Source organism: Mycolicibacterium palauense, assembly GCF_002592005.1.
In the GTDB taxonomy this organism is placed as follows: Bacteria; Actinomycetota; Actinomycetes; order Mycobacteriales; family Mycobacteriaceae; genus Mycobacterium; species Mycobacterium palauense.
Genome location: NZ_NVQF01000055.1, coordinates 1 through 41,720 on the forward strand (window position 1 = coordinate 1; position 41,720 = coordinate 41,720).

Genomic DNA, 41,720 nt, shown 5'->3' on the forward strand with positions numbered 1-41,720 from the left:
GCGGGGCGGGCGGTGCTGACCAGGTCCGCCGGCGGGGCGTGGGTGCTGCGCTAGGGCGACGACGAGCAGTGCGTCGGGGCGGCCGCCATCCCGCCCCCGGCGCCGGCTCCCGGTCAGCCCGCGCCCGAACGCGAGAACGGCCCACACACCGTGTTTTTCACCAACCTCGGGATGCTCGGCATGAACGTGGGCCTGGACGTGCGGGTGATCGACCAGATCGGCCTGGCCAACCCGCTGGCCGCGCACACCGCGCGGCTGAACGACGGCCGGATCGGGCACGACAAGAACCTGTTCCCGGACTGGGCGGTCGCCGAGGGGCCGTTCCTCAAGGAGCACCCCTACCTGCCCAGCTACCTCGACGAGGGTTGGATCAAGGAGGCCGGGGCCGCGCTGGACTGCCCGGCCACCGAGTCGATGCTGATGTCGATCCGGGCCCCGTTGACCGGGCGGCAGTTCCTGTCGAACCTGGCCCACGCCTGGGACTTCACCGAGTACCGCATCGACCGGGTGCCCAAGTACGAGCTCATCCGGTGCGGACTGGACGAACCCGACCTGGGTGGGCAGCCCTACACGGGGCTGCCGGCCACCGGTCCGTAACCGGGTCCGTAACCGTTCGCCGGGTGTTGGCCGCGTGGTCACCGCCTCGGTAACGCCGCGGTGAGGTCGCCGCGATAGGCAGGAGGACAGGTCTCGGCCAACGGCGGTTCGGGACGTAAGCGTGTGTGTCGGTCGGGTCCGGGTCCGGATGCGCCCTGACGTGCATGAAAGAGAGCAATTGCCGAAGGTGTGGTTGACTTACCGGGCACGACGGCCGAGGACGCCTCGAGTATCTGCGTGCGGCCTACGGAAGGATTGGATGGGTAGCTCTATGAGTTTTGTCGGAAAGCTGCGCGGCGTGTGGGGACGCCGGCTCGCTGTCTCGGCCGCGGCGGCAGCGTTGCTGCCTGGCCTGATCGGTGTTGTCGGCCAGACGGCCTCCGCCGGCGCGTTCTCGCGACCGGGACTACCCGTGGAATACCTGATGGTGCCGTCGGCCGGGATGGGCCGTGACATCAAGGTCCAGTTCCAGAGTGGTGGCCCGAACTCGCCGGCCGTCTATCTGCTGGACGGCCTGCGCGCCCAGGACGACTTCAACGGCTGGGACATCAACACCCCCGCGTTCGAGTGGTACTACGGCTCCGGCCTGTCGGTGATCATGCCCGTCGGTGGCCAGTCCAGCTTCTACTCCGACTGGTACTCCCCGGCCTGCGGCAACAACGGTTGCCAGACCTACAAGTGGGAGACCTTCCTGACCCAGGAGCTGCCGGCGTGGCTGGCGGCCAACCGCGAGGTCAAGCCGACCGGCAGCGCGGCGGTCGGGCTCTCGATGGCCGGTTCGGCGGCGCTGACGCTGGCGATCTACCACCCCCAGCAGTTCCCGTACGCGGCGTCGCTGTCGGGCTTCCTGAACCTCTCCGAGGGCTGGTGGCCGATGCTGGTGAACATCTCGATGGGTGACGCCGGCGGCTATGACGCCGACGACATGTGGGGCAAGACCGAGGACCCCGACAGCGCCTGGAAGCGCAATGATCCGATGGTCAACATCAAGAAGCTGGTGAGCAACAACACCCGCATCTGGATCTACTGCGGTGACGGCAAGCCGTCGGACCTCGACGCGGGCACCAGCACCGGCAACCTGTTCAACGCCAAGTTCCTGGAATCGTTCACGCTGCGGACCAACAAGACCTTCAAGGACGAGTACATCGCCGCCGGAGGCACCAACGGTGTGTTCAACTTCCCGGCCAACGGCACCCACAGCTGGGGCTACTGGGGACAGCAGCTGCAGCAGATGAAGCCGGACATCCAGCGCGTGCTGGGTGCGGTGCCCTACGACCCGGCGGCCGCTGCGGCGCCGGCCGAGGGCGCGGCCGAGCCGGCCGCCGCGCAGAGCGGCGGCTAGGCCGGTAACCGGTCGATACGACACCGCACGACGGCGGCGGCCCCTCGGGGTCGCCGCCGTCGGCGTCCGGTGGGGCCGCTGTTCCCGGGTGCCGGTGGTCCGTGATGTGATTCACTACGGGGCGGGACGGGGGCCGGACGACATGTTGAGGGGATCACGAACGTGGGCAATAGGCTGCTCGGTGTTGCGTCGCGCCTAGCGTGTGCGCTGATGTTGACCGCGGCTCTGTGGGGCGTGGCGACCGCCGGAGGGCCCGCACCGGCCCGTGCCGACGCGGTGGAGTATCTGCAGGTGCCCTCGGCGGCCATGGGCCGCAACATCCCGGTGGCCTTCCAGGGTGGGGGTGCGCACGCGGTGTTCCTGCTCGACGCGTTCAACGCCGGCCCCGAGGTCAGCAACTGGGTGACCGCCGGCAACGCGATGAACACCCTGGCCGGCACCGGGGTGGCCGTGGTGGCCCCGGCCGGCGGCGCCTACAGCCTCTACACCAACTGGGAGCAGGACGGCTCCAAACAGTGGGAGACCTTCCTGGCCACCGAGCTGCCCGACTGGCTGGCCGCCAACAAGGGCCTGGCCCCCGGCGGGCACGCCATCGTCGGGGCGGCCCAGGGCGGCACGGCGGCGCTGTCGCTGGCGGAGTTCTATCCCAACCGCTTCCGGTATGCCGGGTCGATGTCGGGGTTCCTGAACCCGTCGAACACCTTCATGAACGGTGCCCTGCATGCCGGGATGATGCGGTTCGGGGGTGTGGACACCAATCTGATGTGGGGTCCGGCGCAGTTCGGCCGCTGGAAGTGGCACGACCCGGACGTGCACAGCCAGTTGCTGGTGGACAACAACACCCGGATCTGGGTGTTCAGCCCGCAGACCGTCACGTGTAGCGATCCGCCCGCGATGATCGGGTACTGCGATCAGGCGCAGGGCAGCAACCGCTCGTTCTACGCCCACTACCGCAGCATCGGCGGTGCCAACGGGCACTTCGACTTCCCCACCGGCGGGCAGCACGACTGGGGCACCTGGGCGCCGCAGCTGGGCGCGATGAAGGGCGATATCGCCGCCGCGATCGCCTAGCCCGCACGTCACTCCCCAGCCCTGGCGTTGGCCCGGTACTGAGGGCGAAAAACCCGCGGGATCGTCGCGCTGGGTACCGAATCGATATGTGTTGCCGCGCCTGGCCGTCCGGGGTTCACCGGTCGAGCCGGTACCTTGGAGGAGTGCAGCAGACGGTGTGTTCGACTCCACGGGCCCGGTACTCCCGTGCGTTGATCCCGTCGTTGCTGGTCATGGGAGTGTTGTTGATCTTCGCCAGCGGGTGCGCCAACAACGACGCCGTCATGACGGCGGTGCCGCCCCGCGACGCCACCCTGCCCGGCGGGCCGGGCGACATCGACGGCGCACCCGCGCACATCGCCGGGACCTCCGGCGAGGTGGTGATCACCGCCCACCAGCGCGGCTACCTCGATGCACTCTCGGCCGCCGGCGTGCACAGATCCAGTGATCTGACGGCGCTGTCGATCGCGTCGTGTGTGTGCCAGGCGCGGGCCGCCGGGCAGAGCGATCAGGACGTGTGGGATCTTGTCTTCCCGATGGTGCGCGGCGATGTCGCGGACCTGTCGCCGGGTGTGCCGAAGACGACCGTGCAGTCGCAGGCGGTGTCGGCCACCCGTGACTACATCCGTATCGCGTCCGAACGATTCTGCTAGCAGGAGAACATGGCTCGCACCTCCCAGCGCCGGCGCCACCGCATTCTGGGTCTGATCGCCGCGGCCGCCGTCGCGGTCGTGGTCGCGCTCGTCGTCGCGATCATCGTGGTGATCGTCCGTCGCCCCGAGGGCCCGCCCACCGCGGTACCGCCCACCGCGGTGCCCCCGACCTCGACCACGCCGGGAGCCAAGAAGCCGCGCCCGGAGTTCCAGGACGCCAGCTGTCCCGACGTGCAGATGATCTCGATTCCCGGTACGTGGGAGTCGTCGCCGACCGACGACCCGCTGAACCCGACCCAGTTCCCGATCGCGCTGCTGCTGAACGTCACCCGGCCGCTGACCGAGCAGTTCGGCCCGGACCGCCTGCAGATCTACACCGTCCCCTACACCGCGCAGTTCCATAACCCGTTCTCGGCCGACCAGCAGATGTCCTACAACGACAGCCGCGCCGAGGGCACCCGCAAGGCCGTGAAGGCCATGACCGCGATGAACGAGAAGTGCCCGCTGACCAGCTACGTGCTGGTCGGGTTCTCGCAGGGCGCGGTGATCGCCGGGGACATCGCCAGCGATGTCGGCAACGGCCGCGGCCCGGTGGACGCCGACCTGGTGCTGGGCGCGACGCTGATCGCCGACGGCCGCCGCCAGGAGGGGGTGGGTCAGGAGATCGGCCCGAATCCGCCGGGTCAGGGCGCCGAGATCACCCTGCACGAGGTGCCGATGCTCTCCACGCTGGGCCTGGCCATGACCGGTCAGCGTCCGGGCGGATTCGGCGCTCTCAACGATCGGACCAACGAGATCTGCGCCCCCGGGGACCTCATCTGTTCGGCACCGCAGCAGGCGTTCAACATCGCCAACCTGCCGCAGACCCTCGACGTGCTCGCCGGCGGCGCCGGACAGCCCGTGCACGCGATGTACAACACCCCGCAGTTCTGGACCGTGGACGGTCAGACGGCCACCCAGTGGACGCTGAACTGGGCGCGCAATCTGATCGACAACGCGCCACACCCAAAACACGGGTAACAGCACCACAACCAAGCGGTGTTACTTCGGTTGCGTGGATTTGGCCCGCGCCGGACAGGACCGTAATATTAAGAAGAGAGTAAGAGCTAGATCCGCGGGCCCTGACGGTCAGGCGTTCCGGCGGCGGACACCGCAACCTCTGTACGATCTGTGAGGTTTGGGGTGCGGAACCCGGCCGGCCCGCCCGACACCGGGCGCCGCGCCGAGCGGAGAGTGCACCCGCCGCAGAGGCTTCTGACAGGAGAAATGGTATGCCGTTCCACAACCCATTCATCAAGGACGGGCGGATAACCTTTCCCAAGAACGGGAGCATCGTCAAACACGTCGAACGCTGGGCCAAGGTCCGCGGCGACAAGCTGGCCTACCGGTTCCTGGACTTCTCCACCGAGCGCGACGGCGTCGCCCGCGACCTGAACTGGGCCGACTTCGGCGCCCGCAACCGGGCCGTCGGCGCCCGTCTGCAGCAGGTCACCCAACCCGGTGACCGGGTGGCCATCCTCTGCCCGCAGAACCTGGAGTACCTGGTGGCGTTCTTCGGGGCGCTCTACGCCGGCCGGATCGCGGTGCCGCTGTTCGACCCGTCGGAGCCCGGCCACGTGGGCCGGCTGCACGCCGTCATCGACGACTGCCAGCCGTCGGCGATCCTGACCACCACCGACGCCGCCGAGGGCGTGCGCAAGTTCTTCCGCAGCCGCCCGGCCAAGGAACGCCCCCGCGTCATCGCCGTCGACGCGGTGCCCGACGACGTCGGATCCACCTGGCAACCCGTCGACGTCGATGAGCACACCATCGCCTACCTGCAGTACACCTCGGGATCCACCCGCATCCCGACCGGCGTGCAGATCACCCACCTCAACCTGGCCACCAACGTCGTCCAGGTCATCGAGGCCCTGCAGGGCGAGGAGGGCGACCGCGGCGTCACCTGGTTGCCGTTCTTCCACGACATGGGTCTGATCACCGCGCTGCTGTCCCCGATGATCGGCCACTACGTGACGTTCATGACCCCGGCGGCGTTCGTGCGCCGGCCCGGCCGCTGGATCCGGGAGCTGGCCCGCAAGCCCGGCGACACCGGCGGCACCATCTCGGTGGCGCCGAACTTCGCCTTCGACCACGCCGCGGCGCGCGGTGTGCCCAGGGACGGCGAGGAACCGCTGGACCTGTCCAACGTGAAGTCCATCCTCAACGGCAGCGAGCCCATCTCGGCGGCCACCGTCCGCCGGTTCAACGAGGCCTTCGGTCCGTTCGGTTTCCGGCCGCAGGCCATCAAGCCGTCCTACGGCCTGGCCGAGGCCACCCTGTTCGTCTCCACCACCCCGGTCGACGAGCCGCCCACCATCGTCTCCGTCGACCGCGACGAGCTCAACCACCACCGTTTCGTGGTGGTCGACGACGCCTCGCCCGAGGCGGTGCCGCAGGCCTCCGCCGGCAAGGTCGGCGTCGCGGAATGGGCCACCATCGTCGACGCCGAGAGCGCCTCGGAGCTGCCCGACGGGCAGATCGGCGAGATCTGGATCAGCGGCCAGAACATGGGTACCGGCTACTGGGGCAAGGAACGCGAGACCGCCGAGACCTTCCACAACATCCTCAAGTCCCGGACCAACCCCTCACACGCCGAGGGCGCGGCCGACGACGCCACCTGGGTGCGCACCGGTGACTACGGCGCCTACCACGACGGCGAGCTCTACATCACCGGCCGGGTCAAGGACCTGGTGATCATCGACGGGCGCAACCACTACCCGCAGGACCTGGAGTACTCGGCGCAGGAAGCCAGCAAGGCGCTGCGCACCGGGTATGTCGCGGCCTTCTCGGTGCCGGCCAACCAGCTGCCCGACGAGGTGTTCGAGAGTGCACACTCCGGACTCAAGCGCGACCCCGACGACACCTCCGAGCAGCTGGTGATCGTCGCCGAGCGCGCCCCGGGCGCGCACAAGCTCGAGGTCGGCCCGATCACCGACGACATCCGCGCCGCGATCGCCGTCCGCCACGGTGTCACCGTGCGCGACGTGCTGCTGACCGCCGCGGGCGCGGTCCCGCGGACCTCCAGCGGCAAGATCGGCCGGCGGGCCTGCCGCGCGGCCTACCTCGACGGCAGCCTGCGGTCCGGCAAGGTGGCCAACGCCTTCCCGGACGAAGCGGACTGACGTACAACCGAACACCACCAACGAGCCGGGCGGGGGCTCTGGCGGCGGCACAACCCACTGCCACGACAACTGTGAGGCTTCGATGTCTGAAGAACCCAAGTCTGAAGAACCCAAGACTGAAGAACCCAACGAGAACATGACGCCCGACAGCGGCGCGGGCCCCCAGCCGGGCGGGACCGAACTGCCCGCCGCGCACGCCGGGTCGGAGATGTCGGTTCCGGAGATGCGGCAGTGGCTGCGCAACTGGGTGGCCAACGCCACCGGGCAGTCCCCGGACGCGGTCAACGAGTCGGCGCCGATGGTCGAGCTCGGGCTGTCCTCGCGCGACGCGGTGGCGATGGCCTCCGACATCGAGGACCTCACCGGCACCGCCCTGACGGCCACCGTGGCGTTCCGGCACCCGACCATCGAGTCGCTGGCCCAGGTGATCGTCGAGGGCGAGCCCGAGGAGGACGCCGCCGACGCGGCCGATTCCGAGGACTGGTCGCGCCAGGTCGACGACGAGGGCGCCTGGGACATCGCCGTGGTGGGGCTGGCGACCCGCTTCCCCGGCGACATGAACACCCCCGAGCAGACCTGGGCCGCGCTGCTGGAGGGCCGCGACGCGATCACCGATCTGCCCGAGGGACGCTGGTCGGAGTTCCTCGACGAGCCGCGTATCGCCGAACGGGTCGCCAGGGCGCGCACCCGCGGCGGCTACCTGTCCGACATCAAGGGCTTCGACGCCGAGTTCTTCGCGCTGTCGAAGATGGAAGCCGACAACATCGACCCGCAGCAGCGGATGGCGCTCGAGCTGACCTGGGAGGCGCTCGAGCATGCCCGCATCCCGGCGTCGAGCCTGCGCGGCGACTCCGTCGGGGTCTTCGTCGGATCCTCGACCAACGACTACCAGTTCCTGTCGGTGTCCGATCCGACCACGGCACATCCCTACGCCATCACCGGCACGGCCAGTTCGATCATCGCCAACCGGGTGTCCTACTTCTACGACTTCCGCGGCCCGTCGATGGCCATCGACACCGCGTGCTCGTCGTCGCTGGTGGCTGTCCACGAGGCCGTCAAGGCGCTGCGGGCCGGCGAGGCGACCGTGGCGGTGGCCGGCGGCGTCAACGCCCTCGTCACGCCCGTGGTGACCATCGGGTTCGACGAGGTCGGCGGGGTGCTCGCACCCGACGGCCGGATCAAGTCGTTCTCCGCCGACGCCGACGGGTACGCCCGCTCCGAGGGCGGCGGCATGCTGGTGCTCAAACGCGTCGCCGACGCGCGCCGCGACGGCGACGAGATCCTGGCCGTGATCGCCGGGTCCGCGGTCAACCACGACGGACGCTCCAACGGTCTGCTGGCCCCCAACCCCGACGCGCAGGCCGAGGTGCTGCGCAAGGCCTACAAGGACGCCGGGGTCGACCCCCGCACCGTCGACTACATCGAGGCGCACGGCACCGGCACCATTCTCGGCGACCCGATCGAGGCCGACGCGCTGGGACGCGTGGTCGGCAAGGGCCGCGCCGCCGACCGGCCCGCCCTGCTGGGCGCGGTGAAATCCAATGTGGGCCATCTGGAGTCGGCCGCCGGCGCGGCCAGCATGGCCAAGGTGGTGTTGTCGATCAAGCACGACAAGCTGCCGCCGTCGATCAACTACGCCGGCCCCAACCCCTACATCGACTTCGACAAGGAGCACCTCAGGGTCGCCGACACGGTGACCGACTGGCCGCGCTACGGCGGGCACAAGGTCGCCGGGGTCTCGGGCTTCGGCTTCGGCGGCGCCAACGCCCACATCGTGGTGCGCGAGGTGCTGCCCGGCGATCTCGTCGAGCCCGAGCCGAAGCCGCAGGCCGCGGCCGCCGAGGCCCGCAACCCCGACGCGGACGCCGTCTACGTCGGCGGTGTGCGGATGGACGAGTACGGCGAGTTCATCGACGACGACCTCGACGAGTACGGCCCCGAATCCGGAGCCGCCGCCACCGGCGGGGAGGGCGAGCCGGAGCTGCCGGCGCTGACCGACGAGGCGCTGCGACTGCTGGAGGTCGCCCGCGAGGAGATGGCCGCGGCCGAGGCCGACACCCCCACCACGCCGATCGTGCCGCTGGCCGTCTCGGCGTTCCTGACGTCCCGGAAGAAGTCGGCGGCCGCCGAGCTGGCCGACTGGATGGACAGCCCCGAGGGGCGCGCCTCCTCGCTGGAGTCCATCGGCCGCTCGCTGTCGCGGCGCAACCACGGCCGCTCCCGGGCGGTCATCCTGGCCCACGACCACGACGAGGCCATCAAGGGCCTGCGGACGCTGGCCGACGGCAAGCAGAGCCCTTTGGTGATCGCCGCCGACGGCCCGGTGAGCAACGGCCCGGTGTGGGTGCTGGCCGGTTTCGGCGCCCAGCACCGCAAGATGGGCAAGAGCCTCTACCTGCGTGATCGGGTGTTCGCCGACTGGATCAACAAGGTCGACGCCCTGGTGCAGGACGAACTCGGCTACTCCATCGTCGAGCTCATCCTCGACGACTCCCAGGACTACGGCATCGAGACCACCCAGGTGGTGATCTTCGCCATCCAGGTGGCCCTGGGCGAACTGCTCAAGCATCACGGCGCCAAGCCCGCCGCGGTGGTCGGCCAGTCCCTCGGCGAGGCGGCGGCCGCCTACTTCTCCGGCGGGCTCTCGCTGGCCGACGCCACCCGCACCATCTGCTCGCGCAGCCACCTGATGGGCGAGGGCGAGGCGATGCTGTTCGGCGAGTACATCCGGCTGATGGCGCTGGTGGAGTACTCCGCCGACGAGATCAAGACGGTCTTCTCCGACTACCCCGACCTGGAGGTCTGCGTCTACGCCGCCCCCACCCAGACGGTGATCGGCGGCCCGCCGGATCAGGTGGACGCGATCATCGCCCGCGCCGAATCGGAGGGCAAGTTCGCGCGCAAGTTCCAGACCAAGGGCGCCAGCCACACCCAGCAGATGGACCCGCTGCTGGGCGAGCTGTCCGCCGAACTGCAGGGCATCTCGCCGCAGCCGCTGGTCACCGGGTACTTCTCCACCGTGCACGAGGGCCGCTACATCCGGCCCGGCGGCGAGCCCATCCACGACGTCGACTACTGGAAGAAGGGGCTGCGCCACAGCGTCTACTTCACCCACGGCATCCGCAACGCCGTCGACTCCGGGCACACCACGTTCCTCGAGCTGGCCCCCAATCCGGTGGCGCTGATGCAGGTGGGCCTGACCACCGCGGCCGCCGGACTGCACGACGCCCAGCTGATCGCGACCCTGGCGCGCAAGCAGGACGAGGTGGATTCCATGACCACCGCCATGGCGCACCTGTTCGTCAATGGCCACGACCTGGATTTCCGCACGCTGTTCCCGCGCCGCGGTGCCGATCGGACCGCCGAGCGGACCGCCGGGGACGCCGCCGAGGACGTCGTCGGGGATTACGCCGACGGGACCGAGACCGGCCCGGAGTTCGCCAACATCCCGCCGACCCGGTTCCGGCGCAAGCCGCACTGGCTGGAGGCGCACTTCACCGGGGACAGCTCGGTGATGATGCCGGGCAACCATGTGGCCACCCCGGACGGCCGGCACGTCTGGGAGTACGCGCCCAAGGGTGCGGTGTCGGCCACCGAGCTGGCCGCGCTGGTCAGGTCCGCGGCGGCCCAGGTCCTTCCCGACGCCGGCCTCACCGCCGCCGAGCAGCGGGCGATCCCCGGTGCGGGGGCACGGTTGGTGACGACCCTGACCCGCCACCCCGGCGGCGCTTCGGTGCAGGTGCACGCCCGCATCGACGAGTCGTTCACGCTGGTCTACGACGCGCTGGTGGCCCGCGCCGGCCAGGGCGGGGCGCTGCCCGCGGCCGCGGCCGCCGGTGCCGCCGTCGCGCCGCTGCCGGACACCGCGCTGCCGTCGGCGCAGCCCGGCGCCGAGCCGGCGCCGCTGTCGGCGCTGGAACCCGAGCCGGTCGAGGATGACGCGGCCATCCTGTCCGACAACCTGGCCGCGGGTGCGGGCATGGGCGCGGGGTTCGCCAAGTGGTCCCCGGAGAGCGGCGAGACCGTCGGCCAACGGCTCTCGGCGATCGTCGGTGGGGCGATGGGCTACGAGCCCGAGGACCTGCCCTGGGAGGTGCCGCTGATCGAACTGGGCCTGGATTCGCTGATGGCGGTGCGGATCAAGAACCGCGTCGAGTACGACTTCGACCTGCCGCCCATCCAGCTGCAGGCGGTACGCGACGCCAACCTGTACAACGTGGAACAGCTCGTCACCTACGCGGTGGAGCACCGCGACGAGGTGGACCAGCTGCACCAGTTCCAGCAGACCCACAGCGCCGAGGAGGTCGCGGCCGCCCAGGCCGAGCTGCTCGGCGGGGCCAGCACCGCCTCGGAGATCGAGCAGCGCCTCGCCGATGCCGACGGCCAGCTCGACCTCGAGCAGATCCGCAACGCAGCCGAGACCGCAGCCGAGACCGCCGCCGAGGGGGTCGAGCCCGGTGTGGCCGCCGAGGCGGCCGCGCTCAACGAGAAGGCGGCCGAGACGGCCTCCACCCATCCGGTGCCGCCGCCCCCGACCAACCCGCTGGGGCCCGGCGCGGTCCCGCCGCCGCCCACCGACCCGCGGGGCCCGGCCGCCGCGACGCCGGTGGCCCCGGAGCCCGGCGACGAGCCGGTGTCCCCGGACCTGGCGGCCGCCGCGGCCGTGCTCAACCAGCAGGCCGTGGCCGACGCGCTGAACTCCGATGTGCCCCCGCGCGACGCCGCCGAACGCCTGACCTTCGCGACCTGGGCGATCGTGACCGGCAAGTCACCGGGCGGCATCTTCAACGCGCTGCCGGCGCTCGACGACGAGGTGGCCGCCAAGCTGGCCCAGCGCCTGTCCGAACGCTCCGAGGGCACCATCACCGCCGGGGACGTCACACTCGCGCCCACCATCGAGGCGTTGTCCACCACGGTGCGTGAATTCCTGGAGGCCGGGCAGATCGACGGGTTCGTGCGCACCATCCGGCCCGTGGAGAACGACCAGCAGGTGCCGGTGTTCGTGTTCCACGCCGCCGGTGGCTCCACCGTGGTCTACGAACCGCTGCTGAACCGGCTGCCCGCGGGCACGCCGATGCTCGGGCTGGAGCGCGTCGAGGGCACCATCGAGGAACGCGCGGCGCAGTACGTGCCCAAGCTGCTCGAACTCAACGGCTGGACGGACGGTCCGGCCGGTGCGGGCGCAGCGACGGCGAATCGACGAGGCAAACCGTTCCTGCTGGCGGGCTGGTCGCTGGGCGGGGCGCTGTCCTACGCCTGCGCGATCGGGCTCAAGCAGGCCGGTGCCGACGTGCGCTTCGTCGGGCTGATCGACACCGTGCGCCCCGGCGAGCCGATCGACCAGTCCAAGGAGGGCACCCGGGCGCGCTGGGACCGCTACGCCAGGTTCGCCGAGCGGACGTTCAACGTGCAGATCCCCGAGATCCCCTACGAGCAGCTCGAGGAACTCGACGACGCCGGGCAGGTGCAGTTCATCCTGGACGCCATCAAGCAGAGCGGCGTGCAGATCCCCGGCGGCATCATCGAGCACCAGCGGACGTCCTACCTGGACCAGCGGGCGCTCGACGTCGCCGAGATCAAGCCCTACGACGGCCACGTCACGCTCTACATGGCCGACCGGTACCACGACGACGCGATCATGTTCGAACCGGCCTACGCCACCCGCGCACCCGACGGCGGGTGGGGCGAGTTCGTCTCCGATCTGGAGGTGGTGCACATTGGAGGCGAGCACATTCAGGCCATCGACGAGCCCTACATCGCTAAGGTCGGTGCCCATATGAGCCAGGCGATCGGCCGCATTCAGGCTGATCAGGACGAGAAAGGGAAGTAGCCGACCGTGACTGCCGATCCCGCACCGGTTCCGCCGGTCAAAACCGCGACCACCGCAGAGCGCCTCGCCGAACTGCGCGAGAAGCTGGAGCTGGCCAAGGAGCCGGGCGGGGAGAAGGCCGCCGCCAAACGCGACAAGAAGGGCATCGCCAGCCCGCGGGCCCGCATCCACGCGCTGCTCGACCCGGGCAGCTTCCTGGAGATCGGCGCGCTGGCCAAGACCCCGGGCGACCCCAACGCGCTCTACGGCGACGGTGTGGTCACCGGCCACGGCACCATCAACGGCCGCCCGGTCGGGGTGTTCAGCCACGACCAGACGGTGTTCGGCGGCTCGGTCGGGGAGATGTTCGGCCGCAAAGTGTCGCGGCTGATGGAGTGGGTGGCCATGGTCGGCTGCCCGATCATCGGCATCAACGACTCCGGGGGCGCGCGCATCCAGGACCTGGCGACGTCGCTGGCGTGGTACGCCGAGCTGGGCCGGCGTCACGAGCTGCTGTCCGGGCTGGTGCCGCAGATCTCGATCATCCTGGGCAAGTGCGCCGGCGGTGCGGTCTACTCGCCGATCCAGACCGACCTGATCGTCGCGGTCCGCGACCAGGGCTACATGTTCGTCACCGGCCCCGACGTCATCAAGGACGTCACCGGTGAGGAGGTCACCCTCGACGAGCTCGGCGGTGCCGACGCGCAGGCCAAGTACGGCAACATCCACCAGGTGGTGGACTCGGAGAAGGACGCCTTCGCCTACGTCCGCGACTACCTGCAGTTCCTGCCCGCCAACACCTTCGACGATCCGCCGATCATCAATCCCGGGCTGGAGCCGGAGATCACCCCGCACGATCTGGAGCTCGACGCGATCGTGCCGGACTCCGACAACACCGCCTACGACATGCACGAGATCCTGCTGCGCATCTTCGACGACGGCGACTTCCTCGACGTCGCCGCGCAGGCCGGCCAGGCCATCATCACCGGCTACGCGCGCGTCGACGGCCGGCCCGTCGGGGTGGTGGCCAACCAGCCGATGTACATGTCCGGGGCCATCGACAACGAGGCGTCGGACAAGGCGGCGCGGTTCGTGCGCTTCTGCGACTCGTTCAACATCCCGCTGGTCTTCGTCGTCGACACCCCGGGATTCCTGCCCGGCGTCGAGCAGGAGAAGGGCGGGATCATCAAGCGCGGCGGCCGGTTCCTCTACGCCGTCGTCGAGGCCGACGTGCCCAAGGTGACCATCACGGTGCGCAAGTCCTACGGCGGCGCGTACGCGGTGATGGGCTCCAAGCAGCTGACCGCGGACTTCAACTTCCTGTGGCCCACCGCGCGCATCGCGGTGATCGGCGCCGAGGGCGCGGCCCAGCTGATCGTCAAGCGGTTCCCCGACCCCACGGCCCCGGAGGTGCAGGAGATCCGGCGGCAGTTCATCGAGGGCTACAACCGGGACATGGCGACCCCCTATGTGGCCGCCGAGCGTGGCTATGTCGACGCCGTCATCGAACCGCACGAGACCCGGCTCAAGCTGCGCGGCGCGCTGCGGCTGCTGCGCGACAAGCAGATCAGCCGCGTGCAGCGCAAGCACGGCCTGATCCCGATCTAAACCCCCGAACCTGCAACTGTTGTACCCGAACGCCGAGAAGGGGTGCCAGAAGTTGCAGTCTCGGCGGTGACGTCATTCGGCTGCAGTCCTGGCGCCCGGCAGGGTTGGATTGAGGCATGTCGAATCACTTCACCGGATTGAGTCTGGGCCCGCCGCTGGGCGATCAGCGGCTCGACCTGTGCGATCTGTACGTGTTCGAGTCGCCCGCGGATCCGACGCGCACGGTCCTGATTCTCAACGCCAACCCGAACGCCGACTTCATGTATCCCGGCGCGGTGTACCGGCTCAACATCGACAACAACGGCGACCTGCGCACCGAGATCGCGTTCAGTTTCGTGTTCTCCGAACCCCACCACGGCCGGCAGACCTACGACGTCTACCTCGCCGTCGACGACGCCGACTCCCCGCAGGCCATCGGATCCCGGATCTTCGAACGGGTGCCCGCCTCCTTCGGCCGGACGCCCAACATCGTCACCTCGGGCAGTTTCACCGTGTTCGCCGGGGCCCGCAGTGACGCGTTCTTCTTCGACTTCGACGGCATCAAGAACCTCTTCGACACCTCCGGTGGGCGCAACTTCACCGCCCCGCACCTCGGCGGCGAATCACCTTGGACCGGTGTGGATTCCAACCTGGAGGCCAACGTCTTCTCGATGGCGGTCGAGATGCCCACCTCGGCGCTGGCCGCTGCCCCCGACATCAAGGTGTGGGGCCGGTGCAGCGTGTCGCGCGACGGCGTCTACGAACACGTCGACCGGGCGGGTCATCCGTCGGTGAGCAGCTTCTTCAACACCGACGAGACCAAGGCGGAGTACAACGCCGGCCATCCCATCCACGACCGCGAACGCTGGATGGGAATGTTCGTCCACCTGATGGGCCACACCGGCGGCTACACCCGCGAGGAGGCCATCGAGGCCATCGAGGACGAGGGCACGCTGCCCGACATGCTCACCTACGACCCCGCCAGACCGGCGCACTACCCCAACGGTCGGGCGTTGAGCGACGACGTCATCGACTACCGGCTGGCCTTCCTCACCAAGGGTGAGTGCCCGCCGACGGGTTTGAGCCCGCACACCGACACCCTCACGGAGTTTCCCTACCTGGGCCCGCCGCACTGAGCGGCTCCGCCCCGCTCAGATCCGGTCCAGGTCCAGCCACCGGTCCACCGCGAACCGGTCGCCCCGGGCCACCATCGTGGCGCCGCCGCAACCGGGATAGTGCGCCGGGATCACCGCCGCGCGGTGCCGGGCCGCCTCGGTGAAGATCCGGGAGCGGGTCACCGCCGCCTCGGCGGCGTCGACGTCGAAGGCGCACGGATCGTCGGGCCGGGGAATCTGCACCGGGCTGTGGGTCAGGTCGCCGACGAACACCGCCGGGGCCCCGGCGTCCAGCCACGCCACCGAGGATCCCGGGGTGTGGCCGGGCGCGGGCCGCAGCCACAGCGAGTCGGTGATCCGGTGCTCACCGGAGAACAACTCGATCTGGTCGGCCACCGGGAAGATGCTGTCGGCGAACACGGTCCGCATCCCGTCGTTGGTGGTCGGGCTGTCCGGGGCGAAGTAGCGGTAGTCGGCCTCGGGCATCAGGTAGCGCGCATTGGGGAAGGTGGGCACCCAGACACCGTCGGCCGAGCGGGTGTTCCATCCGACGTGGTCGGTGTGCAGGTGGGTGTTGACCACCACGTCGACGTCGGCCGGATCGACGCCGGCGCGCCGCAGCCCGCCCAGGAAATCGGTGTCCAGATCGTGCAGCGGCGGCATGTGCGGGCGCCGGCGCCCGTTGCCCACGCCGGTGTCGATCACCACCAGCGCGCCGTCGACCTGCACCACCCAGGTCTGCATCGCCGCGCGCCACTGCGCGGTCTCGGGCACCCAGAAGTCGGGCACCAGCAGCTCACGGTGTTGCTCCCAGGCCTGCGGCGGGGTCCGAGCGAACAGCTCGGTGCCCATCGCGACGGTGAGTTCCACGACGCGGGTGACCACGGCGTCGCCGAGCCGGACGCGGTCTGTCATGTGCCGACCGTAACCGCAGGGCCGGCGGTCAGGGCTCGATCCGGATCGGGCCCGGCTTCCACAGCCCGGAGCGGGTGGCGCTGCCGAGCTCGATCTGGGCGGGCTGGGCGTCGACGATGGTGTCGAACCGGCGCAGCGAACCCCAGTCCCGGCCCCAGTCCCGCGACAGGTAGGTGGCCATCACGTTCTGCCGCAGCAGCAGGTCGCTGATGCCCAGCAGGCCGCCGTTGAGGCCGTCCTCCCAGGTGTCAGTGTCCTTGCGTTTGGCGTCGTAGTCCGGGGTGATCCGGAACTTGGGCACCTCGGTGACGCCGTTGGCGTGCAGCATCGGCTGCTGGCACGGGAAGGCCAGGCCCACCGCCCAGTCCATCAGCACCGGCTGCCGGGAGCCGACGTACTCCTGCACCGAGCGCAGTTCGGGCACCCGGGGCGGTGTGACGGCCACCCAGTCCCCCCGCGAGAGCGACCTGTCGTCGGCGATGACGCGCACGAAGGTGGCGTCGGCGGGAATCTCGTCGCGGGCGAACCGCAGATTGCGCCAGGACGGCGCGGGCCCCAGGTCGTAGGGCACCACCCGGCCCGCGGGGACGGGGGCGCCGCCGGGGCCCGGCCGGCCGTACTCGAGTTCGACGGTCTGCGCCTCGGTGTGACCCTTGAACACGCTGTTGCCGCTGATGGTCCCGGCCGCGGTCACCACCACCAGCGGGTGCGCGTCGTCGGGGGCCGGCAGCTGGTACCACGCCGAGGTCAGGGTGCTGGGCTGCTGCGGTCCCTCGGTGTAGCTGCCGGCCAGCGGAACCCGGTTCGGGTCCAGCCCGTAGGGCAGCGGCACCGTCGAACCGTTGACGCCCGGCTCGTCGAGCTCGACCGGGGCGTCCCAGTCGTAGTCGGTGCCCGGAACCGGGTTGGTCAGCCGGATCGCCTCGGCCACGATGTGCTCCGGCACGCCGTTGGGGCTGAATCCCACCGGCCCCGCACCGCCCAGCGGGCCCAGGGCGCCGTAGTCGCCGGGCAGCGGCGCCAGGAACCCGTCGTTGGTGTCGGGTTCGACCAGCACGTCGTCGGCCAGCCCACAGCCGCCCGCGAAGGCCCGCAGGTTCGCCCACGCATTGGAGTAGGTCGGGTACTGGCGGACCGCGCCGACGAGCATCGACGCGACGAACACCACCACCATGAAACCCGCGGCGACGGGGATCGGTGCCGCGGTGAGGGCGCGGCTGATCCGGCCCTCGCCACGATCGGGCGGCGCGAAATGCAGCCACACGGCGTAGGCCAGTGCGACGGCGAACAGGACGAAGAACAGGGTGCTGACGGTGACGCCGCCGATCTGCGGCTTGTCGTTGTTGAACGGCACCCCGTAGCTCGAGACGTACCACCACCCGTTGGTGGTGGCCCAGCACAGGGCCAGCACGAACAGCAGTGCCGCCAGGAACACCCACCGGTTGCGGGCCCAGCGCAGCACCGCGGGCGACACCAGCACGGTGGCCAGTGCGGCCATCGCCGCGCCCACCGCGGCGAACAGGCCGAAGTGGTGCACCCACTTGGTGGGGGTGAACATCAGGAAGAACATGGTGCCGAAGATGACGCCCATCAACCGCCACGCGGGACCGCGCGCCACACCCGGGATCCGCTTGCGCCGCAACACGATGAACATCGACGTGAACAGGCACAGCGCGGTGATGAGGAAGCCGAACCGGCGCGACAGGGACCCGTCGACCGTCGGCAGGATCAGGTAGTAGTAGCGCAGGTTCTCGGTGTACCAGGCCTGGCTGGGCCCGATGTCGGTGCGGATCCGGGTGGCCTCCAGCACCGTCGCCAGGGTCTGGTCGGCGAAGACCACCGTCAGTATCACCGTCCCGGCGGCCAGCAGCGGCAGCAACAACGGCCAGAGGCCGACCACGCGGTGGCGGCGCACCAGGATCCGGATCACCGGACGGCCGCCGGCGACCAGGGCGGCCACCGCGATCAGCCCGGTGGGCTGGATACCGAGGGTGAACGCCGCGCTGATGATCGCCAGCGCGGCGGGGGTCAGCCGGCCCGAGGTGATCGCGCGCTCGATCAGCACGTAGGTGATCAGCGCGCCGGTGGCGATCTGTCCCTCCGGTCGCAGACCGTTGTTGAACGGCATCCACGCCGCCAGCAGCACCAGCGCCGCGGTCCACAGGGCGGGACGGCTGGCGATCACCGCGGGCCCCAGCCGCGGCAGCACCTCGCGGCTCAACAGCAGCCAGCACACCAGCGCGCACACCAGGTCCGGCAACCGGATCCAGATGCTGGCGTCGCTGACGTGGGTCATCAACGCCAGCAGGTTGTAGTACCAGCCGAACGGGTCCTCGGGGCTGCCGAACCAGCGGAAGTAGTTCGACATGTAGCCGGCGTGGTCGGCCACCCGGGCCATGCCGAGGATGTAGCCGTCGTCGGAGGAGTTGGCCCCGGCGACGTGCCACACCACGAACGCGACGATCACCGTCGCGTCCACCAGCGTGAAGGTGCGCCACCGCTGCGGGATCAGCCGGTGCATGCGCCGGCCGTCGAGGCGGTCCAGCCGCCACAACGCCAGCAGGGCCACCACCGTGGCCACGATGGCCAGCACCATGGCGGTCAGCTTCAGCGTGGTCGGCGTGGTCGTGAAACGGGTGTCGATGGTCGCCGACAGGGACAACCCCGGCGGCGCGGGGCCGCTCAGGTCGCTGAACACCCCGACGATCGCCGGGCGCAGGTTGGGGTCGGCGAAGCCGGTGCGTTGCGGCGAACCGTCGGGCTTCGACAGCCCGACGAATTCGGCGAACGTGCCGTCGGTGTTCGAGGTGATCTCGATCCGCTGGCACCGCGGGGACTCGACCCGGTCCCGGGGCAGGCTGGCCACCACGACGTTGCGGTCGGTGACGTCCACCCGGTCCTTGGTGACGTTGACGAACAGCGCGTTGAGCGCGGCGTCCTTGCCCTTGGCGGGCGCGGTGCCCAGCACCAGGCCACCCTCCGGGGGCATGTCCCGGATCACCTGGCACGGCACCGTGGCGGTCATCCGCACCGGCGCCTGGGTGATCAGCGGCGCGGTGACATTGGAGACCACCCCGCCCTGCGGCCAGTTGAGGGTGGCCGTGGTCTGCACCACCGGAAGCACCGGCGTCGCCACCGCCAGCAGGAAGCCGACCAGGCCCGCCACCATCGCCACCCAGCGCGCGATCTGCACGTCCCGGGCATTGCCGGCACTCACCGTCTCGTTCATGGCCCCTTTCACGGCGCCGTTCGCGGCCCCGGTCACGGCAGGGCCCGGATCGGTCCGGCGCGGTGCCAGCCGGACACCTGCTGGGCCCCCTGGTCGATGACGGCGTCGGGGGCGCGGTCCTGCGGGACCAGCCGGATGTAGCGCTCGATCGATCCCCAGTCGCGGTACCAGTCGTCACGCAGGTAGGTCGGCACCGACGAGGTCGTCAGCAGGGCCTGGATGAACAGGAAGGGCCCGCCCTTCTGCGCCGACTGCCACTGGTTGGAGGACACCACGATCTGCTTGAAGTTCGGCAGGATCCGGTATTCGGGCAGTTCGGCGACGCCCAGGTGCTCGGAGAAGGGCCGTTGGCAGGGGAAGTTGGCCGCCGTGGCGATGTCCATCAGCACCGGCGTCTGCGAGCCCAGGAACTGCTGGGCGGTCTCCAGCGTGGGCACCCGCGGCGGGGTGAATCCGAACCACTGGTCGGTGGACAGGTTGGGATCGTCGGCGACGATGCGTGCCACGTTGGCCTCCGGTGGCGCCCATGCCAGCGGGAAGCGCAGGTTGCGCCAGGCGTACTGGGCGAACACGTCGATGGGCTGGACCTCGTCGAGCGCCTCGTAGGTGCCGTCGGGGCGGTGCACACCCCACTGCAGTTTCAGCGACTGGCCGTAGTGGAACTCGTGCTCCTCGTCGTAGTACCAGATGGCCCCGACGGCGGCGACGGTGACCAGCGGGCGGTCCGGGCTGCGTGGCGGCAGCTGGTACCAGGCCGAGGTGGCCTTGGCGGCCACGGTGTTCTCGTCGTAGCTGCCCATCACCGGGGTGCGGGCGGGGTCCAGGCCGAACGGCAGGAACACCCGCGAGCCGTTGACACCCTCCGGGCCGTACCCGCCGCCGGTGCCGGCGGCGAAGGCCACGCCGGTGTTGGGTTTGTCCGGGTCGCCGTCGGAGTTCACGGTGCCGGGGTTGGCGACGACCGGGTGCGGCGGGGTCAGGGTGTCGCTGACGCCGTTGGGGGTGAAACCGACCGGGTTCTCCCCGCCGAGCGGGCCGTACTCGCCCCACTTCTGGCCCGGGACCGGCCGCAGCATCCCGGCGTTGGTGTCGGCCTCGACCAGGACGTCGTCGGCCATCGCGCAACTGTCCGCGGACAGCCCCGAGGCCAGGGCCTCGACGTTGGCCTTGGCGGTGGTGTAGACGGGGTAGCGCTGCGCGGCGCCCTTGAGCATCGAGCCGACCTCGAGCAACACCATGATCAGGGCGACGACCAGCAGCGGTGTCGACGCCAGCACACGGTTGCGGCGGGTGTTGGCCACCTCGACGTGCCCGGTGTAGTCGATCCGGAAGTGCAGCCACGCCGTCAGCAGCCCACCGACGATCGCGAGCACCAGCAGCATCGTCGTCACCGGGTATCCGGCCAGCACCGGCTGGCGGTCGAACCACGGAACCCCGTAGTTGCCGACGTAGAACCAGCCGTTGATCCCCGAGGTCGCCCAGGCCAGCACGAACAGCAGGGCGGTGACGTACAGCGCGAGGTTGCGGCGGCTGTGCAACCCGACCCGGGAGAACGCGAACGCCGTCACGGCCCCCAGCGCGCCGGCCAGGCCCGCGAAGGCGCCGAACTGCACGGCCCACTTCGTCGGGGTGAACGTCAGCAGCAGCAGGCCGACGGCGGTGGTGCCCAGCAGGCGCCACAGCGGGCCCGACGCCGCGCCGGGCACATTGCCGCGGCGCAGCATGACCGCGATCAGACCGAACAGGCACAGCAGCATCACCAGGACGGCGAAGCGGCGCGTCATCGAGCCGTCGGCGCTGTCCTCCACGGTCAGGAAGTAGTACCGCAGGAAGTCCTGGTACCAGGGGATGGTCGGGCCGACCTTGTACTTGATGCGGGCGGACTCGGCGACGGTGGCCAGCGTCTGGTCCCGGAAGACGATGACGAAGATCAGCGACAGCGCCGCGGCCAGGGGTGCGATCAGGGCCAGCACCCCGTCGGTGCCGCGGCGGGCGCGGATCTGCCGTGCCAGCGCGCGGGCGCCCACCAGCAGCGGGGCCACCGCGATGAGTCCCTGCGGGGCGAGGGTGGCGCTGAAGACCGCGACCACCACCGCGACGGCGGCCGGCCACAGCCGGCGCGAGCCGATCGCGTACTCGACGAGCGCCCACGTCGCCAGGACACCGAAGGCGATCAGCGGTTCGGGACGCAGCCCGTTGTTGAACGGCAGCCAGGCGGCCAGGAACACCGCGCCCGCGGTCCACACCGTGACCCGGTTGAGCGCCAGCCGCCGGCCCAGCCGGGGGATCGCCCAGCGGCTCAGGATGAGCCAGGTGGCGATGCCGGCCAGGGTGGCGGGCACCCGCATCCAGACACCGGCGGTGCTGATGGCCGCGAAGTGCGCCAGCACCGACTGGTACCAGTCGAAGGGGGCCTCGGTGGTGCCGAAGTAGCGGAAGTAGTTGGCGCTGTAGCCGGCCTCGCCGGAGACCCGGGCGATGGTGAGGTTGTAGCCGTCGTCCGAGGACAGCGCGCCGATCACATGCCAGACCAGCAGTGTGCCGATCACCCCGGCGTCGGCCAGCCAGGTCGACACGCTCACCCGCCACAGCCGCCGCCACGGGTGCCCGACCCGGTGGCCGCCGCGACGGTCCAGCACCGCCAGCGCCGCGATGGAGGCGAGCACGCACACCACCCCCAGCACCATGGCGGCCAGCTTCAGCGGGGTCGGTGTGGTGATGAAGCGGGTATCGATGTCCACCCGCGCGCCCAGACCGGGCTGCGCCGGCACCTTCAGCGCGGTGAACAGGCCGGCGACCTGAGGTTTCTTCTCGACCGGCTGCGTTCCGGCGGCACCCGGGATGCCGATGAAGTCGGCGCCGACGCCGCCGTCGTCGGCCCAGATGTGCAGCGTGCTGCAGGCGCCGGAGTCGACGGCCTCCCGGGGCGCCGACGCGGCGACGGTGTCGCGGAAGGCGACGAACACGACGTCGGAGGTGGCGCGGACGAACAGACCGTTGCGGCTGGCGTCGATCCCGTCCGGCGGGATCGTCGAGAACACCAGGCCGCCGTCGGCGGGCAGGGTGGCGACCGCCGGGCACGGGATGGACACGTCCAGCGACTGCGGGGCGCCGGACACCAGCGGCGCGGTGACGTCGGTGACGAAGCCGTCCGGGCCGGGAGCCTGCGGCCAGGTGATGGTGGCCGTGGTCTGGGTGACCGGCAGCAGCGGCACCACCGCGCACAGCAACACACCGGCGATGCCCGCGATGACGGCGACCAGACGGGCGAGGCGGTGGGCAGGCACGAGGCTCGATGGTATGCGACGCGGCTAAGCGGCCGTCGGAGCCAGGCCGTGTGCACCGCGCCGCTCCCGGATCGGGCCAGCACACCGGCGCGGGCGCGCCCCGGTCGCGGGCCGGGGATGGGGGGTCAGGACGGCCGCAGCGGCGCGGGACTCCACCACCCGCTGCGGGTGGTGGTGCCCAGATCCAGCCGCGCCGGCCTTGCCTGCGGATAGAACTGGGACAGGCGTTGCAGCGAGCCCCAGTCGCGGAACCAGTCGTCCCTGAGATACGTCGGCACCGTCGTCGCGCGGAACAGCAGCTCGCTGATGCCCAGCGGGCCTCCGCCGAGGTAGTCCATCACCGGCGAGTTGGCCTCGGCGCCGAAGCGGTCGGGCAGGATCCGCCACTTGGGCACCTCGATCACCCCGTTCCGGTGGTCGAACGGGCGCTGGCACGGGAACGCCAGGCCCACCAGCCAGTCCAGCAGCACCGGGTCCTGCGAGCCGACGACCTCCTGCAGGGTCCGCAGCTGCGGGATGCGCGGCGGGGTCAATGCGATCCAGTGCTGCGGGGCCAGGTCGTCGTCGGAGGCGACCAGCCGGATGCGGGTGGCCTCGGCCGGGATGGAGTCCAGCGGCGCCCGCAGATTGCGCCAGGCCGGCGCGGCGCCGATGTCGCCGAAGGTGAGCGATCCGCCCGGGCGCGGGTCGTCCCCGCCGGCGTCGGTGGCCCACTGCACCTGGACCTCGTCGGGGTCGAACCGGCCGGCCGCGGAGACCACCAGCAGCGGGGTGCCGTCGCGCGGCGGCAGCCGGTACCACGCCGAGCGCAGCGCCGCGGGCTGCTGCACCCCGGAACTCCAGCTGCCCAGCACGGGGGTGGTCCTGGGGTCCAACCCGAACGGCAGCCGGGCCCGCGAACCGTTGATACCGGTGGTGGCGGTGGTGCCGCCCTCGGTGCCGGCCTCGGCGTCGGCGTCCGTGCCGCCGTCGGTGTCGGCGAAGTTGTCGGCCACGGAGTCCTCGGTCACCGGGTCGGCCGAGACGTCCGACGGGATCCCGTCGGGGGAGAAGCCCCGGGAGGCCTCCGCACCCAGCGCGTCGCCCGCCGGCACCCCGATCGGCTGCAGCATCCCCTCGTTGGGGTTCTGCTCGACGAGCACGTCGGTGGCCAGTCCGCAGGTCTTCCCGGTCAGCGCCTGAAGATTGGACCGGCCCACCGACCACGCCGGGTACTGGGCGGTCATGCCCAGCGTCAGCGACAACACCTCGAAGAAGACCAGCAGCCAGGCGGCGATGGCCAGCGGGGAGTGCAGCAGCCGGCCCATCCGGGTGGGTCGCCACGGGCGTTCACCACGGGAGGAGAAGTGGAACACCGCCGCCAGGATCAGCGTCAGGACCGACAGGCCGATCAGGACGGTGGCGAAGGCGAAGTGCCACTCGGGGAACTGGTTCGACCACGGCACACCGAAGTTGGACACGTACCACCAGCCGTTGACGCTGGCGAACGCCAGCGCCAACGCGAACAGCACCACCGCCGCGAACACGGTGCGGTTGCGCCGCGATTTCATCGCGTGCGCGGTGACCGCGACGGCGGCCAGCGCCCCCAGCGATCCGGCCAGGCCGGCGAACACCCCGAAGTGGTGGGTCCACTTGGTGGGGGTGAACATCATCGCCAGGAACGAGATGATCGTGATGCCGATGATGCGGCGGCTGGGCCCGGTCGCGGTCCCGGGGATGTGGTTCTTGCGCAGCGACATCGCCACCGACACCGCCAGCGCCACCAGCAGTGCCAGCACCGCGAACCGGCGCGCCACCGAGCCGTCGGGGGTGGCCAGGAACAGTCGCTCGTAGCGGGTGTGTTCGTCGAACCAGCTCAGGCTGGGGCCGACCAGCGACTTGAAGGAGCTGGCCTGGATCTCCCCGACGAAGGTCTGGTCCCGGAAGATCAGGATCGAGGTGACGGTGATGGCGGCCAGGATCGGCGCCAGCAGCGGCCACAGACCGAACTGGCCGGAGCGCCGGTGCAGGATGGTGCGCAGCGGGCCGATGGCCACCAGCAGCGCGCCGATCGAGGCGATGCCCGTGGGGCCGGAGAACAACGTCAGCGCGCCGATGATGCAGGCCACCGCGACCGGCAGCAGCCGGCTGGTCGCCACCGCGCGCTCCACCGAGCACCAGGTCAACAGGATGCCCAGGGCGATGATCGGTTCGGGGCGCAGGCCGTTGTTCAACGGCAGCCAGAAGGCCAGGAACATGCCCGCGGCGGTCCAGCGCGCCGCGGTGGACAGCTTGACGGCGTGTCCCAGCCGCGGGATGACCTCGCGGCTGATCACCCACCAGCACGCCAGCGCCATCACCAGGGTGGGCAGCCGCATCCAGACGCTGGCCGTGCTCACGTGCGCCCACAGCGCCAGCAGGTCGTAGTACCAGCCGAACGGCGACTCCGGGGTACCGAACCAGCGGTAGTAGTTGGCCATGTAGCCGGCGTGCTCGGAGACCCGGGCCATGGTCAGGATGTAGCCGTCGTCGGAGGTGTTGGCGCCGACGAAGTGCCACCAGACCAGCACCGCGGTCACCAGCCCGTCCAGCGGCGTCATCGACCACCAGCGCGGCGGCAGGAATCGTCGGTGGCGCATCCCGTCGGCGGTGTCGAGCACGTGCAGCGCCACCAGCGCGGCGGCCGTCATGACGAGCCCGACGATCATGGCGACGAGCTTCAGCAGGGTCGGGGAGCTGCTGTAGCGGGTGTCGATGGTGGCCGAGAACGTCAGGCCCGGCGGGGCGGGCCCGGACAGGTCGGTGAAGACACCGACGATCTGCGGCCGGAAGTCGTAGCCGCCGCGTTCGCCGCGCAGCGGCGCGCTCGGATCGTCGGGGTCGGACTCGGTGGAGTCGGCCATGGTCAGGCCGACGAACTCGGCGGTGACCTTGTCGGCGTGGGCGCTGAACACCAGCCGCTGGCACTGCGGGCTGAGCACCGCGCTCATCGGCGCCACCACCACCGGGGTGTTGCGCACCACGACCACGAGGTTGTTGTTGGCGCGCTCGATGAGCAGGCCGCGATCGACGGCCTTGGGCGCCTGCTTGGGCACGGTGGACAGCAGCACGGTCCGCGAGGCGCTGCCGGGACCGGTCAGGCCGGCCGCCACCTGGCAGGGCACCGTGATCTCCAGATCGGTGGGGACATAGGAGATCAGCGGTGCGGTGACGCTGTCGAGCACGCCGTTCTGCGGCCAGTTCAACTGGGCGGTGGTCTGTTTGACCGGCAGGAACGGGGTGGCCAGTGCGAGCAGCACGCCGAGCAGGCCGGCGACGACCGCGACGATGCGCGCGGTCGCATACGGTGCCTCCACCGTGGAGGACGGGCTCGCCACGGAGGTAGATGGTATCGGTCCGGAGCCGGGGCCCGTCAGGCTCGGGTCCTTACGGCCAGCACGAACGGGCCGATCTCGGTGACCGTGAACTGCGGGCCGTCGAACAGGGCCGCGTCGAGATCGACGGTGTAGCGCCGCACGTTGGGCTGGTTGGGGTAGACGTCCTCGGCCAGCCGCAGGGTGTAGGTGTCGTTCGCGCCGCGGCGCATCAGGAACACCTGCGGCGGGCGCCACGGCAGCGCGTCGAGCTCATCGATGAACTGCCGGTAGGTGTCCAGGTCGGCCCAGCTCTCGATCGCCGCGGCCCGGGCGTCGAACTGTGCCAGCGGGTTGGCGTAATGCGAGGTCAGCCCCTGGAAGCCCAGGTAGGGGTACAACGCCAGGAAGCCGTAGTCGGCGGTCAGGACCACCGTCTGGTCGCGCGGCCGGTCGCCGGTGGCGGCCATGATGGCGGCGTCGATCTCGGGATAGAACTTCTCCGATCCCGGGGGGCGCCGGTCGCCGCGCTGGCCGTACCCGTCGGTGTCGGTGTAGGCGACGGCCAGGTCCGGGCGCAGCACGTCGGGAATGTCCTGGCTGAACGCCATGCCGCCGGCCAGCCCGATCACCGCGGCGATGGGGATCATCGTGCGGCCCCAGCGGCGCGCCGCCGCCAGGGTCACCTCGATGAACCCGAAGGCGCCCGCCGCGGCCAGCAGCGTGGTCAGGGTCGGCTGCAGCCGGAAGGACAGCAGGGTGGTGCCCACCAGCGTCGTGATCATCGACAACAGCGACCACAGGTAGACGGTGAGCACCGCGATCGCCAGCGCCCCCGCCCGCACCGAGGAGCGTGCCCGCACCACCAGCCAGATGGTGCCCAGCATGCACAGGGCGCCCAGCAGCGAGAACTGCAGCATCGGGAAGGTCAGCACGGCCCCGTCGGCGGGCAGGTAGTGCTGGGCGCTGCCGGTGTCCGACAGCGGTTCGCCGGCCGCCCGCACCAGGAACGGCAGCCAGGTGGTCAGGGCGATCGCGACCGCGAGCACCCCCATCACCGCCAGCCGCAGAATCGGATCCCAGGACCGCCGGGCCAGCGCCGCCACCACCGCCATCACCGCGACGGTCAGGGCCGACAACCCCAGCAGCAGCGTGTAGAACGTCGCCGTGACACCGAGGAAGACGCCGACACCCACCACCGCCGCCCACCCCGCGGAGCGGCCCGCCCCGGCGGCTCGGCCGTGGGCCGACAGGCCCGACCATGCCAGCACGAAGACCGGCGGCAGCAGCACCGTGATCATCGCGGCGTAGGGCTCCGGGGAGGCGTAGGCCATGGTCACCGCGGCGGTCGCGGCGGTGACCACCAGTGCGTATTCGAAGCGCACCAGCCTGGTCCACAGCACGAAGGCCAGGACCACCGCCACCGCGATCGAGGTGATCGCGTACGGCTTGAACATCTCCCAGGCCGGTGTGCCCGTCAGCGCCGCGGCGCGCCCGCCGAGCCAGAACCAGCCCGGGGGATAGAACGGGGGCAGGCCGGCATAGGTCATGTCCCGAAGCGCGGCGCTGTCGGCCAGGCGGGTCAGGTACTCGGTGCGGAACTGCTGATCCACCGAGATGCCGAACAGATACAGCTTGGTGGCACCCAACGGCATCCCGAGGGTGGCGATCACGAAGGCGGACAGGAACAGCACCGCCCCCAGGCGGGCCGGCAGGTGCCGGCCCCGTCGCCACAGCCAGCCCGCGCCGAGCAGGCCGGCCAGCGACACGAACTGCCCGACGGTGGTCAGCGCGTGCAGCTGGTTGCTCGACGGGAACGCCGGCCATTCGACCCGGCCGATCGCGGCCAGCGCCACCACCGAGACCAGCACGGCCAGCAGCGCGGCGACCACCAGGTGGCCGACGGTGATCGCGGCGTTGCGCCAGGGCCGGGTACCGGTGGGGGCTTCAGTCCCGTCCCCGGTCCCGCCCCCGGTCCCGTCGCCGGCGGGAGCCGCCATCGTGTCGGTGGTCTGCATGCCCTAGATCGGCAGCCGGCGGAACAGGGGCCGCGGGACGTGGCGCAGCACCATCATCACGTAGCGGAACGCACCGGGGGCCCAGACCAGCTCCTTGCCCTTGGCCGCCGAGGTGACCGCCAGGTTGGCGACGTACTCCTTGTCGACGGTGAGCGGGGCCTCCTTGACGTGGGCGCTCATCCGGGTACGGACCTGCCCGGGTCGGATCACCAGAACCCGAACGTTGAACGGGCGCAGGGCTTCCCCGAGGCCGAGGTAGAAGCCGTCGAGGCCCGCCTTGGTGGAGCCGTAGACGAAGTTGGAGCGGCGCACCCGTTCGCCGGCGGCCGAGCTCATCGCGATGATCTGCCCGTGGCCCTGCCCGCGCATCTTCTCACCGATCAGTACGCCGACGGAAACGGCTGCGGTGTAGTTGATCTCGGCGATCTGGACGGCCTTGCGCTGGTTCTGCCACAGTTCCTCGGCGTCGCCGAGCAGGCCGAATGCGACGATCGCGACGTCGATGTCGCCGGCGTCCGCGGCGCTCCAGCACTGCTCGATCACCGCGGGGTGGGTGTCGGGCTTGGTGGCGTCGAAGTCGATGACCTGTACCGATTTCGCCCCGGCGGCCCGCATCTGGGCGACGGCGTCGTCGCGCAGCGGATCCCCGGGCAGGGCGGCCAGGATGATCTGCGCCGGCGCGTCGCGCAGGTAGCGCTCGCAGATGGCCAGTCCGATTTCGGAGGTGCCGCCGAGCACCAGGATCGTCTGCGGGTTGCCTACCGCGTCGAACACCATATCTAGGACAGCTCCAAGCGTCGGGCCATGTCGGACATGAAGACACCGTCGGGATCGACCTTGCGGCGCACGGCGATCCACTCCTCGATGCGGGGATACATGGCGTGGAAGGTCTCGGCGGTGGTGCGCGAGTCCTTGGCGGTGTAGAGCCGGCCGCCGAACTCCAGGACGCGGCGGTCCAGGCCGGCGAGGAACTCGCCGACCCCGGCCTTGATCGGGAAGTCCAGTGCGACGTTCCAGCCCCGCATCGGGAAGCTCAGCGGCGCCTGACTTCCCGGGCCGAACAGCTTGAACACGTTGAGGAACGAGTAGTGCCCGGAGGCCTGGATGTCGACGATGATCCGCTTGAACTCGTCGACCGCTTCGGTGGGCACCACGAACTGGTACTGGGCGAAACCGGCCGGCCCGTAGGCCCGGTTCCACTCCCCGAACATGTCCAGCGGGTGGTAGAACTGCGTCAGGTTCTGCACCTTGTTGCGGTAGGTGCCCGACTTGCGGTACCAGAGCTCGCCGATCGGGGTGAAGGTGAACCTGTTGGCCAGCCCGTTCGGGAACACGTCGGGGAAGGTCAGCAGCTGGGGGGCATCGAACTTCAGCGGGTTCTTCTGCAGTTTCGGCGGCAGCTGGTCCAGCCGGGCCAGCGAGCCCCGCGAGATCGCGGCCCGGCCCAGTTTGGGGGGCGCGCTGATGGCGTCGAACCACGCCGAGGAGTAGGTGTAGTCGGCCTCGCTGCCGTCGCTGTGGAAGGCGATGGTCTCGTCGAGGGTCGCGGTGACGTCGCCGTCGGCGATGAAATAGGCCGTCTCCGTGGGGGTCATCGCCAGGGTGACCCGCATGATGATCCCGGTCAGGCCGTTGCCGCCGACCGTCGCCCAGAACAGCGCGGTGTCCTCGTCGGAGCCTCCCGAGGGCGTCAATCGGCGGATCCGGCCGTCGGCGGTGAGCAGATCCATCGAGCGGACGTGATTGCCGAAACTGCCTGCGCTGTGATGGTTCTTGCCGTGGATGTCACAGGCGATGGCCCCGCCGACGGTCACCTGGCGGGTGCCCGGCAGCACCGGCACCCACAGCCCGAACGGCAGCGCCGCGCGCATCAGCTGGTCGAGGTTCACCCCGGCGTCGACGTCGACGAGGGCGGTGTCGGCGTCGATCGAGTGGATTCGGTTCAGCGCGGGCATGTCGACGACCAGGCCGCCGCCGTTCTGGGCGTTGTCGCCGTAGGAGCGGCCCAGGCCGCGGGCCAGGACGCCGCGGCCCGGATCGTCGGCGGCGCGGACGACGGCCTTGACGATCTGTTCGGGATCCGAGGTGGTGAGCACGTCGGCCATCGAGGGTGCGGTACGTCCCCAGCCGGTCAGCCGCCGTGTCGTGGTCGTGGACATCGCCTCGTAGGGTACCGCGCGGTCCCGGCGGGTCAGTGCGCGCGGAAGATGACGGCCCGCTGGACCACGAAGTTGATCACGGTGGCGGTGCCCTGCGCGATGACGAACGCGACGGGCACCGCCCAGTTGCGGTAGTCGGCCAGGTGGAGGACCAGATGGTTGAGTCCGACCTGCACGGAGAAGGTCAGCGCGTAGAGCACCATGACGGCCGCGAAGCGTCCGCGGTGCGGGGCGGCCTGAAACGTCCAGCGGCGGTTGATCAGGTAGGCGGTGATGGTGCCCACGACGAAGCTGGTCGCCTTGGCCAGATCCACCTGCACGCCGGCGCCCATGTAGAGCAGCACGTACAGACCGAAGTCGACGACGGCCGCGAGCCCCCCGGTGACCAGAAATCGCAGCACCTGAACCTTCAGGCTCACGCGGGGGGTGGGGACGATTCCGGCCATCGCCGGAATGGTACGTGGGCCGATGTGTAGCAGGATGGATGGCGTGCAGGATCTGGTGCAGGCGTGGCGGGCGCTGCTGCAGCGCCACTGTGACTCCCCGCGTGCCGAGGCGGTCGGACGCGCCATGCTGGCGCGCTGGAGCGAGCCGCACCGCCGCTACCACGACGTCGCGCACCTGCGTGATGTCCTCGGCCGCATCGACGAATTGGCCGACCACGCCGACGACGCCGACGCGGTGCGGTTGGCGGCCTGGTATCACGACGTGATCTACGACGCGCGTCCCGACGACGAGGAACGCAGCGCCCGGCAGGCCGAGGCCGAACTGGGCGGGCTGGGCCTGCCGGCGAGCCTCGTCGCCGAGGTGGCCCGGTTGATCCGGATGACCGTCGAGCACGATCCCGCGCCGGGCGACCGGGACGCCGAGGTGCTCTCGGATGCCGACCTGGCCGCGCTGGCGGTCCCGCCCGAGGAATACCGCCGCAACTCCGCGGCCATTCGCGCCGAGTACTCGCACGTGCCCGAGGAGAAGTTCCGCGCCGGGCGGGCGCGGGTCATCCGGGCGCTGTTGGGCGGGCCGGGTCTGTTCCGCACGCCCGCGGCGCGGCGGCGGTGGGAGGCCGCCGCGCGCGCCAACATGACCGCCGAGCTGAAGACGTTGACCGGCGACGTCGACACCGGGTCGCACGGGAGCGGTTAGGGCCGACGGGGTGTACCGGCGCGTTCTTTGGTCCCCGCCCCGATGCCCGCCGTCACTACCCGCAAACCGCGAAAATCGGGGAGGATTAGGTCATGGCGACTGACAGAGATCCGGTAACCGTCCTCAACGACGACCAGAGCTGGGACCTGCTCTCCAGCGTGTCTCTGGGCCGTCTGGTCACCACGTTCGAGGGCCGGTCCGAGATCTTCCCGGTGAACTTCGTCGTACAGAAGCACACCCTGCTTTTCCGCACCGCCGAGGGCACCAAGCTGTTCGGCACCGTGATGAACGACAACGTGTTGTTCGAGGCCGACGACCACGGCATCACCGAGGGGTGGAGCGTGGTGGTCCGCGGCACCGCGCAGGTGCTCTTCGGCGCCGAGGAGATCCAGGAGGCCGAGCAGGCGGGTCTCTACCCGTGGATCGCCACCGTGAAGCTGCGCTACGTGCGGATCACCCCGAAGGAGATCAGCGGTCGCCGGTTCGTCTTCGGCCCCGAGCCCGACGGCGGGCACGTCCCGGGCTGACGGGCGCCGGATCTGATACGGATCAGATACGGATCTGATCCGGATCAGATACTGACGGCCTCGCGCACCCCGAGGCGCGCGGTGGTCACGGTCTCGGTGACCGTGGCCCGCGCCCGCTCGAAGGCTGACATCACCTCGCGCCACTCCTGGTCGGCGGCGCCGCGCACATCCTCGCCGCGAACCGCGACGACCCCCAGGCTCAGCGCCCCGTCGACAGCGGTGGCGGTCACCCGCCCGTTGGCCCGCACCAGCGCACCGGCGACGTCGGACGTGCCGGCGAGCACCGCGGCGGGCAGGGTGGCCTGTGCGCCGACGTAGTCGCCGACCACCGAGCGCAGGTGGTCGCCGGTCCCGGTGACGATCTCGCGCAGGTCGGTCCCGGTGTGCTGCAGCGCGGCCGGCAGCGTGGCACCGCCGCGGACGGCCGCGACCACCCTGGCGGGGGCCTCGAGCAGGGCGGCGCTCACGTCGGTGGTGGCGTCGACCAGTTCGCGGGTCAACCCCTGCCCGGCGACGAGCTGGCGCTCCAGGCGATCCCGCAGCACGACGGCGTGGGCCTCGCCGTTCGACGGCTCCTGCGCCGGGTCGTCGAGCACCGCCAGCGCGTCTTCCGCGCCCGGCTCCGTATCGGACTCGGTCTCCGGCTGGGCCCCGGTGTGCTCCTCGACGATGTGCTCTTCGGCATCGGCCGGGGCGGCGGTGGCATTGGCCGGGGCGGCGGTGGCATCGGCCGGGGCGGCGGTGATATCGGCCGGTGCGGCGGTATCGCGTTCGTCCATGGTGGGTCTCCTTGCGGCGTGGCGGCGGTGGCGGACATCGGTGTTCCGCCTCTGCCCGGCCATTGAACGCGCCGCGACCGAATCGGTGATGGCCCCGAGGTGACCACGAAGGCGCCTGCCGGTTACACCCAGTAGGGCACCCGGGCGCGGTACTGCCGCATGGCCAGCAGCGCGGTGAGCCAGCCGACCGCCGTGAGCACCAGCACCACCACCCAGTGGTGCAGCTGCTGTTGGGCACCCAGCAGCGGGGCCCGCACGATGTCCAGGTAGTGCAGCAGCGGGTTGAGCTCGACGATCGTGCGCCACCGGCCGGCGCCCTGGCGTTCCAGGGTGGCGTCGTTCCAGATGATCGGCGTCATGAAGAACAGCAGCTGGACCAGCGAGAAGAGCAGGGGACTGATGTCGCGGTAGCGGGTGGACAGAATGCCGAAACACAGCGACACCCAGACACAGTTGAGCACGATCAGCGCCAGCGCCGGCACCACCGACAGGTCGGCCCACGACCACGGTTTGGGGAAGATGATCGCGATCACCACGAAGATCACGATGTTGTGCCCGAACAGGATCAGCTGTCGCCACACCAACCGGTAGACGTGCACCGACAGCGGGGTCGGCAGCTGTTTGATCAGTCCCTCGTTGGCGACGAACACGTCGGCGCCCTCCAGGATGGAGGCGTTGATGAGGTTCCAGATGATCAGGCCCAGCGTCACGTAGGGCAGGTGCTCGGAGAGCTCGAGGTGGAACAACTTGGAGTACAGCCCGCCCATGGCCACCGCCGTGGTCCCGGTGGCGATGGTGATCCAGAACGGCCCCAGCACGCTGCGCCGGTAACGCTGCTTGATGTCCTGCCAGCCCAGGTGCAGCCACAGCTCGCGCCGGCCGAACCCCTCGACCAGATCGCGCCGGGCCCGGTAGAGGGTCTTCGACTGTGCCGCGGCGTCGGTGAACGTCATCGGTGGAACCTTTCCCGCCGGCCCAGCCGGCGCAGCCGGAACCACTCGATCAGGCCGGCCGGGTCGCGCCGGGTGATCAGGAAGTACCAGCCGAACCGGACCCATTCCTGGGGGACCAGCTTGCGCAGCCCCGGCTGGGACAGCAGGTAGCCGCGGTTGCGGTAGGTGAAGAAACGCTTGGCGGCGTCCTCGGGGTACTGGGTGTGCATCCGCCCACCCAGGATCGGCTTGAACTCGTCGCCGCCCTGCGGGTGCAGGTACACCGCGTCCAGGCAGGTGCCGAACGGCAGCCCGGAACGCACCAGCCGCCGATGCATCTCGACCTCGTCGCCCCGGACGAACAGCCGCAGATCGGGCACCCCGACCGCCTCCAGGGTGGTGGCGCGGAACAGCGCACCGTTGAACAGTGACGCGATGCCGGGCAGCAGGTCCTGGGCGGAGCCCTCCGTGCGCAGCTCGGAGACCCGGCGGCGCCACACCAGGCCGCGGCGCAGCGGGAACGCCAGCCGCTGCGGGTCGTCGAAGTCGCACACCATCGGCGACACCTCGGCCAGCCCATGTCGCTCGGCGCAGGCCAACAGGTTGGCCAGGACCGCCGAGTCGGCCGGCCGGCCGTCGTCGTCGGCCAGCCAGATCCACTCGGCACCCAGCGCCAGCGCGTGCAGCATGCCGAGTGCGAACCCGCCCGCGCCGCCGAGATTGCGGCGCGACCCCAGGTAGGTCGTCGGCAGCGGCTGGCCGGCCACCAGGTCGCGCACCCGGTCGTCGCAGTCGTTGTCCACCACGATCAGGTGATCGGGACGGCGGCTCTGAGCGGCCACCGCGTCCAGCGACTTGGTCAGCTCGTCGGGACGACGGTGGGTGACGATCACCGCGCAGATGGTGGGGTTCGGCTCGGTCATGCGGGCCGGGTCGGCTTCCGGGCTGCCTGCTCGTTCTCCTCCAGCACCTCGCGGACGTGGCGGGCGGCGTCCTCGCCCTCATAGGCGCGCACGACCTCCTCGATGCCGCCCCGCATCCGCACGGTGCCGTGATCGATCCACATCGCGGTCTTGCACAACCGCGCCAGGAACTCGTTGGAGTGGCTGGCGAAGACCAGGATCCCCGACCGTTCCACCAGCGCGGCCAGGCGGGACTGGGCCTTCTTGAGGAAGTCGGCGTCGACCGCGCCGATCCCCTCGTCGAGCAGCAGGATCTCCGGGTCGATGCTGGTGACCACGCCCATCGCCAGCCGCACGCGCATGCCGGTGGAGTAGGTGCGCAGCGGCATCGACAGATACTCGCCGAGCTCGGTGAACTCCGCGATCTCGTCGACCTTGGCCAGCATCTGCTTGCGGGTCTGCCCCAGGAACAGCCCCCGGATGATGATGTTCTCGAAACCGGAGATCTCCGGGTCCATGCCGACACCGAGATCGAACACCGGCGCGACCCGGCCGGTCACCGTCGCCACGCCGCGGGTCGGCTCGTAGATGCCCGACAGCAACCGCAGCAGCGTCGACTTGCCCGCGCCGTTGTGCCCGACCAGCCCGACCCGGTCGCCCATCTCCAGCGACATCGTGATGTCGCGCAGCGCCTCCACCACCACCACGTTGGAGCTGTTGCGCCCGATCGACCCGCCGGCCTTCCCCAGGAACGCCTTCTTCAACGAGCGCGTCTTGGCGTCGAAGATCGGGAACTCGACCCACGCCTCGCGGGCCTCGATGTGGGGAGCGGCCACCGACTGACCTCAGATGTACTGGCCGGTGCCGGGGTGGTGCCCGCGCTGCCCCGGCTGCGCGGCCACGCCCGGGGGCAGCGCACCGCGCATCTGCTCCAGTTGCTGGCGGGCGGCCATCTGCTGGGCGAACAGCGCGGTCTGGATGCCGTGGAACAGCCCCTCCAGCCAGCCGACCAGCTGGGCCTGGGCGATGCGCAGTTCGGCGTCGGAGGGCACCCCCTCCTCGCTGAAGGGCAGGGCCAGCCGCTCGAGTTCGTCGCGCAGCTCGGGGGCCAGGCCTTCCTCGAGTTCCTGCACCGACGTCTTGTGGATCTCCCGCAGCCGGGTGCGGCTGGCGTCGTCCAGCGGAGCCGCCTTCACCTCTTCGAGCAGCTGCTTGATCATCGTGCCGATCCGCATCACCTTGGCCGGCTGCTGAACCAGGTCGGTCACCGACTGGTCGTCGTCGCCCGCCCCACCGCCGACCTCGCCGTCGGCCACCCGCGGGGCGGGGCCGCCGATGATCTCGATGTTGTCGTCATCGGAGTTGTCGTTCATGCTCACGTCCGTGTCTGCTCCTTCCCGCCACCGGGATGTGCGGGCCTTGCCGTTGCGCGCCGTTCGGTCGCCGCGATGGGAACTCTTCCCACGACCCTAAACCGTCGGGTACCGCGCGCCCGCGCACGACCGGCACACCGATGCGGCCGGCGCGACGCGCGGGCGCTCTCCGGGGTGCGTGGCGGGCCGCGACGACGCGCTGCGGCGTCCGCAGCGGGGGTTCCTGGCAACAGCGGGCGCGGTGGGGGCGACGATCCGGATTTCTTCGCCGTCGCGGGTGGTAGCGGAGCGGCGGAGCCGGCAAACATCGTCGCCCCGCCGCCCGGCGCGCCGGCGCCGCACCCGCGCGCGTCGGCGTACTCGCCCCATGCCCTGGCCTTACCGGGGAATCCCGGGACCCGGATCCCTGCCCGCCTCGGCTCGCCGGCCCGGTGCGCGGGCCCCCGGCCAACTGCGCCACACCGGTCGGTGGTTAGCCGGCGAGTGCCCCGCGTGACACGGCCCTGCACAACCAGCAACAGAGCGCCGGTTAGCACTCCGAACGCGCGCCGGGCTGCACTAGGATGGCGTTTCAGGTGGCCGGGTTCGGCAGCGCCCGGGCGCGAATGTGCTGGGCGCAGAGCCTCGCCGGTTCTCCGACATCTCGAGCGTTGACAAACCTGGTAAGGACGGGCACATGGCATTCGACGTCGCCCGGGTGCGTGGTCTGCACCCCACGTTGGGCGACGGCTGGGTGCATTTCGACGCGCCCTACGGCATGTTGGTGCCCGACGCGGTGGCCACCACGGTCTCCACGGCGTTTCGCACCTCGATGCCCACCTCGGTGGGACCCCACCCGGCGGCGCGGCGAAGCGCGGCCCTGCTGGAGGCCGCCCGCGAGGCGGTGGCCGACCTCGTCAACGGCGACCCGCGCGGAGTCGTGCTCGGCCCGGACCGGGCGGTGCTGCTGACCTCACTGGCCGACGCGTCGTCGTCGCGGGCCGGGCTGGGATACGAGGTGGTGGTGACGCGCCTGGACGACGAGGCCAACATCTCGCCGTGGCTGCGGGCGGCCAACCGCTACGGGGCCAAGGTCAAGTGGGCCGAGGTCGACATCGAGAACGGGGAGCTGCCGCCCTGGCAGTGGGAGAGCCTGATCACCCCGCCGACCCGGCTGGTGGCGATGACCACGGCGTCCTCGACGCTGGGCACGATGGTCGACCTGCGGCCCGTCACCAAGCTGACGAGGGAGGTCGGCGGCCTGGTGGTGGTGGACCACAGCGCCGCCGCCCCGTACCACCTGATCGACATCGAGGAGTCCGGCGCCGACGTGGTGGCGCTCAACGCCTCGTCGTGGGGTGGCCCCCCGGTCGGTGCGCTGGTGTTCCGGGAGCCCTCGCTGATCGACAGCTTCAGTTCGGTGTCGATGAATCCCTATGCCGTGGGTGCGGCCCGCCTGGAGATGGGTGCCCACCAGTTCGGGTTGCTCGGCGGGTTGGTGGCCAGCGTGGAGTACCTGGCTTCCCTCGACGAGTCGGCGGCCGGCAGCCGTCGCGAAAGGCTCGCGTTCTCGACACAATCCGCGGTCGTCTACCTGGACCGGCTGTTCGAGTACCTGATGACCTCACTGCGCTCGCTGCCGTTGGTGATGGTGCTCGGCGCGCCCGAGGTGCGCCTGCCGGTGGTCAGTTTCGCGGTGCAGAGCGTGCCCGCCGAGCGGGTGGTGCAGCGCCTGGCCGACAACGGCATCCTGGCGATCCCCAACGCCAGCTCGCGGGTGCTCGACGTGATCGGCGTCAACGACGTGGGGGGTGCGGTCACCGTCGGGTTGGCGCACTACTCGACGATGGCCGAGGTCGACCAGCTGATCCGCGCGTTGGCCTCGCTGGGCTGACGGCGGTCCCGGTACCCGCCGGCCTCGAGCCTGTAGGTACCGAGATGCCCACTCGCACAACGTCGCGGCAACTCCAGGCTCGGCGCGACGGGCACGGGTCAGTCGGGGTCACTCGGTGGTCAGCAGCACCTTGCCGGTCACCTCGCCGGCGGCCAGCATCCGGTGGGCCCGGGCCGCCTCGCCGATCGGCAGGATCGCCCCGATGACGGGGCGCACCCGCTTCTCGGCGATCATCGGCCACACCGACTCCACGACCGCCTCGACGATGGCGCTCTTGCCGGCCGCGCCGCCCACGTGGCGGCCGCGCAGCGCGGTGCCGATCACCCGGGTCCGCTTGGCGATCAGCTTGCCGAGGTTGATCTCGGCCTTGACCCCGCCCTGCATGCCGATCACCACCAGCCGGCCGTCGGGTGCCAGCGCGTCGAGATTGCGGTCCAGATAGGCCGCCCCCATGATGTCGAGGATCACGTCGGCCCCGGCGCCGCCGGTCTCCTCCCTGATCCGGGCGACGAAGTCCTCGTCGCGGTAGTTGATGGCGATGTGCGCCCCCAACTCGCGGCAGAGCTCGAGCTTGGCCGCCGACCCGGCGGTCACGGCGACGGTGGCGCCGAGCTCGCGGGCGACCTGGATGCCGTGGGTGCCGATGCCGCTGGCGCCGCCGTGGAAGAGCATCACCTCGCCGGGCCCCAGGTGTGCGGTCATCACCAGGTTCGACCACACCGTGCAGGCGACCTCCGGTAGGCCGGCGGCGTCGACGAGGTCGCATCCGGTGGGTACCGGCATCACCTGGCCGGCGGGCACGGCGACGTATTCGGCGTAGCCTCCGCCGGCGAGCAGGGCACAGACCTGCTGACCTTCCTGCCACTCGGCGACCCCGCCGCCGACGGCGGCCACGGTGCCCGACACCTCCAGGCCGAGGATGTCGCTGGCACCCTTGGGTGGGGGATAGTTACCGGCGGCCTGCAGCAGATCGGCGCGGTTCACACCGGCCGCGGTTACCTTGATCAGCACCTCACCCTCATCGGGGGAGATGTCTTCGACGTGCTGCCAGCGCAGCCGGTCCGGGGCCTCGACGACGATCGCGTACATGGTCTTGACGCTACTACCTGCGCGTTTCGGTCTCGCGGCGCCGTCGGTTCACCTAACATGACGCCATGGCGGGGATGATCGCGGGCCGGACCGCAAGCGAGATGCCCGGTTTGGACATCGCCGAGCAGCGGTCCTGGCGAAACTTCCTGGATTCCTCACTGGCGGTGTATGCGCGGCTCAACAAGGTGCTCAGCGAAGAGCACCGACTCTCCCTGGCCGACGTCCGCCTGTTGGAGGCGCTGGAGACGTCGCCGACCGGATCCGCCCGGATGGGCGATCTGGCCGAACTGTTGATATCACTGCCCAGCCGGGTGACCCGCCAGATCCGCCGGCTGGAGTCGCAGGGGCTGGTGCAGCGGGCCGCCAGCCCCGAGGACGGCCGCGCGGTGTTGGCGACCATCACCGACGCCGGCCGCGAGCTGATCGCCAAGGCGATGGTCACCTACGCGCAGGGGGTGCGCGCCTACTTCCTGGCGCAGCTGTCGCGGCCGCAGATGGTGGCGCTCGGCGAGAACTGCCGCCGCGTCACCCTCGCCCTGCCCGCGGCCACCGACGCCGCCAAACCCGGGCCCTGAGCACCGCCTGCCCACCGTTAGGCTTATCGGCGGTGGCGTGGCAGAGCGGCCTAATGCACTCGCCTTGAAAGCGAGAGACGGCTAACACCGTCCGGGGGTTCAAATCCCTCCGCCACCGCTCTTGACCAGCGATTATGCGGAATCGGTCGCCTCGCCGACGCTGCGGGTGGTGGGAAACCTGCCACATGTTGCCACATGGGTCGGCGGAATTTCCGGCGTGTCGAGCATCGCGGACAGGTGGAACTGCTCACCTGCGATGGGATCGACACATGGCGAGACTGCCCAGCTTCATCACGCGCATCGAGGGGAAACGCGGACCGGTCTACGAGGCCCGGATCAACCACGGGCCCGTGGGTGAGCGGGTCCAGCTGCGGAAGCGGTGCCGCACCGTCGCGGAAGCCAAGGCCTGGCACGCCGAGACGATGGGCGACCTCGCCGCCGGCACACACGTCGTAGCCAGCGACCTGTCAGTTGAGCAGGCGTGCACCGCCTGGCTGGAAGCCAAGTGCAGCCGCGTGAAGCCCACAACCGCGGCGGCCTACCACGCCGCGCTCGCGCCGGTGATCGACCGGTATGGGCCGGTGCCGGTGCAGAAGCTCACCAAGGCGGACGTCGAGCGGCTGCTCACCGAGCTGCGCACCGGAGCCGGCGACCGCAGGGTGTGGAAGCACACGAGCATCAACCCCATGCTGGCGCGCTGGAAGAGCGTCTGGGCTGATCTACACGCGCAGGGCATCCTGCGCCGTGATGTGGTGGCCTTGGTGGAACCGCTGCGCAAATCGGCAGGGGCGTGCGGACGCTCCCGCTGCCGACGCACCTGGTGCCGATCCTGCTCCGAGCAAAAGCCGAGCAGCGGCAGCTGCGGGACCGGTTGGGCTCGAAGTGGCGGGGGGATAACAGCGGGTACGTTTTCACCGGCGAGATCGGGAAACCGCTGTCGCCGCGCACGCTGAACGCCTGGTGGACGATGTCGCTGGAGCACGCGCAACTGCCGCACCGTCGGCTGCATGCATCCCGTCACACCGCCGCGTCACTCAGGGGATGGTCGGCTGTGGCTGCCCGGCAACGCCGCTCTGCCGAGGATGTCCGACGACGACAACGAGGCGCTCAACGCCCTCGACGCCGGCTTGGAAACCTTGAACCAGAACTATTTTCACGTCGATTCGGCGCTGGGGTGGCACCCCGACGGCGCCCGGCTTCCGACCGGCACCAACATCTCGACCCTGGGCCAGACCTACGACCGGCTCAACGAGTTCATCCCGCAGTGGCGGGCCAAGATCGAGGCGCTCAGCCAGACGTTCGAGGGCACCGGGGAGTATCTGATCAACGAACAGCTGGAGCGAATCCGCGGCACGCTCAAGGCGCTGAGCGACGCGGGTGCTGCGTCGGCGCCGTTGCCGGGTATGGTCGCTCAGCTCGGTACCGCCGCCAACGACGCCTTTCATGAGATGCGTGGTGAGGCGCTGGACGCGCGCACCAGCATCGCCACCCGGGTGCAGTGGCTGGAAAACGCGCACGAGGGCGGCCAGCAGCGTCGCGACGGCCGCGACCGCGGCGAGATCGTCTCGAACGGCTCGTTCACCCAGATCCCGCCGGTGGCAACCGAACTCGACAAGGTCGCCGTCGCCCAACAGCGGGGACGTGACATCGCAGCCCTGGCCGCCGCGATGCCGACGGTGAACCGGATCGACGCAGAGACGGTCGGAGGTGACGGCCGCGGACCGGGCAGTGTCGCGCCGGAGCGAGCGGTGAAGATGCCAGCACCCGCCGGTCCGGTGCCGCCGAGTCCCGGCAGTACCGGACCGTTGGCGCCCGACCGGGGCGCCTGGTCACCCCGGAGCACCCGGCAACACGATCGACATCGCCGACCGGGACGGCTTCGGCGCGAAGGTCATGGCCATCACCGAGGCCGCGGCTGGTCTGCGCGGCGAGCGGCAGACTCCTCGGACGCGGTGAGGTCCACCGCTGGATCGTAGAAGATCTTGCGACGCAGCATGTCTCACTCCTCGTCGGAGGCAGCGGCGCGCACGAGGACCTCTGGGTCGATGCCATCCGCCGTCGGCGAGGCCCGCAGGGGCGCTTTCAGGCCGCAGGCGATCCCATGATGGCGGCACGGACTTCGGACACGGTGTGGCGCTGCCAGATCGCCTGCACCGGCACGAGCAGGGTCGGGGTCAGGTCGATGACGTTGACCCGGCCGGCCATCACCGGCCCGGCCTCTGCGGTGACCAGTGCGATGGCCCCGGTGGTCAGGGGTGCGGCGACGGTGGCCG

28 protein-coding genes, 1 tRNA gene and 2 pseudogenes are annotated in these 41,720 nt (G+C 70.5%); 16 read left to right on the top strand and 15 right to left on the bottom strand.

Annotated features, from left to right (window positions below; all coding sequences use genetic code 11):
- Positions 1-84 precede the first annotated feature (84 nt).
- The 9 genes and pseudogenes from CSR00_RS19635 to CSR00_RS19675 all read left to right on the top strand — a co-directional run.
- Positions 85-597, top strand: a pseudogene (locus tag CSR00_RS19635) (hypothetical protein); the annotation flags it as partial.
- Positions 598-868: 271 nt separating this feature from the next.
- Positions 869-1,939 (top strand): esterase family protein, encoded by a 1,071-nt coding sequence (locus tag CSR00_RS19640; RefSeq protein ID WP_099024106.1) that lies wholly within the window; start codon positions 869-871, stop codon positions 1,937-1,939.
- A gap of 210 nt (positions 1,940-2,149) precedes the next feature.
- The gene (locus CSR00_RS19645; protein ID WP_099024107.1) at positions 2,150-3,010 is read left to right on the top strand and encodes an alpha/beta hydrolase-fold protein; all 861 of its coding nucleotides are present in this window, start codon (positions 2,150-2,152) and stop codon (positions 3,008-3,010) included.
- 155 nt (positions 3,011-3,165) lie between these two features.
- Positions 3,166-3,642 (top strand): DUF732 domain-containing protein, encoded by a 477-nt coding sequence (locus CSR00_RS19650; protein ID WP_245906273.1) that lies wholly within the window; start codon positions 3,166-3,168, stop codon positions 3,640-3,642.
- A gap of 9 nt (positions 3,643-3,651) precedes the next feature.
- Positions 3,652-4,662, top strand: a complete 1,011-nt coding sequence (gene culp6, locus CSR00_RS19655) for a carboxylesterase Culp6 (protein ID WP_099024108.1) — start codon at positions 3,652-3,654, stop codon at positions 4,660-4,662.
- Between the two features lie 251 nt (positions 4,663-4,913).
- Positions 4,914-6,803 carry a long-chain-fatty-acid--AMP ligase FadD32 gene (fadD32, locus tag CSR00_RS19660; RefSeq protein ID WP_099024109.1) on the top strand — a complete coding sequence of 630 codons (1,890 nt, stop codon included), beginning with the start codon at positions 4,914-4,916 and terminating at the stop codon, positions 6,801-6,803.
- 208 nt (positions 6,804-7,011) lie between these two features.
- Positions 7,012-12,633 carry a polyketide synthase Pks13 gene (gene pks13 / locus CSR00_RS19665; RefSeq protein ID WP_099024131.1) on the top strand — a complete coding sequence of 1,874 codons (5,622 nt, stop codon included), beginning with the start codon at positions 7,012-7,014 and terminating at the stop codon, positions 12,631-12,633.
- Between the two features lie 6 nt (positions 12,634-12,639).
- Positions 12,640-14,220: an acyl-CoA carboxylase subunit beta gene (locus tag CSR00_RS19670; protein WP_099024110.1), complete on the top strand. Its 1,581-nt coding sequence runs from the start codon at positions 12,640-12,642 to the stop codon at positions 14,218-14,220.
- Between the two features lie 116 nt (positions 14,221-14,336).
- Positions 14,337-15,335, top strand: coding sequence for a DUF4331 family protein (locus tag CSR00_RS19675; RefSeq protein WP_099024111.1), 999 nt, complete (start codon positions 14,337-14,339; stop codon positions 15,333-15,335).
- A 15-nt stretch (positions 15,336-15,350) separates the two neighbouring features.
- Here CSR00_RS19675 and CSR00_RS19680 read toward each other — a convergent pair whose 3' ends face one another.
- The 8 genes from CSR00_RS19680 to CSR00_RS19715 form a co-directional block, all read right to left on the bottom strand.
- Complete coding sequence (locus CSR00_RS19680) at positions 15,351-16,229, bottom strand: MBL fold metallo-hydrolase (RefSeq protein WP_099024112.1); 879 nt, start codon at positions 16,227-16,229, stop codon at positions 15,351-15,353.
- A gap of 28 nt (positions 16,230-16,257) precedes the next feature.
- The gene (locus tag CSR00_RS19685; RefSeq protein ID WP_176562153.1) at positions 16,258-19,458 is read right to left on the bottom strand and encodes an arabinosyltransferase domain-containing protein; all 3,201 of its coding nucleotides are present in this window, start codon (positions 19,456-19,458) and stop codon (positions 16,258-16,260) included.
- Between the two features lie 32 nt (positions 19,459-19,490).
- On the bottom strand, positions 19,491-22,745 hold the full coding sequence (locus tag CSR00_RS19690; protein ID WP_099024114.1) for an arabinosyltransferase domain-containing protein: 3,255 nt from the start codon (positions 22,743-22,745) through the stop codon (positions 19,491-19,493).
- A 125-nt stretch (positions 22,746-22,870) separates the two neighbouring features.
- Entirely contained in the window at positions 22,871-26,101 is a 3,231-nt protein-coding gene (locus tag CSR00_RS19695; protein ID WP_099024115.1) for an arabinosyltransferase domain-containing protein, read from the bottom strand.
- 35 nt (positions 26,102-26,136) lie between these two features.
- Positions 26,137-28,095: a galactan 5-O-arabinofuranosyltransferase gene (locus CSR00_RS19700; RefSeq protein ID WP_245906275.1), complete on the bottom strand. Its 1,959-nt coding sequence runs from the start codon at positions 28,093-28,095 to the stop codon at positions 26,137-26,139.
- Between the two features lie 3 nt (positions 28,096-28,098).
- On the bottom strand, positions 28,099-28,872 hold the full coding sequence (locus CSR00_RS19705) for a decaprenylphospho-beta-D-erythro-pentofuranosid-2-ulose 2-reductase (RefSeq protein ID WP_099024116.1): 774 nt from the start codon (positions 28,870-28,872) through the stop codon (positions 28,099-28,101).
- Between the two features lie 2 nt (positions 28,873-28,874).
- Entirely contained in the window at positions 28,875-30,254 is a 1,380-nt protein-coding gene (locus tag CSR00_RS19710) for a decaprenylphosphoryl-beta-D-ribose oxidase (RefSeq protein ID WP_099024117.1), read from the bottom strand.
- Positions 30,255-30,286: 32 nt separating this feature from the next.
- Positions 30,287-30,700, bottom strand: coding sequence for a GtrA family protein (locus tag CSR00_RS19715; RefSeq protein ID WP_099024118.1), 414 nt, complete (start codon positions 30,698-30,700; stop codon positions 30,287-30,289).
- Positions 30,701-30,734: 34 nt separating this feature from the next.
- On the opposite strand from CSR00_RS19715, the gene CSR00_RS19720 reads away from it, so the two are divergent.
- Complete coding sequence (locus CSR00_RS19720) at positions 30,735-31,397, top strand: HD domain-containing protein (RefSeq protein ID WP_245906277.1); 663 nt, start codon at positions 30,735-30,737, stop codon at positions 31,395-31,397.
- Positions 31,398-31,489: 92 nt separating this feature from the next.
- Positions 31,490-31,924 carry a pyridoxamine 5'-phosphate oxidase family protein gene (locus CSR00_RS19725; RefSeq protein ID WP_099024119.1) on the top strand — a complete coding sequence of 145 codons (435 nt, stop codon included), beginning with the start codon at positions 31,490-31,492 and terminating at the stop codon, positions 31,922-31,924.
- A 44-nt stretch (positions 31,925-31,968) separates the two neighbouring features.
- On the opposite strand, the gene CSR00_RS19730 is transcribed toward CSR00_RS19725, so the two are convergent.
- The 5 genes from CSR00_RS19730 to CSR00_RS19750 form a co-directional block, all read right to left on the bottom strand.
- Positions 31,969-32,703, bottom strand: coding sequence for a hypothetical protein (locus tag CSR00_RS19730; RefSeq protein ID WP_099024120.1), 735 nt, complete (start codon positions 32,701-32,703; stop codon positions 31,969-31,971).
- A 122-nt stretch (positions 32,704-32,825) separates the two neighbouring features.
- The gene (gene wzm, locus CSR00_RS19735; RefSeq protein ID WP_099024121.1) at positions 32,826-33,656 is read right to left on the bottom strand and encodes a galactan export ABC transporter permease subunit Wzm/RfbD; all 831 of its coding nucleotides are present in this window, start codon (positions 33,654-33,656) and stop codon (positions 32,826-32,828) included.
- On the bottom strand, positions 33,653-34,558 hold the full coding sequence (gene glfT1, locus CSR00_RS19740) for a galactofuranosyltransferase GlfT1 (protein WP_099024122.1): 906 nt from the start codon (positions 34,556-34,558) through the stop codon (positions 33,653-33,655). The genes wzm and glfT1 overlap by 4 nt, the downstream gene beginning before the upstream one ends.
- A complete protein-coding gene (gene wzt, locus CSR00_RS19745; protein ID WP_099024123.1) occupies positions 34,555-35,373 on the bottom strand; it encodes a galactan export ABC transporter ATP-binding subunit Wzt/RfbE in 819 nt (272 codons plus the stop codon). Before wzt ends, glfT1 begins: the two co-directional genes overlap by 4 nt.
- Positions 35,374-35,382: 9 nt before the next feature.
- The gene (locus tag CSR00_RS19750; RefSeq protein WP_099024124.1) at positions 35,383-35,910 is read right to left on the bottom strand and encodes a bacterial proteasome activator family protein; all 528 of its coding nucleotides are present in this window, start codon (positions 35,908-35,910) and stop codon (positions 35,383-35,385) included.
- Between the two features lie 676 nt (positions 35,911-36,586).
- Between CSR00_RS19750 and CSR00_RS19755 the strand changes: the two genes are divergently transcribed.
- Positions 36,587-37,783 carry a cysteine desulfurase-like protein gene (locus CSR00_RS19755; protein ID WP_099024125.1) on the top strand — a complete coding sequence of 399 codons (1,197 nt, stop codon included), beginning with the start codon at positions 36,587-36,589 and terminating at the stop codon, positions 37,781-37,783.
- A 108-nt stretch (positions 37,784-37,891) separates the two neighbouring features.
- Here CSR00_RS19755 and CSR00_RS19760 read toward each other — a convergent pair whose 3' ends face one another.
- Entirely contained in the window at positions 37,892-38,872 is a 981-nt protein-coding gene (locus tag CSR00_RS19760) for an NAD(P)H-quinone oxidoreductase (protein ID WP_099024126.1), read from the bottom strand.
- A gap of 65 nt (positions 38,873-38,937) precedes the next feature.
- On the opposite strand from CSR00_RS19760, the gene CSR00_RS19765 reads away from it, so the two are divergent.
- The 4 genes from CSR00_RS19765 (at position 38,938) to CSR00_RS19780 (ending at position 41,423) form a co-directional block, all read left to right on the top strand.
- Positions 38,938-39,447 carry a MarR family winged helix-turn-helix transcriptional regulator gene (locus tag CSR00_RS19765; RefSeq protein ID WP_099024127.1) on the top strand — a complete coding sequence of 170 codons (510 nt, stop codon included), beginning with the start codon at positions 38,938-38,940 and terminating at the stop codon, positions 39,445-39,447.
- Positions 39,448-39,478: 31 nt separating this feature from the next.
- Positions 39,479-39,565: transfer RNA gene (locus CSR00_RS19770), tRNA-Ser, on the top strand.
- A 151-nt stretch (positions 39,566-39,716) separates the two neighbouring features.
- On the top strand, positions 39,717-40,400 hold the full coding sequence (locus CSR00_RS19775) for a hypothetical protein (protein ID WP_099024128.1): 684 nt from the start codon (positions 39,717-39,719) through the stop codon (positions 40,398-40,400).
- 129 nt (positions 40,401-40,529) lie between these two features.
- Entirely contained in the window at positions 40,530-41,423 is an 894-nt protein-coding gene (locus CSR00_RS19780) for a hypothetical protein (RefSeq protein WP_099024129.1), read from the top strand.
- A gap of 106 nt (positions 41,424-41,529) precedes the next feature.
- Here the strand turns inward: CSR00_RS19780 and CSR00_RS19785 are convergent.
- Positions 41,530-41,720: pseudogene (locus tag CSR00_RS19785) on the bottom strand (LysR family transcriptional regulator); the annotation flags it as partial.

Coding starts and splice junctions, on each gene's coding strand:
- CSR00_RS19640 (WP_099024106.1), top strand. CDS start 869: ATGAGTTTTGTCGGAAAGCTGCGCGGCGTGTGGGGACGCCGGCTCGCT.
- CSR00_RS19645 (WP_099024107.1), top strand. CDS start 2,150: ATGTTGACCGCGGCTCTGTGGGGCGTGGCGACCGCCGGAGGGCCCGCA.
- culp6 (WP_099024108.1), top strand. CDS start 3,652: ATGGCTCGCACCTCCCAGCGCCGGCGCCACCGCATTCTGGGTCTGATC.
- fadD32 (WP_099024109.1), top strand. CDS start 4,914: ATGCCGTTCCACAACCCATTCATCAAGGACGGGCGGATAACCTTTCCC.
- pks13 (WP_099024131.1), top strand. CDS start 7,012: ATGTCGGTTCCGGAGATGCGGCAGTGGCTGCGCAACTGGGTGGCCAAC.
- CSR00_RS19675 (WP_099024111.1), top strand. CDS start 14,337: ATGTCGAATCACTTCACCGGATTGAGTCTGGGCCCGCCGCTGGGCGAT.
- CSR00_RS19680 (WP_099024112.1), bottom strand. CDS start 16,229: ATGACAGACCGCGTCCGGCTCGGCGACGCCGTGGTCACCCGCGTCGTG.
- CSR00_RS19685 (WP_176562153.1), bottom strand. CDS start 19,458: ATGAACGAGACGGTGAGTGCCGGCAATGCCCGGGACGTGCAGATCGCG.
- CSR00_RS19700 (WP_245906275.1), bottom strand. CDS start 28,095: ATGCAGACCACCGACACGATGGCGGCTCCCGCCGGCGACGGGACCGGG.
- CSR00_RS19705 (WP_099024116.1), bottom strand. CDS start 28,872: ATGGTGTTCGACGCGGTAGGCAACCCGCAGACGATCCTGGTGCTCGGC.
- CSR00_RS19710 (WP_099024117.1), bottom strand. CDS start 30,254: ATGTCCACGACCACGACACGGCGGCTGACCGGCTGGGGACGTACCGCA.
- CSR00_RS19715 (WP_099024118.1), bottom strand. CDS start 30,700: ATGGCCGGAATCGTCCCCACCCCCCGCGTGAGCCTGAAGGTTCAGGTG.
- CSR00_RS19720 (WP_245906277.1), top strand. CDS start 30,735: ATGGATGGCGTGCAGGATCTGGTGCAGGCGTGGCGGGCGCTGCTGCAG.
- CSR00_RS19725 (WP_099024119.1), top strand. CDS start 31,490: ATGGCGACTGACAGAGATCCGGTAACCGTCCTCAACGACGACCAGAGC.
- CSR00_RS19730 (WP_099024120.1), bottom strand. CDS start 32,703: ATGGACGAACGCGATACCGCCGCACCGGCCGATATCACCGCCGCCCCG.
- wzm (WP_099024121.1), bottom strand. CDS start 33,656: ATGACGTTCACCGACGCCGCGGCACAGTCGAAGACCCTCTACCGGGCC.
- glfT1 (WP_099024122.1), bottom strand. CDS start 34,558: ATGACCGAGCCGAACCCCACCATCTGCGCGGTGATCGTCACCCACCGT.
- CSR00_RS19750 (WP_099024124.1), bottom strand. CDS start 35,910: ATGAACGACAACTCCGATGACGACAACATCGAGATCATCGGCGGCCCC.
- CSR00_RS19755 (WP_099024125.1), top strand. CDS start 36,587: ATGGCATTCGACGTCGCCCGGGTGCGTGGTCTGCACCCCACGTTGGGC.
- CSR00_RS19760 (WP_099024126.1), bottom strand. CDS start 38,872: ATGTACGCGATCGTCGTCGAGGCCCCGGACCGGCTGCGCTGGCAGCAC.
- CSR00_RS19765 (WP_099024127.1), top strand. CDS start 38,938: ATGGCGGGGATGATCGCGGGCCGGACCGCAAGCGAGATGCCCGGTTTG.
- CSR00_RS19775 (WP_099024128.1), top strand. CDS start 39,717: ATGGCGAGACTGCCCAGCTTCATCACGCGCATCGAGGGGAAACGCGGA.
- CSR00_RS19780 (WP_099024129.1), top strand. CDS start 40,530: ATGTCCGACGACGACAACGAGGCGCTCAACGCCCTCGACGCCGGCTTG.